This is a genomic window from Streptomyces sp. SPB162 (genome assembly GCF_029504575.1).
In the GTDB taxonomy this organism is placed as follows: domain Bacteria; phylum Actinomycetota; class Actinomycetes; order Streptomycetales; family Streptomycetaceae; genus Actinacidiphila.
Map to the genome: position 1 here is coordinate 5282045 of NZ_JAQFII010000001.1, position 57671 is coordinate 5339715.

Below are 57671 nucleotides of genomic sequence, written 5' to 3' on the forward strand. Positions count from 1 at the left end.
CCGGCGCCGTACTGGGGCACAGCATCGGTGAGTTCGCGGCGGCCGTGGCCGCCGGGGCGCTCGGTCTGCGGGACGCCGCCGCGCTCGTCACGGCCCGCGGCACCGCGATGGAGGCGCTGCCGGCGGGCGGCGGGATGCTCGCGGTGCGGGCGCACCCCGACGATCTGCGCGAACTCCTCGCGGACGAACCACTGGTGGGCCTGGGCGCCGCCAACGGCGCCGCCGCCTCGGTGCTCTCCGGCGACCTGACGGCGCTGGCCAGGATCCGCGAGCAGCTCGGGGCCCGCGGGGTGGGCTGCACCCCGCTGAAGGTCTCGCACGCCTTCCACTCGGTGCTGATGGACCCGGTGCTGCCCGGCTTTGCCGAGACGGCCGGCACCGTCGACGCCGCGCCGCCCCAGGTGCCGCTGGCCTCCACCCGCTACGGGCGGATGCTGCGCGACGAGCCGATGGACGGCGCGTACTGGACAGGCCAGGCGGCCGAGCCGGTGCTCTTCTCGTCCGCGCTGGGCGCGCTCAACGAGGCGCTGGCCCCCACCCATCTGATCGAGATCGGCCCGAAGCCACAACTGCTGCCGCTGGCGGGGCGGGCCGGCCTGCGCGGGGACATCGAGTTCCTGCACCCGGCGCCCGGCGCCGAGGCGTCGGGCCGGGACCTGGCGGAGCTGGTCGCCGCGCTGTTCCGGGCCGGGCTCGACCCGGAGTGGGACGCGCTCTACGCACCGCGCCGGCGCACCGCCGAACGGCTGCGGCCCTATGTGTTCTCCGACCGGCACCGCTTCTGGCACCAGCCGGCCGAACCCGGCGAGCGGCAGCCCGCCGGGCCCGCCGAGCCCGCCGGGCGGCGGAGCGCCAAGCCCGTCGTGCGCCCGGCGCAGCCCGCCCTCGCGTTGGGCCCGCCGGCCGCGCTGCCGGCCGAGTTCGCCGGGCCGGACGCTGCGCCGGCCCGGCTGGACACGCTGTCGCGGGAGCGGGAGCCGGTGCTGTCCGCCGTCATCGAGGCGGTCGCGGAGGTCGGCGACTATCCGCTGGAGCAGGTCGTGCGCTCGGCACGGTTCTACGAGGATCTGGGGTTCGACTCCGTGATGATCATGCAGCTCAAGGACCGGATCGAGGCGCGGCTGCCGGACGCCGGAGAGATCTCCGTGCAGCAACTGCTGCCCGCGCTGCGCTCCGTGGGCTCGCTGGCGGAGTTCCTGACCGAGTGCGTCAGCGTGCGTACGCCGTGACGGGGGCGACGGCGTACCTGGCTTCCGCCGGTACAGCGCTGCCCGGAGTGCCGGTGGACAACGCCACCCTGGGGAAGCTGCTCGGTGTGAGCGAGGAGTGGATCGACATCTTCGTCGGCACCAGGACCCGGCACTTCGCCTGGGACCTGGCCACCGGCGAGGTCCACCAGAGCCTCACCGACCTGTGCGCGGAAGCCGGGGACCTGGCCATCGCCGGCGCCGGTCTCGACCCCTCCGACATCGAGTTCCTCGTCCTCGCCACCGCGACCCCCGACACCCTGCTGCCGACCACGGCCGCCCGGGTCGCCGACCGGCTGGGGCTCAACTACCTGCCCGCGTACCAGCTCCAGGCCGGTTGCTCCGGCGCGGTGCAAGCCATCGACCTGGGACGTTCCCTGATCGCGGGTGGCAGCGGCGCGGGGCTGGTGATCGGCGGGGACGTCACCAACCGCCATCTCGACGTGCGTCGCGACCTGAGCCGGATGCCCACCGAGGAGCTGGTGAACTACGTGCTGTTCGGGGACGGCGCGGGCGCCGCCGTCCTCACCGCGGAGCCGGCCGGCGAACGCGTCGCGCTGCGCGGCGTGCTCAACCGCTTCGCCGGGCTCGGCCGCCCGCCCGGCCAGATCATCGACTGGTACGGGACCACCGACCGGCACAGCGAACGCCAGATGATCTCCGAGGACTACAAGGAGATCGAGGAGAGCGTCCCGGTCATGGCCGTGGAGATCCTCTGGGACCTCCTGGGCCTGCTGGACTGGAAGGTCGAGGACCTGGACTTCCTGCTGCCGCCTCAGCTGTCCACCCGGATGACGCAGCGCATCGTGGAGCACATGGCGGTGCCCGGCGCCCGCGAGATCAGCTGTGTCTCCGACACCGGCAACACCGGTAACGCCCTGCCCTTCCAGCAGATCGAACGACTGCTGCCGGAGCTGGGGTCCGGCCAGCGCGCGCTCGCCGTCGCGGTGGAGTCCAGCAAGTGGATCAAGACCGGGCTGGCCCTGGAGAAGGCCTGAGAAGGCTTGAGAAGGCCTGACCAGGTCTGAGAAGGACGGATTGCGTCACATGACAACAGGACTGGAACGGCTGCGGGAGCTCAAGGCACTCGGGCGGCTGGAGGCCGAGTACGACCGGGTCGCCCCGCTGCTCGCGGAGCTCACCGACGACCCCGGCACGTCCGGCGCCGCCGATCTGCCGCGCGCCGGCCGGCTGCTCGCCGGCCTCGACCGTGCCGCCGTCCTGGCCGCCCACCCGGAAACCCCTGTCGTCACCGTCGCCGTCACCGGTCAGTCCACCGTGGCGCAGCTCGTCGACCCGCTCACGGCGGAGCTGGCGCGGCACGGACTGCTGCTGCACCCCGTCCTCGGCGACCACGGCGCCTATCTGCACGACCTCACCTCCGAGCAGGGGCTCTTCCACGGTCTGGCGGCCGACCTCTCGCTCTGCCTGCTGGACGCCGAGACCGTCTTCTCCGAGGTGCCGCTGCCCTGGGACGTCGCCGCACTGTCCCGCGCCGCCGACGACGTACTGGAGCGGCTCACCGCACTGGCCGCCCGACACGCCGAGCGTGCCAAACCCGCCGGGACGCTGGTGCTCAACACACTGCCGCTGCTGCGCCGCCACACCCACCAGCTCGTCGATCACCGCTCGCGCGCGCAACTCGGCGCGGTGTGGCGGGAGTTCAACGCGGCGGTGCTGCGGCTGACCGAGCGCTTCCCGGGGCTGGCCGTCATCGACCTCGACCCGCTGATCGCCGAGACCGGCCCCGTCTCGGACCCGCGGCTGGCCGGTTACGCCAAGGCCCAGTACACCGCGCCGCTCCTCGCCGGCTATGCCCGCGAGGCGGCCCACCTCGCCAGGTCGCTGCGCGGGATGACGAAGAAGTGCCTGGTGCTCGACCTGGACGACACGCTCTGGGACGGCATCCTGGGCGACGCGGGAGCGGACGGGATCGCGGCGGCCGGGACGCTGCGCGGTGAGGCGTTCGGGGCGTTCCAGCGGACCGTGCGACAGCTCGGCGCGCAGGGCGTCCTCCTCGCGGTGAGCAGCAAGAACGACGCGGAGCCGGTGGCCGCCGTGCTCCGCGACCACCCCGACATGGTGCTGCGCGAGAAGGACTTCGTCCAGGTCAACGCCAACTGGCGGCCCAAGGACGGCAATGTGGCCGAGATCGCGGAGCGGCTCGGCATCGGCCTCGACTCCCTCGTCTTCGCCGACGACTCCCCGGCCGAACGCGCCCAGGTGCGGCACGGCGCCCCGCAGGTCGCCGTCGTCCCGCTCGACGACGAGCCCGCACTGCACGTGACGAGGCTGCTGGCCGACGGCTGGTTCGACACGCCCCGGCTGACGGACGAGGACCGGGCCAGGACCGGGCGGTACCGGGTGGAGCGCGAGCGCCGGGAGCTGCGCGAGGGCAGCGGCTCGCCCGCGGACTTCCTGCGCGAGCTCAAGGTGCGGGTGGAACTGAGCGCGCCGCTCGGGCACGAGTTCGCCCGGCTCGCCCAGCTCACCCAGCGCACCAACCAGTTCAACCTGACCGGCCTGCGCCCGCCCCAGGCGGACCTGGAGGCACGGGCCGCCGATCCGCGGCACCTGGTGCTGGCCGCGCGGGCCGCCGACCGGTTCGGCGACAACGGGCTCGTCGGGGCGATACTCGGCCATCGAGCGGCCGACGGGCTGCATCTGGACAACATCTGGTTGAGCTGCCGCGTTCTGGCAAGGGGCATCGAACAGGGCTGTGTCGCGGTCCTGCTGGAGCGGGCGCGGGACGCCGGGCTCGGCGCGGTGCACGCCCGCTACCGGCCGACCGCGAAGAACCACCGGGTGCGGGACTTCTACCCCTCGCTCGGCTTCGAGGAGGTGGGTGAGGACGGCGACGGTCTGGTGTTCCGCCATGACCTGCGGACGGTTCCCCCGGTGCCGGACCACCTCGCCATCGACGCGAGGCTCGAACGACTCGCCGGACTGGCCGGACTGGCCGGACTCGCCGGACTCGACGGACCGGAAGGGGGCCGCGGATGAGCGGCATCGACGACCTGGGCGGCTTCCTGCGGCTGCTGCGCAGCGAACTGGGACTCGAACTGTCCGACCGGGACGCGTACACCGACCTGGCGGACGTCGACGGCTGGGACTCGCTGCACCTGCTCCGGCTGGTGTCGCTCCTGGAGGACGAGACCGGCCGCCGGGTACCCGTCAGGGCGGTGCTGGAAGCCCGCACCTTCCAGCAGATCCACGCCCTGGTCGCCGGCGGCGCGAGAGCCACGTCGCCGTAGGACCCGCGCCACCGCGCACCGAGAACACCCCGCCGCTGTCGAACCACCTTCAGGAGGAGCAAGGATGACCGTCCCCGGGAACTCCACTCTCGGCCCACCCCTCGGCGAGCCGGTCGAGGTGGGCGCGAGGGGTGCCGCCTGGGACAGGGTTCGCGCCGACCTGACGGCCTACGGAACCGCGCTGATCTACGCCCAGCTGGCCGACTTGCAGCCGGACCTGCCCGAGGGCGACAAGCTGCGCGCGCTGCTCGGCCGGGACTGGTCGCGCTATCTCGACCTCGCGCACCCCGCCGTCCGCGGCCGCTACGCGGCCTCGCGGATCCTGCTGAAGTACGCCGCCGGCGCGGTGCTCAACGGCGACCCCGACGACCTGGAGCTGGCCTACGGGCCGACCGGGCGCCCGTACCTGCGCGGCTGCGACCAGATCGACATCAGCCTCAGCCACACCGAGGACCTGCTGCTGGTCGGCCTCACCACCCGCGGCCTGATCGGCGTGGACGCCGAACGGACCGACCGGCAGATGTACGGCAGCGGCCTGGGCCGCCACGTCTGCACCCCGTACGAGCTGGTCACCCTCGCCTCGCTGGAGCAGGAGCAGCGCAATCCCAGCCTGGTGCGGTTGTGGACGCTCAAGGAGGCGTACAGCAAGGCCATCGGGCAGGGCATGCAGTTCCGGTTCAGCGAGTTCGGGTTCGGCCCCGACGGCAAGCCGGTGCGCGTGCAGCGCCCGGACGGCACGGCCGGGACCGGCTCCGAGTGGGCGTTCCGCACCTTCCTGCTCGACACCGGTTACTGCGTGAGCGCGGCGGTGTACGACGCGGGCTTCGGCGCGGTGCTGGACACCGACATCACGACGATGCTCGACCAGGACGCCGCCGAGGCGATCACCGCCGCGCTCAATGAGGAGGAGTGACGTTTCTTCGAGGCTGTGTCCCCGCGGACGTCAGTCCTTCAGGCCGAACTGGTCCAGCATCCCGGACAGGGCGACATTGAACCCCGCCTGGAACCGGCTGGTGGCCTCGAGCTGCTCGGTGATCTCCGAGATGTGGCGGCGGCAGGTGCGGACCGACATGCCGAGCCGCCGGGCCACCATCTCGTCCTTGTACCCCTTGGCCATCAACCGGATGATCGACGCGCGCAGGTCATCGGTGCCCGAGGAGGTCGACTGGCTGTCGGGGCTGAACGGGGTGGCGCCGTCCCACAGGTGCTCGAAGACCGCGCAGAGGAACGCGACCAGCGTCGGTTCGCGGACGATCGCCGCGCCGGGGGTCTTCGAGGCGGCCTTGCGCTCCGGCAGGAAGACGGTCTCCCGATCGTAAATGATCATGCGGTCGATGAGCTCGTCCGCGGTGCGGACCTCGGCGCCCTCGGCGGAGATGTCCCGGACGTACGCCCTGGTGGCGAGGTCGCTGCGGGCGGTGTGCTGGTAGATGGTGCGGATCCGCACCCCCCGGTCCAGCGTGTTGAGCGCGCGCTGGCGGGCCGACGCGAGCGACGGTGAGGAGCGGGCGCCGCCGGGCTGCACCGTGAGCAGCTCCTTGCGGCACTGCTGCGTCAGATGGTTGATCATCGACTGGATGGTGTCCTTGTCGCTGATCACGTCGAAGGCCTCCAGCCGGTTGCGCATCCGGCGTCCCTCGAAGTACCGCGGCATCAGCGAGAGCAGCTTCGACCGCACGTCGGTGACGGCCTGCTGCAGATCCCGGATCTGGTGCTCGGCGGACCCCACCAGATCCGCGGCCGCGACGTCGGGACCCACCGGGACCAGCACATCGGGATCACCCGGCATCGGCTGCAGGAGATGCAGGAGGCGCAGGACGTGTTCGACCCGGTCGACCTCGGGTGTGGTGAGCGAGAGCCGCTCCGCGATGTCCGCCCGGTCGAACCGTCCGAACTCGACGGCGGCCCCGTAAGCGGCAGCGCTCAAGTCGTCCAACTCGGCGAACTCCGAACTGGAATTGCCGCTTCCGGCCATCCGTGGCGCTCCCCCGTGAGCTGTGAAGTTGCTGCCATGCAAGCTTAGGCCATCGGGTTGGCCTTGGAGCGGGGATTCGAACCTGGGCATTGTGTGCGGGTCGGACAGTGGCTCTAGTGAGCCTCGAGTGACGGCAGCACAGCAGTGAAGTCGGTTGGACCGATCCTTATTGGGGGAAACATGAGGGTTTCGGCGAAGTTCAAGAGTGTGACCGTGCGGGCGATGCTCGTCGCAGGTGCGGTCGCGGCGCTGGCGGTCGGGTACTCCCCGGCACAGGCGCAGACCATGGAACGTCAGGCGGGGGATGCCATCGGCGCTCCCGTGGTTTACCACACGGGGCACGTACACCTTGATGACGACGAGTGGGACTGACCATCCCGGGGGACTGACCATCCCCTGTCGTTCGGCCTGACTTACGCGGCGCTCCCTACCAGGACCTGGTGGGGAGCGTTCTGCTGTGCCCCCACGGTCGCGGGAACCGTCGCCGGCACGGCGATCGCACTGACCAGTACGCCGCCCCTCGCGGACCAGCGTCCGCTGAAACCCGTGGGATCCCCCTGCTCGAGCGCGGACGCCGGCAGCAGCAGCCGGGCACGGAAGGTACGGGCCGATGGGTTGACCGTGATGAGCGCGTCCTCGAAGTCCAGCTCCCGGCCGGTCAGCGGGAACCACGCCTTGTAGACGGACTCCTTCATGCTGAACAGCAGCCGGTCCCAGCACACCTCGGGCGCGGTCCGCATCAACTGCCGTACCCAGCCGCGCTCCTGGGGGAGCGCGATGGACTCCAGGATGCCCTCGGGGAGGGTGTCGTTGGGCTCGGCGTCGATCCCGATCGCCGCCATGTCGCTCGTGCGGGCCACGGCCGCGGCGCGGTAGCCGTTGCAGTGCGTCATGCTGCCGACCACGTCCGGGGCCCACTGCGGCGCACCGCGGGTGCCGGGGAGTATCGGCATCGCCGGCAGGCCGAGCCCGGCCAGGGCGCGGCGGGCGCACCAGCGCGCCGTGGTGAACTCCAGCCGCCGCTTCTCCACCGCGTTGCGGATCTGCTCCGTCTCCTCCGGGAACAGGGTCGCCTCGGGCGGGTCCATCGTCGCGTCCACTGCGACGACTTCTGGGGGAAGCAGCTGCGCGATCATGGAAGCCCCGTTTCGTCCGACGCCTCGTCGGCGTCCGCTGCGTGCTCACTCCGGTGGGTGGCGAGCGATTTCCACGCTGGCTTCCGGAGGGGTCACGGGACAACGCGGAAGGCTCCCACGGCCGTGACAGGGCAGGTCGAAGGCCCGATCCATGCCCACCAGTTGCTATCCCCAGGGGGGCCGGGAGACGGCCTGCCGGTCGGCAGGCACGGGCGCGCGGCGGCTTGTCATGCGGTTGCTACACGCCATGGCAGGGCGGCCCGTGGGGCGCTCGGGGGGCCGGGGTCAGGGGGTACCCCGCTCGGACTTAGGGGTTCTTCCCCACTCGTCGCCGTTCTACCCTCATCGGATGTCTCAAGGGAAGTTGCTGGGCATCAGTGACCTGCACGTCGCGCATCCGGAGAACCGGAAGATCCTCGAGGAGCTGCGCCCTGACGACCCGTCGGACTGGCTGATCGTGGCGGGGGACGTGGGCGAGGTGCTCGAGGACATCGAGTGGGCCCTGGAACTGCTGAGCCTGCGCTACGCGCACGTCGTCTGGGCGCCGGGCAACCACGACCTGTGGACCCCGCACGGCGACTCCTCGCAGCTGCGCGGCGAGGCCCGCTACCGGCATCTGGTCGAGGTCTGCCGTTCGTTGGGCGTGCACAGTCCGGAGGACCCGTACCCGGTCTGGAGCGGCCCCGGCGGCCCGGTCGTCGTCGCCCCGCTGTTCCTCCTGTACGACTACTCCTTCCGGACCCCCACGGCGGCCACCAAGGAGGAGTCGCTCGCGCAGGCCTACGAGGCCGGAATCGTCTGCACCGACGAGTTCCTGCTGCACCCCGATCCCCACCCGTCGCGGGACGCCTGGTGCCGGGCCCGGGTGGCGGAGACCGCACGGCGGCTGGAAGCCTGCGATCCAGAACTGCGGACCGTGCTCGTCAACCACTTCCCTCTGGTGCGGGACCCGACGAATATCCTGCGTTATCCCGAATTCGCCCAGTGGTGTGGAACGGAACTGACGGCGGACTGGCACACCCGATTCCGGGCCGCGGCCGTCGTCTACGGGCATCTGCACATCCCGCGCACCACCTGGTACGACGGCGTGCGGTTCGAAGAGGTGTCGGTCGGCTACCCCCGCGAGTGGCGCACTCCCGGCCACCCCAGGAACGTGCCGCGGCAGATCCTCCCGGAGCCCGTCGCAACCCTCTGACCTGCCGGGACCGTCATGGACCCACACGGGCACTCGGGCGCCGCTGGAGTACTTACTGCAGGGCAACTTCCGGCCACCGTGGTGTGCGGGTTACCTGCCTACACTGGATTCCTGATTAAACGGGGGATTCCTCCGTTTCAATTTCGCCAGTGCCCAGGTGCTCCCCCGGGGAAAAGCGGCCGGTTATTCCGGCCGGCGGGAGCGCGGACCGCACTGGATTACGGGGACAGTGGGGCGAAGATGGTGCTGATCGACCGTGAGGCGGAACTGGCTCTACTCGATACGGCCTTGGCCGGATGCATGGCGGGACACGCCCGGATCGTGCTGGTCGAAGGCGCGGTCGGCTGCGGGAAGAGCGAACTCGCCGACACCGTGGCCGAGTCGGCCGCGAAGGCGGGCGCCGTCGTGCTGCGCGCGATGGGATCCGCGACGGAACGGGCCCTGCCGCTGGGCGTGCTGGGGCAGCTCGTCAACAGCGCGCCGCCCGGGACCCTCCCGGAGCCGGCGCAGAACCAGGGCCCGTCCAGGATCGAGGCCATGCAGGCGTTCAGCGACGCCGTCCACGACCTCAGTACGCGGACGCCGGTGGTGATCTGCGTCGACGACCTGCACCTGGCGGACGACCTGTCCTGCCGCTACCTGCTGCAGCTGGCCCGCCGGGCCCGCACGGCCCGGATCCTGCTGGTGCTGACCGAACCGGTGCACGAGCGCAGCGACGACCCGGTGTTCGGCACCGAGCTGCTGCGCCAGCCCAACTTCACCCGCCTGCGGCTGGAGCGGCTCGGACGGTACGCCGTCGCCGAGGTCCTGGCCCAGGAGCCGGCCGGCCACCCGGACGCGGCGGGCGTCGAGCGGCTCTCCGACCACGCCGGGCACTTCTGGACGGTCAGCGGCGGCAACCCGCTGCTGCTGCGGGCCCTCGTCGAGGAGTACCGGGTCGCCCGGCGGGGTTCGCCCGCGGGTGCGATCCCGGAGCCGGAGGCGGGCGGCGCGTTCACCCAGGCCGTGCTGGCCTGCCTGTACCGCTGCGGACCGCGGACCACCCAGCTGGCCGAGGCGCTGGCCGTCCTGGGCAGGACCGGCACCGCGGAACTCGCGGCGCAGCTGCTGGGCATCACCGCCCCGGCGGCGGTCCAGGGGGTCGCCGCGCTGAACGCCGCCGGGATCCTGGAGAGCTTCCGCTTCCGGCACCCGGCGGTGCGCCGCTCGCTGCTGGACCGGATGGATCCGGCCGCCCGCACCGGACTGCACCGGCGGGCCGCCCGGCTGGCTCACCAGTACGGCATGCCCGCGGCGGCCGTCGCGGGCCAGCTGCTCGCCGCGCAGCACGCGGACGAGGACTGGGCGGTGCCGGTGCTGCGGGCGGCGGCCGAGCAGCTGCTCGCCGACGGCAAGGCCGTACCGGCCTCCGCCTGCCTGGAGCTGGCGTACCAGGGGTGCACCGACGACGAGCAGCGCGCCGAGTTCCGTACCCGGCTGGCCGCCGTGACCTGGCGGACCAACCCGGGAGCCGCGGAACGCCACCTCACCGAGCCGCTGGACGCGCTGCGGGCCGACCGGCTCGCCCCCGCCCGGATGGGCCCGCTCGCCCGGCTGCTGGCCGCCCAGGGGCGGATCGACGAAGCCGGCGACGTCCTCGCCCGGCTCGCGACCGCGACCGGCGACCCGGGCCGCCGCCAGGACCCGCAGCACGGCTCCGCGTCCGTCACCTCGCTGAACGCGGCGCTCGGCGGCAGAACCGGCGCGCAGCTGCCGGGGCACCGGGACGATCCGCTGGACGGGCTGTCCGCCTTCCCGCGCTGGTCCGGCGGGCGGACCCGCGCGGTGGGCCCGCCGTCGTCCACCGCCGCGCACTCCAGCGTCAACGCCGCCACGGTGGCCGTCGCGCAGGCCGCCCTGTGGGCGATCCCGGACGGCGCCCAGGACGGCACGGCCGCCGAGGACGCGGAGCTGTTCCTGCGGGGCACGACGCTCGCGGGGGCCACCGTGGAGCCCATCGTGCAGGCCCTTCGGGTGCTGCTGCACCTGGGCGGCGCGCAAGGTGCCGTGCACTGGAGCCAGGTCATCGGCGAGGAGGCCGCCCGCCGCGAAGCGCCGGGCTGGCAGGCGCTGTTCACCTCGTTGTGGGCCGAGGCACTGCTGCGCCAGGGCGATCTGCGGGGCGCGGAGGACCGGGCCGCGCTCGCTCTCAAGCTGGTGCCGGAGCGCGGCGGCAGTGTCTTCCTGTGCGGGGTGGCGGGGATCCTGGTCCGCGCCCGTACGGCCATGGGCCACTACGACGCGGCGGCCCGGGTGCTCAGCCAGCCGGTCCCCGAAGGGCTCGCCGGCAGCTTCCACGGGCTCGGCTACCTGCGGGCCCGCGGCCAGTACCATCTGGCGACCAGCCGCTACCACGCCGCGCTCGGCGACTTCCTGGACATCGGCCGGCGCACCAAGCGCTGGGGCCTGGACCGGCCGCTGCTGCTGCCGTGGCGCACCGACGCCGCCGAGGCGCTGCTGCAGCTCGGCGAGGCGCACCAGGCGGAGCGCTTCGTGACCGACCAGCTCGCCACCCGCGACGCCGCCAACCCGTGGGTGGCCGGCATCTCGCTGCGGCTGCGCGCCGCGACCCGCGAACCCCGGGAGCGGCAGATCCTGCTCGCCAAGTCAGTCGATGAGCTGCGCAGGTCGGGTGACCGCTACGAACTGGCCCGGTCCATGGCCGAACTCGGCCAGGTGCTCAAGGAGCTGGGCGAGCCCACCCGCGCCAACATGGTCAACCGGCGGGCCTGGCACCTGGCCCAGGAGTGCGGGGCCGAGGCGCTGCGCGAGAAGACCCTGCCGGGGCACAGCGCCGCGGGCGGGATGCCGGAGGACCCGCCGCCGGTGGCGGCCTACGCGGACCTGGAGGCCAAGCTCAGCGACTCCGAGAAGCGGGTGGCGATGCTCGCGGTGCACGGTCACACCAACCGCGAGATCGCGATGAAGCTCTACATCACCGTCAGCACCGTCGAGCAGCACCTGACGCGGGTCTACCGCAAGCTCAGCATCAGCAGCCGGCAGGAACTGCCGGTGGACCTCCAGCTCAGCGTCACCGAGGTGGCCTGAGCGCGGCCCCGAACCAGCATCCCGTACCCATCTGAGAGGACGAGCAGTGAGCACACCGTTCGAGGATCCGGACGCCGCCTACCTGGCGCTGGTCAACGACGAGGGCCAGTACTCGGTGTGGCCCGCCGCCAACGACGTGCCCGCCGGCTGGCGGACCGTCCTGGGGGAGAGCGGCAGGCAGGCCTGCCTCGACCACATCGAGGCGCACTGGACGGACATGCGGCCGGCGAGCCTACGCGCCGCCATGGGCGGGCAGCCGGGCGAGTGACGCGCGGGCGTAGACCACCTGGTACCCCGGCAGGATGAAGAGCGACTCGCGGAACGACGTGGTGGACTCGGGCATCAACTCCGGTACCGAGTCCGGCCGGTCGTACATCAGCGCCCGTTCCAGCCGGAAGAAGTACAGGTTGTGGGCGTCCACCCGGCGCTGGTAGGACCACCAGGCGCGGCACTCCTCGGGGCTGCCGCGCTCCCGCAGGTACGCGGCGACCAGGCGTTCCTCCAGGCAGTGTGCCAACCGTTCCGAGGCGAACTGCGACCGGACGGAGCGGCCGGGGCGGGCTCGTTCGTACAGGCAGTGGCCCAGTTCGTGGGCGATGCCGGCCAGCGCGTCGATCGTGGGGGCGTCCTGGCCCAGCACGATCGCGTTGCCGCGGTCGTCGTCGACCGTCCGGAACGGCGTGCCGGCCTCTTGGAGGGACGACTCGGCCAGGATCCGCGCCACCTCCGCGCGCCGGTGCCGCAGCTCCGGCAGCCCGGCGAGGATCTCGGCCGCGGGCGCGTGGGTGGGGTGGCGCAGGATGACGCTGTCGGCCGGGATGGGCAGCGGCAGCTCGGCGAGGAACGTCAGCATCGAGCGGCGCAGCGGCAGGACGTCCGCGTACTCGGGGCGCGCCATCACCTGCCGGACCTGCCGGTGGGTGCTGTCGATCAGCCGCCGCAGCCACGGGGTCCCGCGGAGCCCGGCCAGCGCTGCCCGGCGGCCCCGCAGCACGCTCTCGATCAGCTCGCCGCGCCCCAGGACCGCCTCCTTCTGCAGCAGGCGGCGCTGGTCCCGGTACGCGGCCACGGCGGCGGCGTCGCCCGGGAAGACGGCGTCGGCGGGTACGCGTGCGTCAACCGCGGTGGTCCGGAGGTCCATTCACCAGGGGGCCGGTTCGGCCGGCCCCGGCTGGAACGGTGTCAGCAGGGCCAGGACGGCGCGGTCGACACGGCGCGGGACGGCGGCCGGGAGGTACAGCGGGCCCGCGAAGAAGACGTTGGCGAGCAGCTCGCCCAGCGAGCCGACCCGTCCCCAGCCCACGGCGGCGGCTCCGGCGACGGCCTGGCCCTGGCCCTGCTCGACCAGGCAGGCGGGGTGCTCGGCGTCGTAGGCGCGCAGCAGCAGCCGCTGGAGCAGCTCCGCCCGGTCCGCGCCGCCGACGTGGTAGACGAGGGTGTTGAACGCGGGGTTCGGCAGCTGCTGGAAGAGCAGCAGGCGGTTGGCGTCGACGACGAGGGTGCCGCGTTCCAGCGGGTCGATCCCCAGGTTGTTGACCGTGGTGGTGAAGGTGGAGACGCCCGGCTCGACGTGCAGGGCCAACTCAGCCGCGTCGGCCAGCCGCTGGAGCTGCTGGACGACCGTGACGCCGAGGCGGGGGTCGCCGGGCAGCAGGACGGCCACGTCGCCGTCGGACCGCGCCCGGTCCAGGATGCGCGCGAGCAGCCGCCCGAAGGGGTCGTGGTCGCGGGCGCCGGCGCGGTGGAGCGCGTGCAGCGATTCGGTGGGCCGGTCCGTCAGCTCGCGGACGTCGACGGCCGGGTCGACCAGGTGCAGCACCGCTTCGGCCTCCCGCAACTGGCGCAGTCCGGCGAGGGTGAGCTGCTCGATCCCCTGGACGCCGAGCCCGACGACCCTGATGCGATTCATCGCGGTTCCTTCCCGGTGGCGCGGCGGTGTGGCGGTGGTGCGCGTGCGCGGGGCGGTGCGGTCGTCAGTGCCGCACCGCCCCGGCGGTGTCACGCGTCGCCGTTGTCCGCGTCGATGTCCTCGAGGATCTGCGCGAGGTCCGCCGGGACGACGCTCTGCAGGCGAGGGGTGTTGTTGTTGCTGCTGTTGTTCGTGTTGTCGTCGTTCATGGCGACGGCGTTGTCCGCGAAGTTCGTGGTCGCGTTGTTGTTCACGTTCGCGTTCGCGTTGTTGTTGGAGTTGTTGTTGCTGTTGTTCGAGTCGTTGTTGTTCGACGAGTTGTTGGACACGAGTCCTCCTGCAGCAGTGCTGTGGGTCGGGCGTGGTGCCCGGTCTGCCCGCGTCGAGCAGCACACCCATGAACCGACATCGCGCTAAAGCCGGGTATGCGCGGGGTTTGTGCCGCGGCCCCCGGCCCGGCAGGTCGCCGCGGCGCCATGACAAGCGCATAGCAACCCCCGGCAGGACACCCCCGCGGATGGCAGGGAACGGGCTCTTCGCCGCGCCGCGCGCGGTCGGTTGCCCCGCGTGCCCCGCACCACCCTTGAGCGGCACCGATCACCCCGGAAGGCTTCGCAGCAGCCGATCAGGGAGGCTCATCATGACCACGCATTCTCTGCCGCCGACGACACTCGTCCCCGGGCAACTGCGTACCGCGCTGCTCGACCAGGTGGAGGAGCGGCTGCGCGGCCTGCTGGCCGGGGAGTTCGACCGCTGGCACGCGGTGAACCCCAGGGCGGCCGGCCTGGTCGGCTCGATCACCGAACTGGTGCGTGCGGGTGGCGACCGGGTCCGCCCCGCCGTCTGCGTCACCGGCTACCTCGCCGCGGGCGGCGACCCCACCTCGAGGGCGATCGTCGACGCCGCGGCCGCGCTGGAGCTGCTCGACACCTGCTTCCTCATCCGCAGCGACATCCGCGACAACGCCCCGCTGCGCCACGGCATCCCCACCCTGCACGTCAGCCACGCCGCCGAGCACGAGCGCAGCGGCTGGCGCGGGGAGTCGCGCCGCTTCGGCGAGGGCACCGCGGTACTCGCGGGCGACCTGGCGCTCGCCTACGCCGACCGGCTCGCGTCCGGACTGCCCGCCGCCGCGTGGCAGCTGTGGGACGAACTGCGCACCGAGCGCGTCATCGGCGCCCACACCGACGCCGCCTGCGCGACCGAGTACCTCGACGACCCGTGGCCCGGCCGCTGCATCGCCGGCTGCGAGCGGGGCTGCGGAGCGGGCTGGTACGCCCTGCACCACCCGCTGCTGCTCGGGGCCGCGCTGGCCGGCCGGCCGGACCTCACCGCCCCGTACCGGGAGTACGCCCGCCCCCTGCACGCCGCCTGGCGGCTGCGCGGGTTCCTGGAGGGCGGGCCCGGCTACGACTGGGACGCGCAGATGCTGCGCGAGGTGCTGCTGGGCACGGAGGAGCGGGACACCGCGGAGCGGATCATCTCCCAGCTCGTCGCCCGCGCCGACCGCGTCGTCGACGCCGCGCCGCTCGCCCCCGGCTGGCGCGACGAACTGGCCGCGTTCGCGATCCGCATCTCCGGCCTGTCCGACTGAAGGGTGTGGTGAAAGTAGCGCCGTTCGCCTGTGCGGCCGGGGCCTGCGGCGTCTGGCGCGGGCGACTGCAAGGCGGAGGGTCGTCCCCGTACGTGGACGTACCTGGACGCACTTGGACGATCCCGAGAAAGTGGCAGGCGTGCGTGCCGGACGTCGCGGGCCAGGCGGGACTTTCGCAACACCCTTGAGGCGCGCGGCGCGGTCTACGCGTCGGAAGCGGGGGTCGGGGCCGGGGCCGGGCGGGGAACGCCCGGCCTGATGCGGGAGAGCCAGCTGCGCAGGCCCTCCTTGCGCAGTTCGCCCCGGTCGTCCCGGGGCAGCGAACCGACCAGCTCCAGCCGGGTCGGCAGGAACGCGGCGGCGACGCCGCGCCCGGCCAGATGGTCCCGCAGTTCGACGAGGCCGGGCGGCTCCGCCTCGGTGGTGGGCACCACGACGGCGCACGGCATCTCGCCGTACTCCGGATCGACGTAGCCGACCACCGCGGCCTCACGCACCCGGGGGTGGGTCAGCAGCCGCTCCTCCAGCTCGTTCACCGGCACCAGGAAAATGCCGCCCAGCCGCTCGCCGGCCCGCCGCATCACCTGGACGCCGCCGAGACCGTCGGCCTTGGCGAGGTCCCCGGTGTCGAGCCAGCCCTCGTCGCGGTCCCAGGTGATCAGTGGGGCGGGACCGCCGCCGCGCTGCCACGTCGCCAGGCAGACGGACGGGCCGCGGACCCGGAGCTGTGACGTCTGCGCGTCGCCCACGCCCTCGGCGGGCACCACGGAGACCTCGAGGCCCGGCAGCGGGCGCCCGTCGCTCTCGGCGTTGCGCTCCGCCGGGGTGTCGCCGCGGGTCACCGTACCCATGCCCAGCTCCGGGGCACCCCAGACCGTGCGCACCGGGGCGCCCAGCGCCCCCGGCAGGTCGGCGAGCAGCTGCGCCGGGGTGCTGGTGCGCCCGCCGGAGAGCAGCAGGCGCAGGGCGCCGAGCTCGCGGGGGCGGTGCTGCTGCGCGGCGAGCACCTCGGACCAGTAGACGGGCGCCGCGTACGCCTGGTTGACGCCGGCGGCGGCCATCAGGTCCAGGCAGCTGCCCGGATCCCAGACGTCCTGGTAGACACCGGTGCCGCCGACCGCGAGCGGCCAGCAGACGCTGTACAGCAGCGAGGCCAGCGAGGTGAGCGGCAGCGCCGAGTAGAAGACCTCGCCCGGCCGCCGGCCGGGACCCGCCGGGTCCCGCTGGGTGCTGATGTTCGCGTACAGGGTGTTGGGCGTGTGCAGGACGGCGGTGTAGGCGTCGCCGAGGCTCATTACGGTGATCATCAAGCTGATGCGGTCCGACCGGTCGGAGCGCAGGGTCAACCGCCGGGCGTGCGGGCCGCGTTCGTGCGGGGTGCGCTGGAAGTACCCGGCGAAGTCGAGGGCGCCCGTCGCGGCGGCGTCGCCGATCACGACGCGGTGCCGCAGCCAGGGGAGCGCAGGGGCGAGGTCGGCGAGGGCCTGCGCGTGCGGGAACCCCTCCCAGACGTCGGGCACGACGCAGATCCGGGCCCGGCTGCCTTCCAGGATCCGTTCCAGGCCGTGCGCGCGCACGGTCGGCAGGACGGGGACGGCGAGCGCGCCCACCCGCAGGCAGGCCAGGGTGAGCGCCGCGGCCTCCCACCAGCTCGGCAGCTGGAAGGCGACGGGATCGCCCGCGCCGATGCCGAGGCCGACGAGTCCGGCCGCGAACCGGTCGACGTAAAGGGCCAGTTGCGCGTAGCTGACGGTGACCGTGCGGCGGTTCGCCGGGCGGTGGATCCGCTGGGAGACGATCGCGGGCCGGTCCGGGTCGGTGGCCGCGGTCCGGTACAGGTCGTGCAGGAACGTCTCGTCCCGCCACCAGCCCTCGGCCCTGAACCGGCCCGCCACGTCCGCGGGCGGCGTGACGGCGGCCAACAGCCCCGACAGGTGCCCGCTCGCCTGCTCCGCCGCCGCCTCCGCCTCCGCACGCCCGGTCACGGCCACCGCCCGACCGACCAGGCCACCTGCACCCGGGAGGTGCAGTTGAGACGGCGCATCACCTGGCGGACGTGGTTCACCACCGTCCATTCGGAGATGCCGAGCTGCCCGGCTATCTGCCGGTTGGTCAGGCCCTCCGAGACGAGCATCGCGACCTGCACCTGGCGCGGGGTGAGCGGCTGCGCCGCCGGGCTCTCCCGCTCGGTGTGCGGGACGGGGACGGCCGCCGCCAGCGCCTCCGCCACGGCCGCGCGGGGCGCCAACCGCAGCCCCTCGGCCCAGGCGGTGGCGAAGCCCGTCCAGTGCAGTCGCTCCCGCAACCCCGCCAGCGCCTCCTCCAGCACGCCCCAGCGTTCGTCGGGCACCCGGCCGCCGAAACTCCGGCGCAGCGCGTCGGCGGCCGCGATCAGCCGGACGGCGCGCGGCTGCTGGCCGGGCGAGGCGCGCAGCAGCAGCAGCGCGAAGGACTCGAGCGTCGCGGGGAGTTCGGTGCGCTCGCCGATCGAGTCGTACAGCCGCAGGCTCTCGCGCAGCGCCCGGCCCGCCCCGTCCAGGTCCTCGGCGTCCTCGGCGAAGGCCGCGGACTCGCGCAGCGCCGTCGCCAGCCCGCGCGGGTCGCGGATCCGCCGGTACGCGTCGAGCGCGCGGTCCAGCAGCTCCCTGCCCTTGCGGGTCTCGCCCTGCACGCGCAGCGCCCCGGCCAGCGCGGTGCCGGCCTCGGCGGCCGGCCCCGCCGCGCCCAGCGACTCCAGGGTGGCCAGCGCCGGGCCGAGCGCCGCCTGCGCTCCCGACGGATCTCCCAGCAGCAGCAGCGCCATGCCCATTCGCGCCGTCACCAGCGCGCCCTGCCGGCGGTCGCCGAGCCGCTTGCACAGCGCGAGCGCGCGGCGGTGCCGCCGCACGGCCAGGTCCGCGTCGCCGAGGGCCGCCGTGAAGGTGCCCGACAGGTCCACCAGCCGGGCCCGCACCGGCTCCGGCAGCGTTCCGCCGCCGGCAGCCGGACCGTCCTCCGCCAGCGCGTCGCACCAGTCGAGGCCCTCGCGCAGCCGCCCCTGGACGAGCCACGGCTGCCGGCACGCGGCGACCAGCGCCGCGACGGCCTCCCGCTCGCCGCGGGCCCGCAGCCGGCGCAGCGCGGCGCTGATGTTGCCGCTCTCCGCGGCCAGGACGCCCAGCCACTTCTCCTGCTCCGTGCCGGCCAGCCGCGGTTCCGTCGCCGTCACCAGCCGCTGGTACTCGCCCGCGTGCCGGTCCAGGGCCGCGTCCGTTCCGCCCGCCTGGTCCAACTCGGTGAGCAGGAACGACCGCACCGGCTCGGGGACGGCGAACCGGGGCTCGCCCAGCTCCTGGTCGACAACGGTCAGCAGGTTCCCGTCGATGAGGGTCTCCAGGACGTCCTCGGCGCCCACCCGGGCCAGCATCGCCATCCCGAACCCCCGCTCGAAGACGGACAGCTGCTCCAGGTGCGCGCGCTGCTCCGGGTCCAGCCGCCGGCAGCTCCACCGGGCGAGCGCCGTCAGCGACCGGTGCCGTTCCGGCGCGTCCACCGGCCCACCGGCCAGGATCGTGGTCCGCTGCCGCAGCCGGGCGAGCAGGACGTGCGGCGGGAACAGCCGCAGCCGCCCGGCGGCCAGTTCGACGGCGAGCGGCAGCCCCTCCAGCAGCGCGCAGATCTCCGCGACGGCCGCGACGTTCTCCGCCGTCAGCGCGAAGCCGGGATCGGCGTCCCGGGCCCGCCGGATGAACAGCGCCACCGACGCGACGTCCTGCACCTCCTGCACATCGGGCTCAGCCGCCGCGGCCGTCTCCGGCACCTGCAGCGGCGCGACCGGCAGCAGCCGCTCACCGTAGACGCGCAGCGGCTCCTGGCCGGTGGCCAGCACCACCAGCCGGGCGTTGGACGCGAGGAGTTCGCCGATCTCGGTGACGGGGGGCACGTCGGGCTGGTCGCAGCCGTCCAGCACGAGCAGGACGTGCCCGTCCGGTGCCCGGCCGGGCAGCGCGTCGCGCGCCAGGTCCACGCAGCGCACCTCGTCGAAGAAGTCCGCCGCCCCGGCGGCGGCCCTCCGCCGCCAGCCGGCTCTTCCCGACCCCGGCGGGTCCCGTCAGGGTCAGCAGCCGCACCGACGGATCCCGCAGCCGGCCGGCCAGCACGACCGTCTCCGTCTCCCGTCCGACCAGGCTCCGGCGCGGGCCGAACCGCTCGGGACCGGCCTGCGGGCGGTCCTGCCGCTGTTCACGCTCCTGCTGCGATACCGGCATCGTTCCCCCTGCCCTCATAGGACGCGGTCATGGTCGGTCTCCCGGCCAAAGCGGTGCTAAAACCTGGCGCCGGGATCCCGGTTCAGGCGGTAAGGGCCGTCAGGCGGCCGGCGGCCGGGAGGGACGTGCGGCGTGGTGCCGGGGCGCGCAGGCGCCAGATGCCCGGCCGGACCTCGAGGTCGGTGGGGTGACCGGACGCCGGGGCCGGGTCGCGCAGCGCGCGCAGGGCGCGGCGGGCGTAGGCCTCCAAGCGCCGGTCCTTGAGCGACGTGGCGAGGTCCAGGCACTGGGTGAACCGGGCGCGGGCGGCCTCCGGGCCCTCCGCCTCCCATGCGAGCAGGGCCAGCGCCCGCAGCGCGTCGTAGCGGCCGCGGGCCCGCGCCGGGGCGGCGAGGGCGGCCAGGGCCGGTTCGAGCAGCGCGGCGGCCGCGGACGTGTCGCCGTCGTCCAGATGGAGGTCGGCGAGGCCGACCAGGGCGCGGCCGAACTCATCCGCGTCGTCGCAGCGCAGGGCGGTGTCACGGGCCCGGGTGTACAGGTCGGTGGCTTCGGCGAGCCGGCGGTTCTGCCAGGCGAGGTCCCCCAGCGAACGCAGCATCCGGGCCTCGCCCGGCCGGTCGCCGCCGCGTCGGGCGGCGTCCAGCGCCAAGGTGTGGGTGGAGCGCCAGTCCGCCCAGGAGGCGTGCGCCTCCAGATAGCCGGTCATGGCGTCGACGAGGCGCAGCGCGGCGGACCACAACCCGGCGGCGTGTGCCGCGCCGACGGCGTGCACCAGGGCTGGCTGCTCCCGCGCGAACCACTCCTGCGGGTGGTCGGTGACCGGACCGGGGACCCCCACCGGTCCGGTCACCGGGCGCGGGGTGAGCGCCGCGTCGGCGCGTTCTGCGGCCCGGGTGTACGCGTCGCACATCCGCTCGGTGGCGGCGCGAGCCGACTCCGGGGTCTCCTCGGCGGCGAGGAGTTCGGTGGCGAGGATCCGCAGCAGCGGGTGGAAGTGGTAGCGGCCCTGGCGCGGGCCGTCGTGCACGGATGCCTCCAGCAGCCGCCCGTCGACCAGGTGCTCCACGACGCGGCCGGCCTCGCCCTCCTCCAGCCCGAGGACGGCGGCGGCCGCCCACAGCCCGAACGGGCCGGCGGGCAGCAGCCCCAGCAGGCGGAACGCGCGCTGGGCGGCGGGGGAGGAGTCCAGGTACGCGACCATCAGGGTGCCGCGGACGTCCAGATCGCCGAGTCGGAGCTCGGTGAGCCGGGAGCGTTCGTCGCGCAGCCGGGCGGCGAGCGAACCGGCGGTCCAGTGCGGCCGGGTGCGCAGCTGGGCGGCCGCGATGTGCACGGCGAGCGGCAGATGGCCGCAGAGCTCCACGATCTCGGCCGCCGCCGCGGGCTCCGCGGCCGCGGAGCCGGGCCCCGCCAGCGCGTCGAAGAGCAGCAGCGACTCGGCGGGGTCGAGGGCGTCCAGCACCACCGGGCGGACGCCGCCGAGCCCGGCGGGCAGCCGGCGCCCGGTGATGAGCGCGGTGGAGCCCGCGGTGGCGGGCAGCAGCGGGCGCAGCTGCGCCTCGGAGGTGGCGTTGTCCAGGACCAGCAGGATCCGCCGGTCGGTGAGCAGGTCGCGCAGCGCGTCCTGGAGGTCCTGCGCCTCGGCGGGCAGGACCACCTGCGTGCCCGCCCGGCGCAGCAGGCGGGTCAGCGCGTCCGCCGCTCCGAGCGGCCGTCCGGGGTCGGGTTCCAGGTCGAGGAAGATCCGACCGTCGGGGAAGGCGTCGGCGCTGTGGTGCGCGGCCTCGACGGCCAGCGCGGTCTTGCCGACGCCCGGCTTGCCGGTGATGGCGACGCTGGTCCCGGCCGGCGCGTCCCGCAGCAGTCGGCCGACCTCGGCGAGCACCGTGTCCCGGCCGGTGAACGAGCCGTCCGCGGCGGGCAGCGAGGTGACGGCGTGGAACTCCGTCCCGAACGCCCGCTCGGGAGCGGCGTGCGCCGGGGCTTCCGCGACCGCGGACCCGGACCCGGACCCGGACCCGGACCCGGCGCCGCCGCCGTTGCCGCCCGCGCTCAGCAGCGCCGCGTCCCCGGCCAGGATGCGCCGGTGCAGCCGCTGCAGCCGGGGGCCGGGCTCGATGGCGAGTTCGTCGACGAGGGTGCGGCGCACCCGTCCGAAGGTGCGCAGCGCCTCCGCCTGCCGGCCGGTCCGGTACAGCGCCACCATCAGATGGGCGTGGAACTCCTCGCGCAGCGGGTGTTCCGAGGCCAGGGACTGCAGTTCGGCGACGAGCCCGCGGTGCCGGCCGAGCTGGAGGTCCGCGCGGACGCGCTGGTCGAGCGCCGTCATCCGCGCTTCGGTCAGCCGCACCGCCGCGCCGCCCAGCAGCGGGCCGTGCGGGGTGTCGGAGAGCAGCGGCCCGCGCCACATCGCGATGGCCCGCTGCTGCAGCTCCGCCGCGGACACGTAGTCCTCCGCCTCCAGGGCCTTGCGCCCGCGGGCGTGCAGCTCCTCGAACGTGGTCATGTCGAGCCGGCCGGGTTCCAGCCGCAGCAGGTAGCCGGGCGGACGGGTCAGCAGGGTGTCACGGCCGTGCTCCGGGTCGGCGGAGTGCAGCAGCTTGCGTAGTTGGGAGACGTAGACCTGGAGGGTGGTGGTCGCGGTGCGCGGCGGGTTGTCCTGCCACAGCTCGTCGATCAGGCTCTCGACCGACACCACCTCGTTCGCCCGCACCAGCAGAGCGGCCAGCACGACGCGCAGTTTGGCGGCGCGCGGCGTGTAGGAGACGGCGGGTGTGGCGGCGCCGTCGGGGCCGGCCTGCGACCCGTCGCTCCCACCGATCTCCATCGGGCCCAGAATCCAGAATCTCATCGCGTTACCCCCGTCCCGCTCTGCGTGCTCGCGTGCATGGTCCTGCGTCGTACGTACTCGGCACCTTCGGTGGCGCCGGGTCAGAAGTCCTGCACCACGGTGGTCCTGGCCTCCGCCACGGCGCGCCGCCGCTGCGTGACCGTCAGCGTGACCGGCACGGCCGGCCGGCCGTACTCGTCCCGGCCGAGCGCCCCGGGCACCGCCGTGCACCGCAGCGGCAGTCCCGGCTCCGCGTAGCTGCGGAAGTGCACCTCGGACGAGGCCGGCGTGCTGCGTGCGGGGGCGAGCCCGAAGGCGCGGCCGGCCGCGAGCAGCGAGGTCTGGCGCACCGACTCCAGCAGGTGCGTTCCCGACAGGTGGCCGCCCTCCGGAGCGAAGACCGGGTTCGGGTTGTCGGTCAGCACCCACGTCGTCAGCCGGCCGCGCGAGGACTCGGACGGCTCGCTGACCACGACGTTCGAGACCGAGGAGCGCCCGACCTCGGCCGGGTCCACCGGCCGGAGCGCCCCGTTCGGGGCGTCGTCGAGCTCCGGCGCGGCGCGCAGCGCCTGGCGGTTGTGGGCCAGGTGGTTGCGGTGCAGCTGCGGCATGAGGAAGACCAGCCCCGCGGTGCCGGTGCAGCACGGCATGTCGTTGATCCGCACCTCGATGTGGAAGTCGAGGCCGCGCGGCACTCCGTTCATCGCGTTCGCGGGCTTCGCCCTGATGTTCGTCGTCATCCGCGCCGCGCCCGACTCCGTCGAGTCGGCGAAGTCCGTGCGCCAGGCGCGCAGTTCGGTGAGGTTGAGGTGGAAGCCGTAGAAGAGACCCGGCCGGTCCTGCGGCACCCCGAAGTAGCGGTGCCCGACGAACTCGCCGATCTCCCGGATCGTCTCCGTGACGATCTGCGCGTCGTGGAAGTGGCCGGGACCGTCGTTGAACAGCGGATGCGCCCGCGGCAGCTCCCCGGCCAGGACGAAGTGCTCCTCGCCGACGCTCGGGGCGTCCAGCAGGTAGTGGTCCCACGACGGCGGGCAGTGGATCAGGTGGCGGGTGCCGTTGCCGAGTGCCAGTTCAGCGGTGGCGGCGCTTTCTACTGTCATGGCGTCTCCTTGGTCCGGCGTCTTCCCCGCGGATGCGGCGTCGTCGGGAGTCTCCTCGTCCAAGGTTCCGGAGCCAGGGGGGTCCGGGCCAGCCGGGAGCGGTGGCAGCAAGCTGCACGGCCGGAACTCCGCCCCCGTCGGGCCTCCGGTGAGGCTTTAGCGAAGCCCATGAGGTCAGGGGCACGCTCGTACCGCTGCCCCCGCTCCCTTACTCCCCCGCAGGGGAGCCCTGGGCGCCCGCGAGCCCCGCCCCCGGGTCTTCCCCCGGACCCCTGGGCGGGGCCTTCGCCAGGACCCCGCCGCCCGCTACAGGTGGCGGCCGCCCGCTACAGGTGGCGACCGCCGCGCCCCACCAGATGGGCGACCTGGGTACGGGAGACGACCCCCAGCTTCTTGAAGATCCGGCTCAGATACGTCTCCACGGTCTTGGGGCTGAGCTGCATCCGGCCCGCGATCTGCTGGTTGGTGAAGCCCGCGCTGACCAGCACGGCGACCTGGACCTCCCGGCGGCTGAGCGACGCCAGTTCGACGGCGCCCGGCCCGTCCGGAAGGCCGGCCGTCAGGGGTTCCCCATCCATCGCGTCCGCCATCGCGGACTGCGGCACCGCGGCGGTGGGCGCCGCCGCCCGCACCGCGCGCCCCTGGGCGCCGTACCGCCAGCCCGCGTCGGTGGCGCGCAGGACGAGGCCCGCGACGGCCGGGTGCCGGAAGCGGAAACGGCGCAGGTGGCCGTCGGGGCGGATGAGGCCCTCGCTCTGCAGGTCGTCGACTGCACCGAGCACCCGTTCCAGCGGCAGTTCCGCCACCTCGGCGACGGGGCCGGGAGTGAACGGGTCGCCGAGCACGGCGGCGGCGCAGGCGGTCCGCCAGGCCTCCGGGGACAGCGCGCGGAAGTCCACGGACGCGGCGTCGGGGTTGACCGGCAGCCGGCCCGCGTCGCGCAGGGCGTGCAGCAGTCCGGGCACCCCGGCCGCGTCGCGCAGCAGCAGCTGGCGCCGGATCGGGTCGAGGCCGGCCGGTAGCAGCGCGGCGGCATCCCGCTCGGCGAGCGGGACGATGTCGAGGTGCCGCCACGACGGGACGGCGCCGTGGGCCCGCAGGGAGCGCAGCGACGAGAGGTGGCGGGCGGTGGGGGAGTCGCGGAAGGCGAGCGCGATGAGCACGGGCGCCTCGGGCGGATGCCGGACCAGGTGGTCCAGGAGCTGCAGCGACAGCGGATCGGCGCGGTGCACGTCGTCGAGGACGAGCAGCAGCCCGTCCGTGCCCGCCGCCCGCCCGATCAGCGCGCGCATCGCGCGGAGCAGCCAGTACGCGTCCGGGTCGGCCGGAGCGGGCGCGGGCGGCTCCCGGCGCCCCGCGGCCAGTGCGGGGAAGACCCCGGCGAGCCGGTCCGCCTCCCGGGGGCCCAGCCGCGCTGCCAGGCCGGGGCCGATGCGCGCCAGCCGGTCGTCGAGCGCGTCGACGAACACCTCGAAGGGCACGGACCCGCCGAGCCGTCCGGCCCGTCCGGCGGCCACCGTCCAGCCGTCCTCGCGCGCCACCGCGATCAGCTCCGCCAGCAGCCGCGACTTGCCGACCCACGGCTCACCGGCCAGCGAGACGATCCGCGCCGACGTCCGGGCGAGCCGCAACGACTCCTCCAGCACCAGCAGTTCGTTCCGGCGGCCAACCGGCGCGGAACCGGTGGTCTGCGACAGGACGGTCTCCACAGGCGGCACGTCGTCCTCGCTGTCCTCGGCGGGCCCCGGGGTCACGGCTCTCGGCTCCCGGCCCTCGCAGCGTGCCCGCACCCGGGCGCGCGGCCAAGAGCGTTCCCCTGTCCGGAAGCTGCACGACAGGAAGTGGCACGTGGGGGAAATCCCTGACTTACGCCGAGGCGGCGTGTTGGTCAGGCTCGGGGACAAGTGGGCCCGGCGGCACCCCGCCACGTCCCACCCCCAATGTCGGAGGAGCACGTCATGACGGCCGTCGAACCCGAACAAGCTGTCCTGCCGCCGCGGCCCCGCCCGCAGGCCGCGCCCGCCGTACCGGGCGCGCGCCTGCGCTTCGGCTACGCCTCGGGATCGCTGGTCACGGGCACCTTCAACACCCTGCCCGGCCTCCTGCTGCTGCCCTACCTGACCGACACCCTCGGCATCGGAGCCGCCCTGGCCGGCACGGGGTGGTACTGCTCCCCAAGGTGTGGGACGCCGTACTCAACCCGCTGGTCGGCCGGGCGAGCGACCGCACCCGCACGCGCTGGGGCGCGCGCCGGCCCTACGTGCTGCTCGGCGGTCTCGCCGCGGCCCTGACGTTCGCGCTGATGTTCTCCGGAGTGGCCGCCGGTACGGCGGGCGCCTGGTTCACCGGCGCCGGATTCCTGCTCTCCGCGACGGCCTTCGCCTTCTTCCAGGTGCCGTACGCGGCCATGCCCGCCGAGATCACCACCCGGCGCCAGGACCAACTGCGCCTGGTCGGCGGCCGGGTGGCCGTCATCGGGGTCGCCGCCCTGATCGCGGGCGCCGCGGGCCCCGCCATCGCGGACGCCGGCGGCGGGGGCATCCCCGGACACCGCTGGGTCGGCCTGTTCGGCGCGCTCGTCATCGCCGCCGGCGCGGTCGGCGCCTTCCTCGGCACCGCGGGAACCCGCGGCGACCGGGTCCTGGAGAGCGAGCCGAGCCTGCGCCGCCAGTTCGCCGTGGCCCGCGCCAACGCCCCGTTCATGGCCCTGCTGCGCTGCGGCGTCGTCCAGTCGCTCGCCACCGGCTTCATGCTCGTCGGGGCGCCGTACTTCACCGACCACGTGCTGCACGACTCCGACGCCACCGGGCTGGTCGTCGCCGCCTTCGTCCTGCCGAACCTGCTCACCGTCAACCTCTGGTCGCGGCTCGCCGCCCGGATCGGCAACCGCCGGGGATACACCACCGCCTGCGGGCTCTTCATCGCCGGCTGCGTCCTGCTGCTCGCCTCGCCGGACCTGCCGCTCGCCGTGGTCGCCGTCGCCATCGCCCTTGCCGGCACCGGGCACGCCGGCCAGCTGCTCTTCCTGTACGCGATGCTCACCGACCGCACCACCCACGACACCGAACGCACCGGCCGCCGCCAGGCCGGTGTCTTCTCCGGCGTCTTCACCACCGGCGAAATGCTCGGCCTCGCCCTGGCGCCCTTCCTCTACGGGCTGGTCCTGCAGGTCTTCGGTTACGCGTCCTCCACCGGCGACTCCGTCCCGCAGAGCTCCACGGCGGAGTCGGGCGTGCTGCTCGGCTTCACCCTGCTGCCCGTTCTCGCGACCGCCGCCGCCCTGACGCTGCTGCGCGGCTACGACCGGCTGGTCGCGGCCGGCTGACCCGTCACGTCCGCCCGTTCAGCGCAGTCGCGGTGGTTCCGCGCTGCCGGGCGGCACCCCGGCGGGCAGCCGGTGGACCGGCCCGTCGGGCGAGCGGAGCTCGACGGCCCCCGCGGTGTCGTCGGTGACCGTGCCGACGATCGCGGCCTGGCGGCCGTACGGGTGGGAGCGCAGCGCGCCGAGGACCGCGTCGGCCGCCGCCGGCGGCGCGAACAGGCACAGGGAGCCGGCGTTCGCGGCGTGCAGCGGCGACAGGCCGAGGAGTTCGAAAGCGGGCCGGGCCTCGTACTGGACCGGCAGCGCGGCCTCCTCGATCCGGAGCGTCAGGCCGCGGGCCGCCGCGCAGGCGCGCAGCGTCGCGGCGAGGCCGCCCGTGGTGATCGGGGCGGCGGCCCGGACCGCGTCCGGCGGCAGCCCGTTCAGCAGGGAGGTCAGCGGGGCACAGTCGCTGGGCACATGGTGCTCGAAGCCGAGTCCGGCGCGCAGCGACAGCAGATGGACGGCGTGGTTGCCGAGCGGCGCGGTCACCAGGACGCGGTCGCCCGGCCGGACACCGCTCAGCGCCAGGGGCGGGCGGCGGTGGACCCCGATGCCGGTCGTGGTGACGAACAGCTGGTCGGCGTCGCCCGCCCGCACCACACGGGTGTCGACGGCGGCGATGGCGATCCCGGCCTCGTGGGCGGTGTCGCGGATGGACTCCGTCATCCGCCGCAGGAGTTGCAGCGGCGTCCCGGCCTCGACGATCAGCCCGAGCGAGAGGGCGTACGGGTCGGCTCCGGTCGCGATGAGCACGTTGACGGTGCCGGCGACCGCGAGCCGGCCGAGGTCGCCGTTGCCGAAGAACGGCGGGTCGACGACGTAGCAGCCGGTGCGGACGGCGAGCGGCTCGCCGCACGGCGGCGGAGTTCCGCCGGGCGCGAGGCCCGGTCCGAGGACGTCCAGGACCAGGTCCGTCAGCCGCCGCGGGCCGGTTCCCGAGTCGTCGGCGAGCGCGACCTGTCCGACGGGCCAGGAATTCACATCCATTATCAAGGAAGGCTCCCCCGTGAACCGGCCGGAAAGGCCATTTCGAGCCCGGACGGGCACGGTCGCACCCTGTTCCCTCCGGACGTGTTCACGGTAGTCGGGGGAAGTTCTGACAGCAGGTCGACAGGGGGTGATAGGGGGTGGGAAAGGGGGTCTGGACCACAATTCCCCATACCTAGAATCGGAGTCCGTATTAGCGGGGATTTCCGCCGAGGACAGGATGGACGGGAATGGCTGACGTCAGGACCCGGGTGGCAGAGGCGTTCGACCGCGCGGACCGGCTCGACCCGGTGCTCGGCACGTACCTCGGCCGGTTCACCGAAGAGGCCGCCGGCGCGGCGGAGCGACTGGACACGGCCGTCGCGGACGGCGCCGGGACCGGCCCGCTGCACGGCCTGACGCTGGGAGTGAAGGACGTCTTCGCGACCCGCGAGGCACCCGCGAGCTGCCAGAGCCGGGTGCACGACGTGGAGTGGTGGGCCGGTCGCGACGCCGTACCGGTCGCCCGGCTGCGGGCGGCCGGCGCGGTACCGCTCGGTCGCACGACCATGGCCGAGCACGCACTGGGCCGGCCCGACCCGGCCCTGGACTTCCCGGTGCCGCGCAACCCGTGGGACATCAACCGCTGGACCGGCGGCTCCAGTTGCGGCAGCGCCAACGGGCTGCCCGCCGAGCTGTTCGACGTCGGCCTCGGCACCGACAGCAACGGCAGCATCCGCATCCCGGCTGCGCTGTGCGGCGTCACCGGCTTCAAGCCCACCCACGGCCTGGTCCCCGACGGCGGCTGCCGTCCGCTGAGCCGCTCGCTGGACGTCGTCGGCCCGCTGGCCCGCAACGTCAGGGACTGCGCGAGCACCCTCGCGGTCCTGGCCGGAGGGCCGGACGCCACCGTGTGGCGCACCGACCTGCGCGGCGCCCGCATCGGCGTGCCCGCCAAGGCGCTGGAGGAGTCGGCGCAGCTGTCCGACGACTGCGCGGCGGCCTTCGCCGGCGCTCTGGAGGAACTGCGGGAAGCCGGCGCCGAGATCGTCACCGTGGAACTCCCCGAGGTGTACCCGCTGTTCGCGGCGCAGTTCATCACCCTCCTCGCGGAGGCGTTCGAGCTGCACGGCGCCGGACTGCGCACCCGCTGGGCGGAGTACGGACGGCCGTTCCGCCGGACCGCCGTCCTCGGCGGCCTGGTCGGCGCCCCGACCTACCTGCACGCCCAGCGGGTCCGCGCCTCGGCCGCCGCGAGCCTGCGCGAGCGCTTCGAGGGTCTCGACGCGATGGCCACCCCGACCTGGCCGACCACCGCGCCCCGGTACGACGACCCCGCCGCGCTGGGCACGGTCTCGTGGCTGCCCGGCCTGTGGAGCGCCGTCGGCTTCCCCGCCGTCGCCGTCCCGATGGGCTTCGGCGGCGACGGTATGCCCCTGTCGCTGCAGCTCGCGGGGTTGCCGTGGAGCGACTTCGACCTCGCGGCGCTGGCCGACGTCTACCAGTCGGCCACCCACTGGCACCTGCGCCGACCCGACCTCGCCGCCGGATCACTGCCCGCCGCCGTACCGGTGGCGGAACCGCAGTCGTCCCCGGGTGACCCCGAGCAGCAGCGCCGGCTCGCCGCCGCGCTGCGCGACACCGGCGTGGACGTCGACGATGCCGAGGTCGCGGAGTTCACCGGGATGTGGGGGCTCACCTCGATGCTGTTCGGCTTCCTTCCCGAACTCCCGGTGGACCAGGGCCCGCTGCTGCCCACCCCGCCCCCTTTGTGAGGAGACACCATGACCAGCACCACCGATACCACTGATAACCCGTACATACGGCGCTACCACACCGCCCTCGCGGGCACCCCGCGCCTGGTCTGCTTCCCGCACGCCGGCGGATCGGCGAGCTTCTACTTCCCGGTGTCGCAGGCACTCGCCCCGGACATCGACGTACTGGTCGTGCAGTACCCGGGGCGGCAGGACCGGCGCAAGGAACCGCTCATCGACACCATCGGGGAACTCGCCGACCGGGTCTTCGAGGACCTGCGGAAGTTCGCCGACGAGCCGCTGACGTTCTTCGGGCACAGCATGGGCGCCACGGTGGCCTTCGAGGTCGCCCGCCGCATGGCGGACGCCGGCCTGCCCGCGCCCACCCGGCTGATCGCCTCCGCCCGCCGCGCCCCGTCCCGCACCCGCGTCGACCGGGTGCACCTGAAGGACGACGAAGGCCTGATCAAGGAGTTGCGGAAGCTCAGCGGCACCGATTCGCGGGTGCTGGGCAACGAGGAGATCATGCGGCTCGCCATCCCCTCGATCCGCAACGACTACAAGGCCGTCGAGACCTACAGCGCGGACGCCGGAGTGCGCGTCGACTGCCCCGTCACCGTCTTCGTCGGCGACGACGACCCCACCACCACGCTCGCCGAGGCGGCGGCCTGGAGCAACCACACCACCGGCACGTGCGAGGTCCAGGTCTTCCCCGGCGGCGGCCACTTCTACCTCGCCGACCGGCCGAAGGAGGTCCTCGACGCCATCACCCGGCGTATGGGCGTTCCGGTCGCGGGCTGAGACTCCCTCCGACCTGCTGAGGACGGTTAGGGGTGCGGCGGGCGGCCATAGGGGGTCCGCCCGTCAGCACCCTTCGTCTAGCGTCGTGCCAACGGAAGAATTCCTGGAATCGGCTGGATAGGGAATCACGTGAGTCTCCTTTCATGGAAATCGCTGGCAAAGGGCGACCGGGACGAATTGATTCTGTCGGTCGATTTCAGCACCAGCGGGCGCACCCAGGCGGGTTTCGCCGACTTCGCGCCCCGGCTGGACCCGCCCGCCGCCGCGTTCTGGACGACGCTCCCGCCGACGGCGGACGACGCCGTCGCCCTCGACGGCTACGTCGACTGGTGGCTCACCGACGTACGGGAGAGCGGCCGGCGCGTCACCGCCGTCCTCGGCTACTGCGCGGGAGCGGTCTTCGCCGCCGCGCTGGCCGAACGGATCGGCGAGTGGCAGGACACCCCGGCCCTGGTGCTGTTCGACCCCGAACTGCCCAACACCGTCGGGCTGTACAAGGACTTCCACGCCGCGGGCGACTCACTGGCCTCGCTGCTCACGCCCGCGGAGCTGACGGAGTTCCACGAGGCGGGACGGCGGATCGAACGGCGCTACGCCGATGACCTCGCGGCCGTCGGCCCCGAACTCGCCCTGATCTTTACCCACGCGGTGGGCACCGCCGCGGAGCGCCTCGAACTCGACGACGACATCCGCGACGACCTCGCCGGGGTCTTCAACTCGCTGGTCGGCTACCTGGCAGCGGCCTCGTCCATCGACCCGCTGCCGCAGTGGGCCCGCGGCACCGCGATCACCTCGGGCCCGCCATCGTACCCCGTCGGCCGGGAGATCCGCTTCGACGTCGACCACGACGACCTGCTGCGCATCAACGGCGTCGCCCGCGCCCTGTCGGAGCTGCTCTCCGGCGACCGCACCGAATCAACGACCGCAGGCAGGTGACCCATGGCTGACCACGGGGGAATCGACGCCGGTCCCAGCGGGACCGGCACGGACAACAGCACGGACAACAGCACGGACAACAGCACGGACAACAGCACGGACACCAGCGCGGACACCAGCGCGGACACCAGCGCGGACACCAGCGCGGACACCAGCGCGGGCGGCGGGCTGCTTCCCGCCCTGATCGAGGAGCAGGTACGGCGTACGCCGCAGGCCGTCGCCGTCTCCGGCGGCGGAACGGAGCTCACCTACGCCGAACTGAACGCCCGCGCCAACCGCCTCGCGCACCACCTCATAGCCGGCGGCGCCGGTCCCGAACAGCTCGTCGCCGTCGGGATGCGCCGCTCGCTCGACCTGGTGGTCGCGTTCCTCGCCGTGCTCAAGGCCGGGGCCGCGTATCTGCCGCTGGACCTGGACAACCCCGCCGAGCGGCTCACGTTCATGATGGCCGACGCCCGGCCCGCGCTGCTGGTGACCACTGCCGCCGAAGCCGGCTCCGCCACCGGCGACCAGCCGGTGATCGCGCTCGACGACCCGGAGACCGCCGCCCGCATCGCGGGCGCGCCGGCCACCGACCCCGGCGACGCCGACCGGATCACGCCGCTGCGCCCGGACAACCCGGCGTACGTCATCTACACCTCGGGATCGACCGGTCGCCCCAAGGGCGTGGTCGTCACCCACCGCCCGCTGGTCGCGTACCTCGACTACGCCCGTGCCACCTACCCGAGCGCGGCGGGCCGGGCGCTGCTGCACTCCTCGGTGGCCTTCGACATGACGGTCACGACCCTGTACGCGCCGCTGATCTCCGGTGGCCGCGTCCAGGTCGGCCCGCTGGAGGAGGTGCGCGAACGGCCCACGTTCCTGAAGGTCACCCCGTCGCACATGGCGCTGCTCGCGACGCTGCCGCCCGAGTCCGCGCCCACCGGCGAACTCGTGGTCGGCGGTGAGCTGCTGCTCTCGGAGACCGTCGAGACGTTCCGCAAGGACAACCCGGGCGTGACCGTCGTCAACGAGTACGGTCCGACCGAGGCCACCGTCGGCTGCTGCGTGCACGTCCTGGCGCCCGCCGACCGACTGCCGCCCGGCGCGGTCTCCATCGGCCGCCCCACCCACACCAGCGAGCTCCACGTACTGGACGGCTCGCTGCGGCCCGTCCCGGCGGGGGAGACCGGCGAGCTCTACATCGCGGGCGGCCAGCTGGCCCGCGGCTACCTCAACCGGCCGGGACTGACCGCGGAGCGCTTCGTCGCCGACCCGTTCGGCGCCCCGGGGACACGGATGTACCGCACCGGCGACCGGGTGCGGCGCTCCGCCGACGGCACCCTGGACTTCCTCGGCCGCTTCGACGGCCAGGTCAAGATCCGCGGTTACCGCGTCGAACTGGGCGAGATCGAGTCGGCGCTGCTGCGCCGGCTGGAGGTAGGCCAGGCCGCCGTGACGGTCCATCAGGAGCCCGGCGGTGACGCACATCTGATCGCCTACGTCGTGCCGTCGTCCATGGGCGGAATCGACGTCGGCCGGCTGTCCGCGTACGCCGCCGAGATGCTGCCCGAGTACATGGTCCCCAGCGTGATCCTCACGTTGGACTCCCTCCCGCTGAACGCCAACGGCAAGTTGGAGGCCGGCTCCCTGCCAGTGCCCCGTTTCGCCTCCCTCACCGCTTTCCGCGCGCCGTGGACCGAGGTCCAGACGCTGCTGTGCGAGCTGTTCGCCCAGTACTCCGGCGCGGCCAGGGTCGGCGTCGACGACGACTTCTTCGCACTCGGCGGCACCAGCCTCGGAGCCGCCCAGGTGGCCAACAAGGCCCGCAGGGCCGGGGTCCGCTTCAGCCTCCAGGACGTGGTCGACCACCGGACCGCGCTGCGGCTGGCCGCGGCCGTCTCCGACGACTCCGACGTCCCCGTCCCCTCGCTCTCCACCACGTAGGACGCACGGCTCCCGTAGGTCCCTCCTGCCCTTCGGCTTCAACCAGTAGAGGATGAACACGATGTCGCTCTTGCAACTCGCGGGCATGGGGTGGATCTCCCGCTCGCTCAGCGTCGCCGCCCGACTCGGTATCGCCGACCACCTCGCGGACGGCCCCAAGTCCCCCGCGGAGCTCGCGCAGCTCACCGACTCCGACCCGGACGGGGTGCTGTACCTGCTGCGGGTGCTCGGCATCGTCGGCGTCTTCAAGGAGAACGAGGACGGCAGGTTCGAGCACACCGACACGTCACAGGCGCTCCGCGACGACCACCCGGAGTCGATGCGCTACTGGTGCGTACTCGGTGGCGAGATGTACTACGACGTCTGGCGCGACCTGCTGACGACCGTCAAGACCGGCAAGCCGGCCTCCCAGTCCGAGTACGGCGGCTCCATCTACGCCTACATGGACCAGGACACCGACGCCGGCGAGATCTACGACAAGGCCATGGCGGACATCACCCGCCCGGCCGCCGCCGAACTCGCCCGTGACTTCGACTTCTCCTGGATCCGCAAGGTCGTCGACATCGGCGGCGGCACCGGCCACCTGCTCAAGGGCATCCTGGGCGCGCACCCCGACGTCGAAGGCGTCGTCGCCGACCGAGCCGACGTCGCCGAGCGCGGCACCAAGGAACTCGCCGCCACCGGCAACGAGGACCTCATCCGGCGGCTGACGTTCGTCGAGTCGGACTTCTTCGCGGAGGTCCCGGCGGGAGGCGACGCGTACTTCCTCAAGAACGTGCTCCACAACTGGAGCCCGGACAGCAGCGTCAAGATCCTCGAGACCGTGCGCAAAGCCATGGTCCGCACCGTCGAGGACTCCGAGGGCCTCGCCGCCGAGCCGGTGCTCTTCGTGATCGAGCCGCTGCTCGGACATGACAACGCGTCCGCCATCCGCTCGCTCTTCCAGATGGTCGTCTGCGAGGAGGGCACCCGTATCCGCTCCGAGCCGGACATGCGCAAGCAGGCGGAAGGCGCCGGCTTCGAGATCCGCTCCATCAAGCACCTGTCCACGGAGCACAGCGTGGTCGAAATGATCCTGGCCCGGGACTGACGGTACCGACGGGACGGAAAGGAAACATTCACATGTGGGACGCCCAGTTCGAAGAAATCGTCAGGCCTCATCTCTCGTTCCTGCCGGAGGACGCTGAATTCACCCCCGAGCTCGACCTCAGGGAATTCGGCCTCGACTCCCTCGGCATCGTCGATCTGCTGATCGCGCTGGAGAACGCGTACGACGTCAAGTTCACCGACGACGCGCTCGCCATGGAGACGTTCGAGACGCCGGGGTCCCTGTGGGGCACCCTGTCGGGTCTCCTGGTCCCGGTCGGCTGACCAGCGGCACGAAGAGCGTCCGAGTTCACGTCGCGGGCACGGCATCCTGGCGGGATGCCGTGCCCGGCGGTGTGTCCGGGCGCGTATCCGGGGCCCCTTCCGTCCACCCCTGCCCACCCCTGACCGCCGGCGCCGGATAGGGGTGGGCAGGGGTGGTTGGTCCCGAAGGGCCGAAATAGCGTGGCCGGAACGAATGGCTGTTCCAGTTCTTCCTCATGAGGTGGCCCACGTGTCGAAAGAGTCGAATGAAGAAAAGCTCCTCGACTACCTCAAGCGGGCTACGGCCGAGCTGAAGGAGACTCGCCGGCGCCTCCGTGCGGAGGAGGACAGGCAGCGCGAACCCATTGCCATCATCGGAATGTCCTGCCGTTTCCCCGGCGGTGTGCGCAATCCCGAGGAACTGTGGGACCTGCTCGCCGCAGGCGGTGACGCGATATCGGACTTCCCGGCGGACCGCGGCTGGGACATCGAGGGCGTCTACGACCCCGACCCGGACACCGAGGCGTCCGGCAAGACGTACTCCCGCGAAGGCGGCTTCGTCCACGACGCGACCGGGTTCGACGCCGAGTTCTTCGGTATCAGCCCCCGCGAGGCCCTGGCGACCGACCCCCAGCAGCGGCTGCTCCTCGAAGCTTCCTGGGAGAGCATCGAGCGTGCGGGCATCGACCCCGCGACCCTGCGCGGCAGCGCGACCGGTGTCTTCGCGGGGATCATGTACCACGAGTACGGCACCGACCGCACGGTCGTCCCCGAAGGCGTCGAGGGCTTCCTCGGCACCGGCACGGCGGGCAGCGTCCTGTCCGGCCGCGTCTCGTACACCCTGGGCCTCGAAGGCCCGGCCGTCACCGTGGACACCGCCTGCTCCTCCTCCCTCGTCACTGTGCACCTCGCCGCCTCCGCGCTGCGCCAGGGCGAATGCTCGCTGGCCCTCGCGGGCGGTGTGACGGTCATGGCGACCCCCGACACCTTCGTCGACTTCAGCCAGCAGCGCGGCCTCGCCGCCGACGGCCGCTGCAAGCCGTTCGCGGACGCCGCCGATGGCACGGGGCTGGGGCGAGGGCGTCGGGGTCCTGGTCCTGGAGCGGCTGTCCGACGCGCGCCGCAACGGCCACCGCGTGCTGGCGGTCATCAAGGGCAGCGCGGTCAACCAGGACGGCGCGAGCAGCCAGTTGACGGCCCCCAACGGACCCTCGCAGCAGCGCGTCATCCGGCAGGCCCTGGCCGGCGCCCGGCTTTCGGCCGAGGACATCGACGCCGTCGAGGCCCACGGCACGGGCACCCGGCTGGGCGACCCGATCGAGGCGCAGGCACTGCTGGCGACCTACGGGCAGGAGCGGGCGGACGGCCGTCCGCTGTGGCTGGGCTCGGTGAAGTCGAACCTCGGGCACACGCAGGCCGCCGCCGGTGTCGCGGGCATCATCAAGATGGTGCTCGCGCTCGGGCACGAGGAACTGCCCCGCACCCTGCACGTGGACGCGCCGAGCTCGCACGTGGACTGGACGGCCGGCTCCGTCGAGCTGCTGACCGAGGCCCGGCCGTGGCCGGCGCGGGGGAGCGGACCCGCCGTGCGGGCGTCTCGTCCTTCGGCATCAGCGGCACGAACGCGCATGTGATCGTGGAGGAGGCCCCGGCGGAGGCGCCGACGGAAGACGTCGCGGTCGCCGAGCTGCCGGTGGTGCCGTGGGTGCTGTCCGGCAAGTCGCCCGAGGCGCTTCAGGCACAGGCGGCACGCCTGCGGGAGTTCGTGCTGGCGGATGCGGGATCGGACGCGGGATCGGAAACGGCGGCGATCGGTTCGGCGCTGGCGACGCGGCGCGCGGTGTTCGCGCACCGCGGTGCCGTCGTGGCCGCGGACCGTGACGGCCTGCTGGCCGGACTGGCGGTACTCGCCGCGGGCGACAGCACGCCGGGCGTGGTGCGGGGTATCGCAGGACCCGGCCGGACGGCGTTCCTGTTCACCGGGCAGGGGAGTCAGCGGGCGGGGATGGGGCGTGGGCTGTACGCCGCGTTCCCGGTGTTCGCGCAGGCGCTGGACGCGGTGGCGGCCGCGTTCGACGGGAAACTGGAACTGCCGCTCAAGGACGTGCTGTTCGCGGATGATTCCGAGCGCCTGAACGAGACGGGTTTCACCCAGCCGGCGCTGTTCGCGCTGGAGGTCGCCCTGTTCCGGCTGCTGGAGTCCTTCGGGGTCCGACCGCAGGTGCTGGCGGGTCACTCCATCGGTGAGCTGGCGGCCGCGCAGGTGGCGGGCATCTGGTCGCTGGAGGATGCGGCCCTGCTGGTGGCGGCCCGTGGCCGGCTGATGCAGGGGCTTCCCTCCGGCGGTGCGATGGCGGCGGTCCAGGCCACGGAGGCGGAGGTTTCGCCGCAGCTGACGGAGCGGGTGGGGATCGCGGCGGTCAACGGGCCGACGTCGATCGTCGTCTCCGGGGACGACGAGGCGGTGGCGGACGTCATCGCGCACTTCGACGCTCTCGGGCGGAAGACCAAGCGCCTCACCGTCAGCCACGCCTTCCACTCCCCGCACATGGAACCGATGCTCGCGGAGTTCGCCGAGGTAGCGGCCGGTCTCACGTACGCGGCGCCCTCGATCCCCATCGTGTCGACCCTGACGGGCAAGGCGGCGACCGCCGACGAGCTGACCGACCCCGCCTACTGGGTCCGCCACGTCCGCGAGGCCGTCCGCTTCGCCGACGCGGTCACCACCCTCCAGCACCAGGGCGTCAGCACGCTGCTGGAACTCGGCCCGGACGCGGTACTCACCGCCATGGCCGCCGACTCCACCACCGACACCACCACCCTCGTCCCGGCCCTGCGCCGCGGCCACGACGAAGCGCAGGTCTTCGTCACCTCCCTCGCGACCCTCCACACCCGAGGCGTCCCCGTCGCCTGGCCGACCTTCTTCGGCACCGGTCACGCCCCCGTCGACCTCCCCACGTACGCCTTCCAGTCGAGCCGCTACTGGCTGGACACCCCGACGGCGTCGGCCGCGGGCGACATGGCGGCCGTGGGACTCGTGGACGCGGGGCACCCGCTGCTCGGCGCGGCCGTCGTCCTGCCGGACTCGGACGGGCTGCTGTTCACGGGCCGGCTGTCGCTCGGCTCGCACCCGTGGCTGGCGGATCACGTCGTCGCGGGCACGGTCGTCGTGCCGGGTGCGGCGCTCGTCGAGATCGCCGTGCGGGCGGGCGACGAGACCGGCTGCGGTGTGCTGGAAGAACTCACGCTGCACGCACCTCTGGTGGTGCCGGGCAGCAGGACCGTTCAGCTCCGGGTCCGGATCGGCGAGGCCGGTCGGGACGGACGGCGGACGGTGGTGGTGTTCTCGCGCGTCGAGGACGCCTCCGAGGCCACCTGGACGCGGCACGCCGACGGCCTGCTCGCGCCCGAGGACACCGACGCGCCCGCCGGGTTCGACCTGGCGCAGTGGCCGCCGGCCGGAGCCGAGACCGTACCGGTCGACGGGCTGTACGCGGCGATGGCCGCGAGCGGCCTGGAGTACGGGACGGTGTTCCAGGGGCTGCGGGCCGCCTGGCGGCACGGCGAGGAGGTCTTCGCCGAGGTCGCGCTGCCGGACGGTGTCCAGGCGGCCGGCTTCGGCATCCACCCCGCGCTGCTGGACGCCGCCCTGCACGGGATCGCGCTCGCACAGCCGGCCGGCGGGGCGGCCGAGCTGCCGTTCGCCTGGTCCGACGTGGCCCTGCACGCGGCCGGCGCGACCGCGCTGCGGGTGCGCGTCACCCCCGCAGCCTCCGGCTACACCCTGCGACTGGCCGACCCCCAGGGCGCCCCCGTCGCCACGGTGGGTTCCCTGGTCCTGCGACCCGTCGCGACCGGTGAGCTGCGGAGCGCCCACGACCGTGAGCTGTACGAGGTCCGGTGGAGCGCGCTGCCGCAGCAGACGGCGGACGGGACCGAGGCCGCGGAGCTCCTCGACGTTCCGGCGGGGCTCGACCCCACGGAGGCGGTCACCGGCGTCCTGGCGCGGCTGCAGGAGTGGCTGGCCGAGGAGGAGACGTCCGATGGCCGCCTCGTCGTCCGCACCCGGGGCGCGGTCGCCGCGCTGCCCGGCGAGGACATCACCGACTTGGGCCAGGCGGCAGTACACGGCCTCATCAGGGCCGCACAGACGGAGCACCCGGGCCGTATCGTCCTTCTCGACGCGGACGAGGGAGTGGATTCGTCTGTCGCTGCGGCCGTCGCTTCCGGCGAGCCGGAACTGGCCCTTCGCGACGACCAGTTGCTCATACCCCGCCTGTCACGTACCGCTCCCGCCACCGGCGGAGTGACGTGGCGCCCCGAAGGTACCGTCCTGATCACCGGCGGCACCGGCGGCCTGGGCGCGCTCACCGCGCGCCACCTGGTCGCCGAACACGGCGTCCGCAACCTGGTGCTGACCAGTCGCCGCGGCCTCCAGGCCCCTGGCGCCACCGCGTTGGTCGCCGAGCTGGAGGCGGCCGGCGCTTCGGTGAGCGTCGCCGCGTGCGACGTCTCCGACCGTGCCGCGCTGGCGCAGCTGCTGGCGGAGGAGACGATCACCGGGATCGTGCACGCGGCGGGTGTGGTCGACGACGGCATGATCACCTCGCTCACCGCCGACCGGGTGGCCGCGGTGCTGGCCCCCAAGGCCGACGCGGCCCGTCACCTCCACGAGCTGACGGCCGACGCGGACCTCGACGCGTTCGTCCTCTTCTCGTCCGCCGCCGGCACCTTCGACGGTTCGGGACAGGGCGGATACGCCGCCGCCAACGCCTACCTCGACGCGCTGGCGGTCCACCGCCGGTCGCGGGGACTGGCCGGGGTCTCGCTCGCCTGGGGCCTGTGGGACCCGTCCATCGGCGGCATGGGCGCCGAACTGACCACGGCCGACGTCGAGCGGATGGAACGCTCCGGCGTCCTCGCCATCGGCCGCCGGCAGGGCCTGGCCCTGCTCGACGCCGCCCTCGCCGGCCATCACGCGCACCTGCTCCCCGTCGCCTTCGGCAGGAGCGCGCTGGAGCAGCGGGCCCGGCTCAACACCCTCCCCGCCGTCCTGCGCGGCCTCACGCGTCCGTCCCCCACCGCCCGCAAGGCGGCGGGCTCCGCCGCGGCGGACGCCACCGGGCTGGCGGAGCGCCTCGGCGCGCTGACCGGAGCGGAACGGGCGCGGCTGCTCCTCGACCTCGTCCGGCGCCACGTGGCTTCCGTGCTCGGCTACGACGGCGTGCAGAAGGTCGCCGGTGACAAGCCGTTCAAGGAGTTCGGCTTCGACTCGCTCACCGCGGTCGAGTTCCGCAACCGCCTCGGCGCCGAAGCCGAGGTCCGGCTGCCCGCAACCCTCGTCTTCGACTACCCGACGCCGACCGCCGTGGCCGAGTTCCTGCTGGTGGAGCTGCTCGGCGAGGAGGCCGCGACAGCGGCCGACGCGACGGCCCCGGTGGTCACGGGCGCCGGTTCGGTGCTCGACGAGCCGATCGCGATCGTGGGCATGGCCTGCCGGTTCCCGGGCGGGGTCACGTCGCCCGAGGAGCTGTGGGCGCTGCTGGCGGCGGGCGGCGACGGGGTGTCGTCGTTCCCGCTGGACCGCGGCTGGGACGTCGAGGGGATCTACGACCCCGACCCGGACGCGGTGGGCAAGACGTACTCCCGCCACGGCGGCTTCCTGGACCGGGCCGCGGACTTCGACCCCGGCTTCTTCGGGATCAGCCCCCGCGAAGCCCTCGCGATGGACCCGCAGCACCGGCTGCTGCTGGAGACCTCGTGGGAGGCGTTCGAGCGCGCGGGCATCGACCCGGCGTTGGTCCGGGGCTCGGCGACCGGCGTCTTCGCCGGGGTGATGTACCACGACTACACGTCGGTGCTGGAGCAGTCCGCACACCGCAACACCGAAGGCTTCATGGGCGTCGGCGGCAGCATCGCCTCCGGCCGCGTCTCGTACACCCTGGGCCTCGAAGGCCCGGCCGTCACCGTGGACACCGCCTGCTCCTCGTCCCTCGTCGCCGTCCACCTCGCAGGCCAGGCGCTGCGCTCGGGCGAGTGCTCGCTCGCGCTCGCCGGCGGCGTCACCGTCATGGCGACCCCCGACACCTTCATCGACTTCAGCCGCCAGCGCGGGCTCGCCCCCGACGGCTACTGCAAGCCGTTCGCGGAGGCGGCGGACGGCACCGGCTGGGGTGAGGGCGTCGGCATGCTGCTCCTGGAGCGGCTGTCCGACGCGCAGCGCAACGGCCACCGGGTGCTGGCGGTCGTCCGCAGCAGTGCGATCAACCAGGACGGGGCCAGCAACGGCCTCACCGCCCCCAACGGCCCGTCGCAGCAGCGCGTGATCCGGCAGGCCCTGGCGGCCGGTTCGCTCACGACGAGTGACGTCGACGCGGTGGAGGCGCACGGCACGGGCACCCGCCTGGGTGACCCGATCGAGGCGCAGGCGCTGCTGGCGACATACGGGCAGGAGCGGGCGGAGGGCCGTCCGCTGTGGCTCGGTTCGGTGAAGTCGAACCTGGGGCACACGCAGGCCGCGGCTGGTGTCGCGGGCATCATCAAGATGGTGCTGGCGATGCGGCACGAGGAGCTGCCGCGCACGCTCGGTGTGGACGCGCCCAGCTCGCACGTGGACTGGTCGGCGGGTTCGGTGGAGCTGCTGACGCAGGCGCAGCCGTGGCCGGTGCGGGAGCGTCCGCGTCGGGCGGGGGTGTCGTCGTTCGGGATCAGTGGGACGAACGCGCACGTCATCGTGGAAGAAGCGCCGGCGGATGCTCGGGCGGAAGTCGTTGAGGTTGCCGACCTGCCGGTGGTGCCGTGGGTGCTGTCCGGCAAGACCCCGGACGCCGTCCGGGCGCAAGCCGCCCGGCTCCGCGACTTCGTGCTGGCCGACCCGGAACTGGACCCGGCGGCCGTCGGATCCGCACTGACGACGAACCGCGCGGTGTTCGCCCACCGGGGCGGCGTCGTCGCCGCCGACCGCGACGGGCTGCTGTCCGCGCTGTCGGCCCTGGCCGAAGGCCGGAACGCACCAGGTGTGCTGCGCGGCCTCGCCGGGCCGGGCCGGACGGCGTTCCTGTTCACCGGGCAGGGGAGCCAGCGGGCGGGGATGGGGCGTGAGCTGTATGCCACGTTCCCGGTGTTCGAGCAGGCGCTGGACGCGGTGGCGGTGGCGCTGGATGCGCACCTGGAAGTGCCGCTGCTGGACGTGCTGTTCGCGAAGGACGGCGAGCGGTTGAACGAGACGCGCTTCACGCAGCCCGCGCTGTTCGCGTTGGAAGTGGCGTTGTTCCGGTTGCTGGAGTCCTTCGGCGTCCGGCCGCAGGTGCTCGCCGGCCACTCCATCGGGGAACTGGCCGCGGCGCACGTGGCGGGCGTCTGGTCGTTGGAGGATGCGGCGCTGCTGGTGGCGGCCCGCGGGCGGCTGATGCAGCAGCTGCCCTCCGGCGGTGCCATGGCGGCGATCCAGGCCACCGAAGCCGAGGTCCTGCCACAACTCACGCAGCAGGTCGGAATCGCCGCCGTCAACGGACCGACGTCCATCGTCGTCTCCGGAGATGCCGGCGCGGTCGCGGACGTCATCGCGCACTTCGACACCCTCGGACGGAAGACCAAGCGCCTGACCGTCAGCCACGCCTTCCACTCCCCACACATGGAGCCGATGCTCGAAGAGTTCGGCGAGGTAGCGGCCGGCCTCACCTACAACCCGCCCACCATCCCGATCGTCTCCACCCTCACCGGCCAGACCGCCACCGCCGAAGAACTCACCGACCCCGCCTACTGGGTCCGCCACGTCCGCGAAGCCGTCCGCTTCGCCGACGCCATCACCACCCTCCAAGACCAAGGCATCAACACCCTGCTGGAACTCGGCCCGGACGCGGTCCTCACCGCCATGGCCGCCGACTCCACCACCGACACCACCACCCTCATCCCCACCCTCCGCCGCGACCACAACGAACCCCAACTCCTCACCGAAGCCCTGGTCCGGCTGCACACCCGAGGCACCCCCGTCAACTGGCCCGCCCTCTTCGGCACCACCCACACCCCCGTCGACCTCCCCACCTACGCCTTCCAGCACCAGCACTACTGGCTCGCCGACACCGCCGCGCCCAGTGGGAACGCTTCGGGCTTCGGTCAGAGCGACACCACGCACCCGCTGCTCAGCGCGGCGATCGCCCTGCCCGACGCGGAAGGCATGTTGTTCACCGGGCGGCTCGCGCTGCACACCCACCCGTGGCTCGCGGACCACGCCGTCAACGGCACCGTCATCGTCCCCGGCGCCGCGCTCGCCGACCTCGCCATCCACACCGGCGACCACACCGACACCAGCACGCTGGAGGAGCTGACGCTCTACGCGCCGCTCGTCGTCCTTCCCGCATCGGCGACCCAACTCCGGGTCAGGACGGCTGCGGACGATGGTTCCGGCCGTCGGCGAGTGAGCGTGTTCTCACGCGTCGAAGGGTCTCCCGAGGAAGCGTGGGTGCGGCACGCCGAGGGCGTGCTCTCCTCGGCGGCTGCGGATGCCGGCTTCGACTTGATCCAGTGGCCGCCGGCCGGGGCCGATGCCGTCCCGGTCGACAGCCTCTACGACGACCTGGCCCTGCTGGGCCTGGAGTACGGACCGGTCTTCCAAGGGGTGCAGGCCGCCTGGAAGCGCGGGGACGAGGTCTTCGCCGAGGTCTCGCTGCCCGAGGACGCCGACGCCGGCGGGTTCGGGATCCACCCGGCCCTGCTCGACGCGGCTCTGCACGGCATCGGGCTGGGAACGTTCTTCGCTGACGACGGGCGCGCCCAACTGCCCTTCTCATGGCTCGACGTAGCCCTCTTCGCCACCGGCGCCACCGCTCTCCGCATACGCCTCGCCCCGGCGGACGGGCACGGCGGTGTGACGCTGCAACTGGCGGACGCCGCCGGTTCCCCGGTCGCGTCGGTCGGCTCGCTGACGCTGCGGCCACTCGCCGAGCAGCTGCCGGTCGCCCAGCACGGCGACGCGCTGTTCGGGGTGGACTGGGTACCGGTCACGGACCCGGCCGGTGCCGGAGTGTCCACCGAGGTGGTTCCCGCGGCGCAGCTGCTGCTCGCCCCGTCCGGGCTCGGAACGGCCGAGACGCTCTCCACCGTCCTGGCCGCGCTGCAGCGGTGGCTCGCTGACGATTCCTCCGCCGGTTCCGACGGCCGGCTGGTCGTCGTCACCCGGGGCGCGGTCGCCGCGCTGCCCGGGGAGGACGTCACCAACCTCGCGCAGGCCGCCGTGCACGGGCTCGTCAGGGCCGCGCAGGCGGAGAACCCGGACCGGATCGTCCTCATCGACATCGACATCGACATCGACAGCGACAGCGACACCGGCACCGGTCAGATACCTGCGGCCATCCTCGTCTCCGACGAGCCGGAACTCGCACTGCGTGCCGGAGCCTTCCTCGCACCGCGCCTGACCCGCGCGACGCCGCCCGCCGAGGCGACCCCCTGGCGCACGAACGGCACCGTGCTGATCACCGGCGGCACGAGCGGCCTGGGCGCGCTCACCGCCCGCCACCTGGTCACCGAACACGGCGTCCGCGACCTCCTGCTCACCAGCAGGCGCGGCCACAACGCCCCCGGAGCCGCCGAACTCACCGCGGAACTCACCGCGGCGGGCGCCACCGTCACCATCGCCGCCTGCGACGTCTCCAACCGGGACGCCCTCGCGGCACTCCTGAACGACGTGCCACTCAGCGCCGTGATCCACGCGGCCGGCATCGTGGACGACGGTGTCCTCGCCTCGCTCACGCCCGAGCGGCTGGCCGCCGTACTCGCGCCGAAGGCCGAGGCAGCGCACCACCTGCATGAGCTGACGGCCGGGACGGACCTGGACGCGTTCGTCCTGTTCTCGTCGGCGGCCGGGGTGCTGGGGGGTGCTGGGCAGGGCGCGTACGCCGCGGCCAACACCTACCTCGACGCGCTGGCCACCCACCGTCGGGCCGTCGGTCTTCCGGCGGTTTCCCTCGCTTGGGGACTGTGGGCGCCGGAGGCCGGCGGGATGGGCGCCGAGCTCTCCGGGGCCGAGGTGGAACGGATGGCCCGCGGGGGAGTCCTGGCCCTCGGCGAGGAGCAGGGCCTGGCTCTGCTGGATGCCTCGCTGATCGCCGACCGGGCGGTGCTGGTCCCGGCCGGCCTCGACGTGTCGGCGCTGGTGCGCTCAGCGGGCGGCGAGGTGCCGGGTCTCTTCCGCGGCCTGGTGCGTGGCAAGGTCCGGCGCACCGCCGCCGCGGGGGACTCCGGCGGCGCCGGGACGTCAGGTCTGGCCCAACGGCTGGCGGCACTGCCGTCCGACGAGCGCCTCCCGGTGGTCGTCGAGCTGGTCCGAAGTCAGGTCGTCGCGGTCCTCGGCCTCACCGCGGCGCAGGAGGTGGAGCTGGGCAAGCCGTTCAAGGAGTTCGGTTTCGACTCGCTCACCGCGGTGGAGTTCCGCAACCAGCTGAGCACGGCGGCCGGAGTACGGCTCCCCGCGACCCTCGTCTTCGACTATCCGACGCCGCAGGAACTGGCGGACTTCCTCCTCGAAGAAGCGGCCCCCGGCACGAACGCCGATCCGGGGACCGCCGCGTACGAGGAGAGCGTCCGGGCCTCGCTGCTCGCCATCCCACTGGCCCGGCTCCGGGAGACCGGACTGCTGGACACACTGCTGCAACTCGCGGGCCTCCAAACGGAGGACGACGGCCCGACGGCCGAGGACGCGAGCGAATCGATCGACGAAATGGATGCCGAGAGCCTCATCTCGAAGGCGCTCGAAGGGTCCGACTTCTGATGACGCGAATGGGTGAGGTTCAGGTGTCTGCAACGTCTGCATCGAACGAGAGAATCGTTGAGGCTCTGCGCGCGTCGCTGAAGGAGACGGAGCGGCTGCGCGAGCAGAACCGCCAGCTCTCCGGCGCGGGCCACGAGCCGATCGCGATCGTGGGGATGGCCTGCCGGTTCCCGGGCGGGGTCACGTCGCCCGAGGAGCTGTGGGCGCTGCTGGCGGCGGGCGGCGACGGGGTGTCGTCGTTCCCGCTGGACCGCGGCTGGGACGTCGAGGGGATCTATGACCCCGACCCGGACGCGGTGGGTAAGACGTACTCCCGCCACGGCGGCTTTCTGGACCGGGCCGCGGACTTCGACCCCGGCTTCTTCGGGATCAGCCCCCGCGAAGCGGTTGCCATGGACCCGCAGCACCGGCTGCTGCTGGAAACCTCGTGGGAGGCGTTCGAGCGCGCGGGCATCGACCCCGCCACGGTGCGGGGCAGTGCCACCGGCGTCTTCGCGGGGGTGATGTACGGCGACTACAGCGATGTGCTCGAACACGCCGCCGATGACGTCGAAGGCTTCCTGGGCGTCGGCGGCAGCCTCGCCTCCGGCCGCGTCTCGTACGCCTTCGGCCTGGAGGGCCCGGCCGTCACCGTCGACACGGCCTGCTCGTCTTCCCTGGTCACAGTGCACCTGGCAGCGCAGGCCCTGCGCTCGGGAGAGTGCTCGCTCGCGCTCGCCGGCGGTGTCACCGTCATGGCGACCCCCGACACCTTCGTCGACTTCAGCCGCCAGCGCGGCCTCGCCCCCGACGGCCGCTGCAAGCCCTTCGCCGAGGCCGCGGACGGCACCGGCTGGGGCGAAGGCGTCGGCATGCTGCTGCTGGAGAAGCTCAGCGACGCCAAGCGCAACGGCCACCGGGTGCTGGCCGTGGTCCGGGGCAGCGCCATCAACCAGGACGGCGCGAGCAACGGCCTCACCGCGCCCAACGGCCCGTCCCAGCAGCGCGTCATCCGGCAGGCACTCGCCGGTGCCCGGCTCTCGGCCGACCAGGTCGACGCGGTGGAGGCGCACGGCACGGGCACCAAGCTCGGCGACCCGATCGAGGCCCAGGCGCTGCTGGCGACATACGGACAGGACCGCCCGGCGGGCCGTCCGTTGTGGCTCGGTTCGGTGAAGTCCAACCTGGGGCACACGCAGGCCGCGGCTGGTGTCGCGGGCATCATCAAGATGGTGCTGGCGATGCGGCACGAGGAGCTGCCGCGCACGCTCGGTGTGGACGCGCCCAGCTCGCACGTTGACTGGACCGTTGGAGACGTCCGACTGCTGACCGCAGCCCAGCCGTGGCCGGCCGGTGAGCGCACCCGCCGCGCGGGCATCTCCTCGTTCGGTATCAGTGGGACGAACGCGCACGTCATCGTGGAGGAAGCGCCTGCCGAAGCCACGACGGAGGTCGTTGCGGCCGGCGCGCTTCCGGTGGTGCCGTGGGCGCTGTCCGGCAAGACACCGGAGGCGCTGACAGCACAGGCTGCCCGCTTGCGGGACCACCTGCTCGCCGCCGCTGGACGCGATCTCGACCCGGCCGCCGTCGGGTACTCCCTGGCCACGACGCGTGCCGTGTTCTCCCACCGGGCAGGCGTCGTGGCCACCGGCCGCGACGGCCTGATCGCCGGCCTGACGGCGCTGGCCGAGGGCGGTAACGCCCCCGGACTCGTCCAGGGTGCGGCGCACGCGGGCCGGACGGCGTTCCTGTTCACCGGGCAGGGGAGCCAGCGGGCGGGGATGGGGCGTGAGTTGTATGCCGCCTACCCCGCCTTCGCCTCGGCGCTGGACGACGTGGTGGCCGCGTTCGGCAACCGGCTGGAAGTGCCGCTGCTGGACGTGCTGTTCGCGAAGGACGGCGAGCGGTTGAACGAGACGGGCTTCACGCAGCCCGCGCTGTTCGCGTTGGAAGTGGCGTTGTTCCGGTTGCTGGAGTCCTTCGGCGTCCGGCCGCAGGTGCTCGCCGGCCACTCCATCGGGGAACTGGCCGCGGCGCACGTGGCGGGCGTCTGGTCCTTGGAGGACGCGGCGCTCCTCGTCGCGGCACGCGGACGGCTGATGCAGCAGCTGCCCTCCGGCGGTGCCATGGCGGCGATCCAGGCCACCGAAGCCGAGGTCCTGCCACAACTCACGCAGCAGGTCGGAATCGCCGCCGTCAACGGACCGACGTCCATCGTCGTCTCCGGAGATGCCGGCGCGGTCGCGGACGTCATCGCGCACTTCGACACCCTCGGACGGAAGACCAAGCGCCTGACCGTCAGCCACGCCTTCCACTCCCCACACATGGAGCCGATGCTCGAAGAGTTCGGCGAGGTAGCGGCCGGCCTCACCTACAACCCGCCCACCATCCCGATCGTCTCCACCCTCACCGGCCAGACCGCCACCGCCGAAGAACTCACCGACCCCGCCTACTGGGTCCGCCACGTCCGCGAAGCCGTCCGCTTCGCCGACGCCATCACCACCCTCCAAGACCAAGGCATCAACACCCTGCTGGAACTCGGCCCGGACGCGGTCCTCACCGCCATGGCCGCCGACTCCACCACCGACACCACCACCCTCATCCCCACCCTCCGCCGCGACCACAACGAACCCCAACTCCTCACCGAAGCCCTCACCCGCATCCACACCACCGGCGGCACCGTCAACTGGCCCGCCCTCTTCGGCACCGCCCACACCCCCGTCGACCTCCCCACCTACGCCTTCCAGCACCAGCACTACTGGCCGCGCACGGTGGCATCGACCGGCGACGCGGCCGGCCTGGGGCTGCGCTCCGGCGGTCACCCGTTCCTCAGCGGGGCGATCACGCTCCCGGACACCGACAGCGTGCTGTTCACCGGGCGGCTCTCCCTCTCCACCCACCCCTGGCTGGCGAATCACGCCGTCTCCGGCACGGTCATCGTCCCCGGCGCCGCGCTCGTCGAGATCGCCGTACGGGCGGGTGACGAGGTCGGGTGCGGCACCGTCGAGGAGCTGACGCTCCAGGCGCCGCTGGTGCTGGGCGAGCAGGGTGCCGTTCAGCTGCGTGTGCAGGCGGGCGAGGCCGACGCGGGCGGGCTGCGGCCCGTCACCGTCTTCTCGCGACCCGAGGACGCCCCCGACGAAGCTCCCTGGACCTGCCACGCCGACGGTCTCCTCACGGCATCGGTCCTGGCCCCCGAACCGGAGTTCGACCTCTCGCAGTGGCCGCCGGCCGGCGCGAGCACGATCGACACCGGTCACCTCTATGACGAGCTGGCCTCGTCGGGCCTGGAGTACGGGCCGCTCTTCCAGGGCCTGCGGGCCGCCTGGCGGCACGGGGACGATGTTTTCGCCGAGGTCTCGCTCCCCGAGGACGCCCCGGACTCCGACTCGTTCGGACTCCACCCCGCGCTGCTGGACGCGGCGCTCCACGCGATCAGCCTCGGTGACTTCGTCGAGGACGGCAGTGTCCCGCAGCTTCCCTTCGCCTGGTCGGACGTTGCCCTGTACGCGGCCGGTGCGACGACCCTGCGGATCAAGGTGTCGCCCGCGGCCTCCGGCGGCGGCGTGGCGCTCCAGCTGGCCGACGCTGCAGGCTCCCCGGTCGCGTCGGTGGGTTCGCTGGTGCTGCGCGCCCTCGCGGTGGACCAGCTGACGGCGAACGCGGGCGGCTCCGGCCACCACGAGTCGCTGTTCCGGCTCGACTGGACGCCGCTGCGGACGACCACCGATGCCCCCACCACCGGCAGGTGGACCCTGCTCGGCGACGACACCTTTGGTCTGGCCGACGCGCTCACCCAGGCGGGGGAGACCCTGGCGGAGGCCGAAGCCGATCTCACCCTCGCCCAGTTCACCACCCACCAGTCCCCGTCCATCAGCGAGACCGTGCACAGCGCCCTGGCCCTGCTCCAGCAGTGGCTGGACGCCGATCAGCTGCCCGGTGCCCGGCTGGTGCTCGTCACCAGCGGCGCCCTGGCGGCCGCTCCCGGCGACGCCGTCGCCGATCCCGGTGCGGCGGCCGTGTGGGGTCTGGCGCGTTCCGCGCAGTCCGAGTACCCGGACCGGATCGTCCTCGTGGACGTCGACGGCACCCCGGCTTCGGCCGCGGCCCTGGCCCCCGCCGTGGCCGCCGCGATCGCCGCCGACGAGCCGCAGCTGGCGCTGCGCTCCGGCCAGGCGCACACCGCGCGCCTCCTTCGCCCCTCTCCCGCCGACAGCTTGACGACCCCTGCCGCCGCCGTCGACACGGCCCCCTGGCGGCTGGACTTCACCGCCGGCGGGACCCTCGACAGCATCTACGTCTCCGACTTCCCCGAGGCGGCCGAGCCCCTCGCCGAGGGTCAGATCCGGGTCGCGATCCGCGCGGCGGGGGTGAACTTCCGCGACGTGATGAACGTGCTCGGCATGTACCCGGGCGACGCGGGCCGGCTCGGTCTCGAGGCGGCCGGTGTGGTCGTGGAGACGGGCCCCGGCGTCACCGGGTTCGCTCCCGGCGACCGGGTGATGGGGCTGTTCTCCGGTGCGTTCGGGCCGCTCGCGGTCGTCGACCACCGGCTCGTTTCGCCCATGCCGATCGGCTGGACGTTCGCCGAGGCGGCCGCCGCCCCCGTGGTCTACCTGACGGCGTACTACGCGCTCAACGACCTGGCCGGGCTGAAGTCCGGCGAGAAGATCCTCATCCACGCCGCCGCCGGCGGTGTCGGCATCGCCGCCGTCCAGCTCGCCACCCAGCTGGGCGCCGAGGTGTACGGCACGGCCAGTACCGGCAAGTGGGGGACGTTGCGCGGCCTCGGGCTGACCGACGACCGGATCGCCTCCTCCCGCACGCTGGACTTCGAGCAGAGCTTCCTGGACGCGACTGGCGGGCGCGGCATGGACGTCGTCCTGGACTCCCTCGCCCGGGAGTTCGTGGACGCGTCGCTGCGGCTGCTGCCGCGCGGCGGACGGTTCGTCGAGATGGGTAAGACGGACATCCGGGACGCGGCAACCGTGGCCGTCGACCACCCGGGCGTCGCGTACCAGGCGTTCGACGTCATGGACGCGGGCCCCGAGCGGATCCAGGAGATGTACGCCGCCCTCCTGGACCTCTTCAACAGCGGTTCGGCCCGTCCCCTGCCCGTCACCGCGTGGGATGTACGGCAGGCCCCCGAGGCGTTCCGCCACATGGGGCAGGCCCGCCACACCGGCAAGCTCGTCCTGACGGTGCCCGCGCCGCTCGCCCCCGAGGGCACGGTGCTGATCACCGGCGCCACCGGCGCCCTCGGCGGACTGCTCGCCCGCCACCTGGTCACCGAGTACGGCGTACGCCACCTGCTGCTCACCAGCCGGCGCGGCATCGAGGCGCCGGGGGCGGCCGAACTGGCGGCCGAACTGACGGAAGCCGGCGCCACCGTCACCGTTGCCGCCTGCGACGCCTCCGATCGTGCGGCCCTCGCCGCCACGCTCGCCGCGATACCGGCGGCGCACCCCCTGACGGCCGTGCTGCACGCGGCCGGTGTGCTCGACGACGGCATCCTCGCCTCGCTCACCCCCGAGCGCGTCGACCGGGTCTTCGGACCGAAGGCCGACGCGGCGCACCACCTCCACGAGCTGACCCGCGGCCTGGACCTGGCCGCGTTCGTGCTGTTCTCCTCGGCGGCCGGCACGTTCGGCAACCCCGGGCAGGGCAACTACGCGGCCGCCAACGCCTACCTGGACGCACTCGCCGCGCACCGCCGCGGCGCGGGCCTGCCCGCGCTGTCGCTGGGCTGGGGCGCCTGGGCGTCCGAGGGCGGCGGCATGGCCGACGTCCTGGAGACGGCCGACCGCGAGCGGCTGGCGCGCTCCGGCGCGGCGGCGCTCAGCAGCGCCGAGGGACTGGCCCTGTACGACACGGCCGTCGGCCTCGCCGCGCACGCCCTCGTCCCCCTGCACCTGGAACTGCCGGCGACCGCCGCGCCCGACGAGGTGCCACCGCTGCTGCGGGCGCTGGTGCGGGCCCCGGCCCGCCGGGCGGCCCGTGCCGCCACCTCTGGGGCCGCGCTGGAGCTGGGTCCGCGGCTGGCCGCGATGACCCTCGCCGAGCAGGACGAGTTCCTGCTCGACCTGGTCCGGAGCAACGCCGCCGCCGTTCTGGGCCATTCGGGCGCCGAGGCCATCGACCCCTCCCGGGCGTTCAAGGACCTTGGGTTCGACTCGCTGACCGGTGTGGAGTTCCGCAACCGGCTCGGTTCCGCGGCTGCCCGCCACGCTCGTCTTCGACTACCCGGCGCCCGACGTGCTCGCCGCGTTCCTGCGGACCGAGCTCGTCGGCGATCTCGCCGCCAACAGCACGGGGCCGGTGGCGGCCACGTCGATCTCCGGTGACGAACCCATCGCCATCGTCGGCATGGGCTGCCGGTTCCCCGGCGGGGTGCGCTCCCCCGAGGACCTGTGGCAGCTGCTCGCCACCCGCACCGACGCGATGGCCGGGCTGCCCGACGACCGCGGCTGGGACGTCGAGTCGCTGTACGACCCGACGGGCGAGCGGCCCGGCACGACATACACCGACCAGGGCGCCTTCTTGTACGACGCCACCGACTTCGACGCCCCCTTCTTCGGCATCAGCCCGCGCGAGGCCCTCGCGATGGACCCACAGCAGCGGCTGCTGCTGGAGACCTCGTGGGAGGCGCTGGAGCGGGCCGGGATCGACCCGGCCACGCTGCGCGGCACGTCGACCGGTGTCTTCGCCGGGGTGATCTACCACGACTACGGCACCCGGCTCGGCGAGCTGCCCGAAGGCGTCGACGGCTTCCTCGGGACGGGGACGTCCGCCGGGGTGCTGTCCGGGCGCGTCTCGTACGTGCTGGGGCTGGAGGGGCCGGCGATCACCGTCGACACGGCCTGCTCCTCGTCCCTGGTCGCCCTGCACCTGGCGATCCAGGCCCTGCAGCGCGGCGAGTGCACGCTGGCGCTGGCCGGTGGCGTCACCGTCATGGCCACCCCCGACACGTTCGTCGACTTCAGCCGCCAGCGGGGACTCGCCGCCGACGGCCGCTGCAAGGCGTTCGCGTCCACGGCGGACGGCACCGGCTGGGCCGAGGGCGTCGGCATGATCCTGGTCGAGCGGCTCTCGGACGCCCAGCGCAACGGACACGACATCCTCGCCGTGGTTCGCGCCAGCGCCCTGAACCAGGACGGCGCCAGCAACGGGCTCACCGCCCCCAACGGCCCCTCCCAGCAGCGCGTCATCCGCCAGGCGCTCGCCTCCGCGGGACTGGCCGCCGCCGACATCGACGCGGTCGAGGCGCACGGCACCGGCACCCGGCTCGGCGACCCGATCGAGGCGCAGGCGCTCATCGCGACCTACGGCCAGGACCGTCCCGCCGACCAGCCGCTGTGGCTCGGTTCCGTCAAGTCCAACCTCGGTCACACGCAGGCCGCGGCGGGCATCGCGGGCGTCATCAAGATGGTCACGGCGCTCGGCCACGAGGAGCTGCCCGCGACGCTGCACGTCGGCGAGCCCAGCCCGCACATCGACTGGTCCGCGGGGAACGTGGAGCTGCTCACCGAGGCGCGGCCGTGGCCGCGCGGCGGTTCCGGCGCCCGCCGGGCGGGCGTTTCCGCCTTCGGCTTCAGCGGGACCAACGCGCACGTCATCCTGGAGGAGGCGCCGGCTGTCGAGCCGGTGGCAGTAGAGGAGGCTGACACCCCCGCGCCCTTCACCGCCACCGACACCGCGCCCGTCCCGTGGCTGCTCACCGGCCGCAGCGAGATCGCGCTGCGCGCCCAGGCCCGCAAGCTGCACGCGCACCTGGCGGGCGGGCCCGAGCTCGGCGCCACAGCCCTCGGCAGCATCGGGCACGCGCTGGCCACCACCCGCACACCGTTCGAGCACCGCGCGGTGCTCGTGGGGGCGGACGGTCCCGCGCTGATCCAGACGCTGAAGGACATCGCGGACGGCGTTCCCGCCGCGGGCGTCGAGGAGGGCCTCGCGGCCGCTCCCGGTAAGACGGTCTTCGTCTTCCCGGGCCAGGGCTCGCAGTGGATCGGCATGGCCACCGAACTCCTGGACACCTCGCCGGTGTTCCGGGCGCGCCTGGAGGCCTGCGCGGCAGCGGCGGACGAGTTCACCGACTGGTCGCTGCTGGACGTGCTGCGCGGCGTGGAGGGCGCGGCGTCCCTGGAGCGCGTCGACGTGATCCAGCCCGCCCTCTGGGCGGTCATGGTGTCGCTCGCCGCCCTCTGGGAGTCGCTCGGCATCCGGCCGTCCGCCGTCGTCGGGCACTCGCAGGGCGAGATCGCCGCCGCGTGCGTCGCGGGGGCGCTCAGCCTCCGGGACGCCGCCCGCGTCGTCACCCTGCGCAGCCTCGCGCTCGTCGGACTCGCCGGCACCGGCGGCATGGTCTCCCTGCCGCTGCCCGCCTCCGAGGTCGAGGAGCTGCTGACCGTATGGCCCGGCCAGATCTCGGTGGCAGCGAACAACGGGCCGTCGTCCACGGTCGTCTCCGGCGACCCCGGCGCGCTCGACGAGCTGCTCGCCACCTGCGAGCGGCGCACCATCCGGGCGCGGCGCATCGACGTGGACTACGCCTCGCACTCCTCCCACGTGGAGTCGCTGCGCGAGGAGCTTCAGGACGTACTCGCCCCCGTCCGGCCGCAGGTGGGACGTATCCCGCTGTACTCCACGCTGGAGGACCGGCTGATCGACGGCAGCGAGATGGATGCCACGTACTGGCACCGCAACCTCCGCCACACCGTCACGTTCGAGCCGGCCGTGCGGGCGCTCGCCCTCACCGGGCACACCGTGTTCGTCGAGTGCAGCCCGCACCCGGTGCTCACCGTCGGCGTCCAGGACACGGTGGCCGCCGCCGGAGCCGATGACGTCGTCGTCACCGGCACGCTGCGCCGCGACGACGGCGGCGCCTCTCGCGTCCTGACCTCCCTCGGGCGGCTGGTCGCGCACGGCGCGCGCCCCGACTGGGCGGCGGTCTTCGCGGGCCGCACGCTGGAGCGCACCGAGCTGCCGACGTACGCCTTCCAAGGCGAGCGGTACTGGCTGGAGGCCGTCTCCGGGTCGGTGGACCCGGCCGGGCTCGGCCAGACGCCCGCCGGGCACCCGCTGCTCGGCGCGGCCGTGGCGCTGCCCGACCGCGACGGCTACCTGTTGACCGGCCGACTCTCCCTCAAGTCCCAGCCGTGGCTGGGCGACCACGCGGTCGGCGGCGTCGTCTTCGTCCCCGGCACCGCGCTGCTCGAACTGGCCGTACGGGCCGGTGACGAGGCCGACTGCGGCACGCTGGCGGAACTGACGCTGGAGGCGCCGCTCGTCCTGCCGGAGCGCGGTGAGACGCAGCTGCGCGTCCTGGTCGACGAGGCCGCCGCCGACGGGCACCGCCCGGTGGCCGTCTTCTCGCGGCTCGAAGAGAGCGGCGAGGACACCCCGTGGACGCGGCACGCGAGCGGTCTGCTGACGTCCGACACCCCCACCCCGGGCCCCGACCTCACCCAGTGGCCGCCGGCCGGCGCCGAGGCGCTGACGACCGAGAGCCTGTACGCGGACCTGGGAGCCGTCGGCCTGGACTACGGGCCGGTCTTCCGGGGTCTGCGGGCGGCCTGGCGGCGGGACGGCGAGCTCTTCGCCGAGGTCGCGCTGCCTACCGAGGCGGTCTCCGCCGCCGCCGACTACGCCGTGCACCCGGCGCTGCTGGACGCCGCCCTGCACGCCATCGCACTCGGTGGGTTCTTGGACAGCGAGGAGGGGGAGGGGCCCTGGCTGCCCTTCGCCTGGTCCGGGGTCGCGCTGCACAGCGTCGGCGCCTCCGCCCTGCGGGTCCGGATCGCCGCGGCACCCGGCACCGGCGCCGTCACCCTGGACGTCGCCGACGCCACCGGGGCGCCGGTCGCCGCCGTCGACTCCCTGCTGCTGCGCCGCCTCCCCCTGGAGGCGCTCGCGCAGCTCGGCTCGGCCGGCTCCGACCCGTTCCGCGACTCGCTGTTCCGCGTCGAGTGGAGCGCCGTGACGGCCCCCGGCGAGCAGCCGCAACCGGTCACGAACTGGGCGGTGTTCGGCGATGACCCGCTCTTCCCCGGCCTGCCGGAGATCTTCAGCACCGACGAGTTGGACGGTTCCATCGGCACCGTCCTGACGCCCGTGCACTGGCAGAGCGGCACCGAGGACACCGTCATGCAGGCGCTGGGCGACCTCCAGGTGTGGCTCGCCGACCCGCGCACCGACGGCACCACGCTCGTCGTCGTCACCCGTGGCGCGGTCGCCGCCGAGCCCGGCGAGGACATCGCCGACCTCGCGCAGTCGGCCGTCCACGGCCTGGTCCGCTCCGCGCAGTCCGAGAGCCCGGGCAGGATCGTCCTCGCGGACATCGGCACCGGCATTCCCTCCCGGACGCTGCTCGCTGCGGCTCTGGCCACCGGCGAGCCGGAGTTCGCGCTGCGCGACGGGAAGATCCTCGCCCCCCGGCTGGTCCGGGCCGAGGCGCGGGCCGACGCCCTGGCGCCGTGGCAGTCCGACGGCACCGTCCTGATCACCGGCGGCACCGGCGGTCTGGGCGCGCTCGTCGCCCGGCACCTGGTCGGCGAGCACGGCGTACGGCATCTGCTGCTCACCAGCAGGCGGGGACCGGACGCTCCGGGGGCGGCCGAGCTCGTGGCCGAACTCTCCGAGTCCGGAGCCACCGTCACCGTCGCCGCCTGCGACGTCGCCGACCGCGACGCGGTCGCCGCCCTCCTCGCGGCCGTTCCGCAGGAGCGCCCGCTGCGCGGTGTGGTCCACGCGGCAGGGGTGCTCGACGACGCGACGCTCGGCAAGCTCACCCCCGAGAAGCTGTTCGCGGTCCTCGCGCCCAAGGCCGAGGCGGCCCGCCACCTGCACGAGCTGACGGTCGAGGCCGGGACGGAACTGGACGCGTTCGTCCTGTTCTCCTCCTCCGCCGGGGTCTTCGGCAACGCCGGGCAGGCCAACTACGCGGCCGCCAACGCCTACCTCGACGCCCTGGCCGCCCACCGCAGGGCAGCCGCGCTGCCCGGCGTGTCCCTCGCCTGGGGCCTGTGGGCCGAGCCGAGCGGCATGACCGGGCACCTGGAGAGCACGGACCTGGCGCGGCTGGCCCGTTCCGGCATCCGCCCGCTCAGCCCCGAGCAGGGCCTGGCCCTGTTCGACGCCGGAGTCGGCGGGACGGAGCCCGCTCTCGTCCCGATCGGCCTCAGCACGGCGGGGCTGCGCTCGCAGGCGGGCGACGGACCCGTGGCGCCGCTGATGCGCTCGCTGGTCCGCGGCCCGTCCCGGCGCACCGCGCAGGGCGCGTCGGCCGCCGAGGACGGCGCCCAGGGCGACGCGCTGCGCAAGCGGCTCACCGCACTGCCCACCGACGAGTGGGAGACCGTGCTGCTCGACCTGGTGCAGTCCTACGCGGCGGCGGTGCTCGGCTTCGCCGGCACCTCGGCGGTCGGCGCCACCCGCTCCTTCAAGGAGCTGGGCTTCGACTCGCTGACCGCCGTGGAGTTCCGCAACCGGCTCGGCGCCGCCACCGGTGTCCGGCTGCCCGCCACCGCCGTCTTCGACCACCCGACCCCGCTGGCGCTGGCCCGGCTGCTCTATGGCGAGTTCGCCCCCGAGCAGACCGACCCGGCCGACGCCGTACTCGCCGAACTCGACCGCCTCGACGGCTACCTGCCGGAGGTGTCCCTCGACGACAGCGTCCACGCCGCCGTCACCGCCCGCCTGGAGGAGCTGCTCTCCCGGTTCAAGAACCTGCGCGCCGGGGCGGGCGGCGACACCGGCGAGAACGTCAATGAACGACTGCAGGACGCCACGACCGACGAGGTCCTGGCCTTCATCACGGACGAACTCGGCATCGCCTGACGGCCGTGTTGCAACTCTGAGGAGAACTGATGGCGGACGAGAAGCAGCTGGTCGACACGCTCAAGCGGGTCGCCGCTGACCTGCACGACGCCCGCCGGCGGCTGCGGGACGCGGAGGACAAGGAGCGCGAGCCGATCGCGATCATCGGCATGGCCTGCCGCTTCCCGGGCGGCGTCACCTCGCCCGAGCAGCTGTGGGATCTGCTCGCGGACGGTGCGGACGGCCTGACGCCGTTCCCCACCGACCGCGGCTGGAACCTCACCCAGTTCCAGGACAGCGAACGGGAGAAGGGCGGCGCCGCGGGTGACGGCGCCCCCGAGGGCGGCTTCCTCGCCGACGCCGCCGAGTTCGACGCCGAGTTCTTCGGGATCAGCCCCCGCGAGGCCCTCGCGATGGACCCGCAGCAGCGCGTGCTGCT

At 73.6% G+C, this 57671-nt stretch carries 34 protein-coding genes and 1 pseudogene (2 of these 35 running past the window's edge); 24 read left to right on the plus strand and 11 right to left on the minus strand.

Going from position 1 to position 57671, the window contains the following annotated elements; all coding sequences use genetic code 11:
- The 5 genes from M2266_RS24210 to M2266_RS24230 form a co-directional block, all read left to right on the plus strand.
- Positions 1–1229, plus strand: the final stretch of a protein-coding gene (locus M2266_RS24210; protein ID WP_277440078.1) for a beta-ketoacyl synthase N-terminal-like domain-containing protein. The gene continues 1813 nt to the left of window position 1, outside the view; only the last 1229 of its 3042 coding nucleotides appear in the window; its start codon lies off the left edge, out of view; the stop codon is at positions 1227–1229.
- On the plus strand, positions 1205–2245 hold the full coding sequence (locus tag M2266_RS24215; RefSeq protein WP_277440079.1) for a 3-oxoacyl-ACP synthase III family protein: 1041 nt from the start codon (positions 1205–1207) through the stop codon (positions 2243–2245). The genes M2266_RS24210 and M2266_RS24215 overlap by 25 nt, the downstream gene beginning before the upstream one ends.
- A gap of 49 nt (positions 2246–2294) precedes the next feature.
- Positions 2295–4250: an HAD-IIIC family phosphatase gene (locus tag M2266_RS24220; protein ID WP_277440080.1), complete on the plus strand. Its 1956-nt coding sequence runs from the start codon at positions 2295–2297 to the stop codon at positions 4248–4250.
- Positions 4247–4501, plus strand: a complete 255-nt coding sequence (locus M2266_RS24225) for a phosphopantetheine-binding protein (RefSeq protein ID WP_277440081.1) — start codon at positions 4247–4249, stop codon at positions 4499–4501. The genes M2266_RS24220 and M2266_RS24225 overlap by 4 nt, the downstream gene beginning before the upstream one ends.
- Positions 4502–4565: 64 nt before the next feature.
- Positions 4566–5414, plus strand: a complete 849-nt coding sequence (locus tag M2266_RS24230) for a 4'-phosphopantetheinyl transferase superfamily protein (RefSeq protein ID WP_277440082.1) — start codon at positions 4566–4568, stop codon at positions 5412–5414.
- A 30-nt stretch (positions 5415–5444) separates the two neighbouring features.
- Here the strand turns inward: M2266_RS24230 and M2266_RS24235 are convergent, their stop codons facing one another.
- Positions 5445–6476: a LuxR C-terminal-related transcriptional regulator gene (locus M2266_RS24235; RefSeq protein WP_277440083.1), complete on the minus strand. Its 1032-nt coding sequence runs from the start codon at positions 6474–6476 to the stop codon at positions 5445–5447.
- 222 nt (positions 6477–6698) lie between these two features.
- Between M2266_RS24235 and M2266_RS24240 the strand changes: the two genes are divergently transcribed.
- The gene (locus M2266_RS24240; RefSeq protein WP_277440084.1) at positions 6699–6848 is read left to right on the plus strand and encodes a hypothetical protein; all 150 of its coding nucleotides are present in this window, start codon (positions 6699–6701) and stop codon (positions 6846–6848) included.
- A 41-nt stretch (positions 6849–6889) separates the two neighbouring features.
- Here the strand turns inward: M2266_RS24240 and M2266_RS24245 are convergent, their stop codons facing one another.
- Complete coding sequence (locus M2266_RS24245) at positions 6890–7612, minus strand: 4'-phosphopantetheinyl transferase superfamily protein (RefSeq protein WP_277440085.1); 723 nt, start codon at positions 7610–7612, stop codon at positions 6890–6892.
- A gap of 349 nt (positions 7613–7961) precedes the next feature.
- Between M2266_RS24245 and M2266_RS24250 the strand changes: the two genes are divergently transcribed.
- From M2266_RS24250 to M2266_RS24260, 3 genes are all read left to right on the plus strand, one after another.
- Positions 7962–8807, plus strand: coding sequence for a metallophosphoesterase (locus M2266_RS24250; RefSeq protein WP_277440086.1), 846 nt, complete (start codon positions 7962–7964; stop codon positions 8805–8807).
- Between the two features lie 240 nt (positions 8808–9047).
- On the plus strand, positions 9048–11894 hold the full coding sequence (locus M2266_RS24255) for a LuxR family transcriptional regulator (protein ID WP_277440087.1): 2847 nt from the start codon (positions 9048–9050) through the stop codon (positions 11892–11894).
- Positions 11895–11940: 46 nt separating this feature from the next.
- A complete protein-coding gene (locus M2266_RS24260; RefSeq protein WP_277440088.1) occupies positions 11941–12162 on the plus strand; it encodes an MbtH family protein in 222 nt (73 codons plus the stop codon).
- On the opposite strand, the gene M2266_RS24265 is transcribed toward M2266_RS24260, so the two are convergent.
- The 3 genes from M2266_RS24265 to M2266_RS24275 form a co-directional block, all read right to left on the minus strand.
- Positions 12127–13035, minus strand: coding sequence for a hypothetical protein (locus M2266_RS24265; RefSeq protein WP_277440089.1), 909 nt, complete (start codon positions 13033–13035; stop codon positions 12127–12129). The two genes, M2266_RS24260 and M2266_RS24265, sit on opposite strands and share 36 nt — an antisense overlap.
- On the minus strand, positions 13036–13803 hold the full coding sequence (locus tag M2266_RS24270) for an SAM-dependent methyltransferase (protein WP_277440090.1): 768 nt from the start codon (positions 13801–13803) through the stop codon (positions 13036–13038).
- An 89-nt stretch (positions 13804–13892) separates the two neighbouring features.
- Positions 13893–14132, minus strand: a complete 240-nt coding sequence (locus tag M2266_RS24275; protein WP_277440091.1) for a hypothetical protein — start codon at positions 14130–14132, stop codon at positions 13893–13895.
- A gap of 311 nt (positions 14133–14443) precedes the next feature.
- On the opposite strand from M2266_RS24275, the gene M2266_RS24280 reads away from it, so the two are divergent.
- Entirely contained in the window at positions 14444–15397 is a 954-nt protein-coding gene (locus tag M2266_RS24280; RefSeq protein WP_277440092.1) for a polyprenyl synthetase family protein, read from the plus strand.
- Positions 15398–15600: 203 nt separating this feature from the next.
- On the opposite strand, the gene M2266_RS24285 is transcribed toward M2266_RS24280, so the two are convergent.
- The 5 genes from M2266_RS24285 to M2266_RS24305 form a co-directional block, all read right to left on the minus strand.
- Complete coding sequence (locus M2266_RS24285; RefSeq protein ID WP_277440093.1) at positions 15601–17382, minus strand: AMP-binding protein; 1782 nt, start codon at positions 17380–17382, stop codon at positions 15601–15603.
- On the minus strand, positions 17379–19403 hold the full coding sequence (locus tag M2266_RS24290; protein WP_277440094.1) for a LuxR C-terminal-related transcriptional regulator: 2025 nt from the start codon (positions 19401–19403) through the stop codon (positions 17379–17381). Before M2266_RS24290 ends, M2266_RS24285 begins: the two co-directional genes overlap by 4 nt.
- 323 nt (positions 19404–19726) lie before the next feature.
- Positions 19727–22495 carry an AfsR/SARP family transcriptional regulator gene (locus M2266_RS24295; protein WP_277440095.1) on the minus strand — a complete coding sequence of 923 codons (2769 nt, stop codon included), beginning with the start codon at positions 22493–22495 and terminating at the stop codon, positions 19727–19729.
- 80 nt (positions 22496–22575) lie between these two features.
- Entirely contained in the window at positions 22576–23577 is a 1002-nt protein-coding gene (locus M2266_RS24300) for an AfsA-related hotdog domain-containing protein (protein ID WP_277440096.1), read from the minus strand.
- Between the two features lie 326 nt (positions 23578–23903).
- Positions 23904–25331, minus strand: coding sequence for a LuxR family transcriptional regulator (locus M2266_RS24305; protein ID WP_277440097.1), 1428 nt, complete (start codon positions 25329–25331; stop codon positions 23904–23906).
- Between the two features lie 204 nt (positions 25332–25535).
- Here M2266_RS24305 and M2266_RS24310 point away from each other — a divergent pair, with 204 nt between their 5' ends.
- Both M2266_RS24310 and M2266_RS24315 read left to right on the plus strand, forming a co-directional pair.
- On the plus strand, positions 25536–25868 hold the full coding sequence (locus tag M2266_RS24310) for a hypothetical protein (protein ID WP_277440098.1): 333 nt from the start codon (positions 25536–25538) through the stop codon (positions 25866–25868).
- Positions 25757–26902 (plus strand): MFS transporter, encoded by a 1146-nt coding sequence (locus M2266_RS24315; RefSeq protein ID WP_277440099.1) that lies wholly within the window; start codon positions 25757–25759, stop codon positions 26900–26902. The genes M2266_RS24310 and M2266_RS24315 overlap by 112 nt, the downstream gene beginning before the upstream one ends.
- Positions 26903–26920: 18 nt before the next feature.
- On the opposite strand, the gene hypE is transcribed toward M2266_RS24315, so the two are convergent.
- A complete protein-coding gene (gene hypE / locus M2266_RS24320; protein ID WP_277440100.1) occupies positions 26921–27922 on the minus strand; it encodes a hydrogenase expression/formation protein HypE in 1002 nt (333 codons plus the stop codon).
- Positions 27923–28158: 236 nt separating this feature from the next.
- On the opposite strand from hypE, the gene M2266_RS24325 reads away from it, so the two are divergent.
- The 12 genes and pseudogenes from M2266_RS24325 to M2266_RS24370 form a co-directional block, all read left to right on the plus strand.
- Positions 28159–29682, plus strand: coding sequence for an amidase (locus M2266_RS24325; RefSeq protein ID WP_277440101.1), 1524 nt, complete (start codon positions 28159–28161; stop codon positions 29680–29682).
- Between the two features lie 9 nt (positions 29683–29691).
- A complete protein-coding gene (locus tag M2266_RS24330) occupies positions 29692–30462 on the plus strand; it encodes an alpha/beta fold hydrolase (protein WP_277440102.1) in 771 nt (256 codons plus the stop codon).
- 129 nt (positions 30463–30591) lie between these two features.
- Complete coding sequence (locus M2266_RS24335; protein WP_277440103.1) at positions 30592–31398, plus strand: hypothetical protein; 807 nt, start codon at positions 30592–30594, stop codon at positions 31396–31398.
- A gap of 3 nt (positions 31399–31401) precedes the next feature.
- On the plus strand, positions 31402–33324 hold the full coding sequence (locus tag M2266_RS24340; RefSeq protein WP_277440104.1) for a non-ribosomal peptide synthetase: 1923 nt from the start codon (positions 31402–31404) through the stop codon (positions 33322–33324).
- Positions 33325–33385: 61 nt separating this feature from the next.
- Complete coding sequence (locus tag M2266_RS24345; RefSeq protein WP_277440105.1) at positions 33386–34414, plus strand: methyltransferase; 1029 nt, start codon at positions 33386–33388, stop codon at positions 34412–34414.
- Positions 34415–34446: 32 nt separating this feature from the next.
- Entirely contained in the window at positions 34447–34695 is a 249-nt protein-coding gene (locus M2266_RS24350; protein ID WP_277440106.1) for a phosphopantetheine-binding protein, read from the plus strand.
- A 193-nt stretch (positions 34696–34888) separates the two neighbouring features.
- Positions 34889–35695, plus strand: a pseudogene (locus M2266_RS32445) (beta-ketoacyl synthase N-terminal-like domain-containing protein); the annotation flags it as partial.
- Positions 35696–35732: 37 nt separating this feature from the next.
- Positions 35733–36308 (plus strand): polyketide synthase, encoded by a 576-nt coding sequence (locus M2266_RS32450; protein WP_346780957.1) that lies wholly within the window; start codon positions 35733–35735, stop codon positions 36306–36308.
- On the plus strand, positions 36233–45439 hold the full coding sequence (locus M2266_RS24355) for a type I polyketide synthase (RefSeq protein WP_346780958.1): 9207 nt from the start codon (positions 36233–36235) through the stop codon (positions 45437–45439). Before M2266_RS32450 ends, M2266_RS24355 begins: the two co-directional genes overlap by 76 nt.
- 23 nt (positions 45440–45462) lie before the next feature.
- The gene (locus M2266_RS24360; protein ID WP_277440107.1) at positions 45463–51762 is read left to right on the plus strand and encodes a type I polyketide synthase; all 6300 of its coding nucleotides are present in this window, start codon (positions 45463–45465) and stop codon (positions 51760–51762) included.
- Entirely contained in the window at positions 51674–57253 is a 5580-nt protein-coding gene (locus M2266_RS24365) for a type I polyketide synthase (RefSeq protein WP_277441333.1), read from the plus strand. The genes M2266_RS24360 and M2266_RS24365 overlap by 89 nt, the downstream gene beginning before the upstream one ends.
- A 29-nt stretch (positions 57254–57282) precedes the next feature.
- Positions 57283–57671, plus strand: the beginning of a protein-coding gene (locus M2266_RS24370; RefSeq protein ID WP_277440108.1) for a type I polyketide synthase. It continues 5014 nt past the right edge of the window; only the first 389 of its 5403 coding nucleotides appear in the window; it begins with the start codon at positions 57283–57285; its stop codon lies off the right edge, out of view.

Excerpts from the sequence above, each read along its gene's own strand:
- M2266_RS24220 (WP_277440080.1), top strand. The coding sequence starts at position 2,295 with ATGACAACAGGACTGGAACGGCTGCGGGAGCTCAAGGCACTCGGGCGG.
- M2266_RS24225 (WP_277440081.1), top strand. The coding sequence starts at position 4,247 with ATGAGCGGCATCGACGACCTGGGCGGCTTCCTGCGGCTGCTGCGCAGC.
- M2266_RS24230 (WP_277440082.1), top strand. The coding sequence starts at position 4,566 with ATGACCGTCCCCGGGAACTCCACTCTCGGCCCACCCCTCGGCGAGCCG.
- M2266_RS24235 (WP_277440083.1), bottom strand. The coding sequence starts at position 6,476 with ATGGCCGGAAGCGGCAATTCCAGTTCGGAGTTCGCCGAGTTGGACGAC.
- M2266_RS24240 (WP_277440084.1), top strand. The coding sequence starts at position 6,699 with ATGCTCGTCGCAGGTGCGGTCGCGGCGCTGGCGGTCGGGTACTCCCCG.
- M2266_RS24245 (WP_277440085.1), bottom strand. The coding sequence starts at position 7,612 with ATGATCGCGCAGCTGCTTCCCCCAGAAGTCGTCGCAGTGGACGCGACG.
- M2266_RS24250 (WP_277440086.1), top strand. The coding sequence starts at position 7,962 with ATGTCTCAAGGGAAGTTGCTGGGCATCAGTGACCTGCACGTCGCGCAT.
- M2266_RS24255 (WP_277440087.1), top strand. The coding sequence starts at position 9,048 with ATGGTGCTGATCGACCGTGAGGCGGAACTGGCTCTACTCGATACGGCC.
- M2266_RS24265 (WP_277440089.1), bottom strand. The coding sequence starts at position 13,035 with ATGGACCTCCGGACCACCGCGGTTGACGCACGCGTACCCGCCGACGCC.
- M2266_RS24270 (WP_277440090.1), bottom strand. The coding sequence starts at position 13,803 with ATGAATCGCATCAGGGTCGTCGGGCTCGGCGTCCAGGGGATCGAGCAG.
- M2266_RS24280 (WP_277440092.1), top strand. The coding sequence starts at position 14,444 with ATGACCACGCATTCTCTGCCGCCGACGACACTCGTCCCCGGGCAACTG.
- M2266_RS24295 (WP_277440095.1), bottom strand. The coding sequence starts at position 22,495 with ATGAGATTCTGGATTCTGGGCCCGATGGAGATCGGTGGGAGCGACGGG.
- M2266_RS24300 (WP_277440096.1), bottom strand. The coding sequence starts at position 23,577 with ATGACAGTAGAAAGCGCCGCCACCGCTGAACTGGCACTCGGCAACGGC.
- M2266_RS24310 (WP_277440098.1), top strand. The coding sequence starts at position 25,536 with ATGACGGCCGTCGAACCCGAACAAGCTGTCCTGCCGCCGCGGCCCCGC.
- M2266_RS24325 (WP_277440101.1), top strand. The coding sequence starts at position 28,159 with ATGGCTGACGTCAGGACCCGGGTGGCAGAGGCGTTCGACCGCGCGGAC.
- M2266_RS24330 (WP_277440102.1), top strand. The coding sequence starts at position 29,692 with ATGACCAGCACCACCGATACCACTGATAACCCGTACATACGGCGCTAC.
- M2266_RS24340 (WP_277440104.1), top strand. The coding sequence starts at position 31,402 with ATGGCTGACCACGGGGGAATCGACGCCGGTCCCAGCGGGACCGGCACG.
- M2266_RS24345 (WP_277440105.1), top strand. The coding sequence starts at position 33,386 with ATGTCGCTCTTGCAACTCGCGGGCATGGGGTGGATCTCCCGCTCGCTC.
- M2266_RS24350 (WP_277440106.1), top strand. The coding sequence starts at position 34,447 with ATGTGGGACGCCCAGTTCGAAGAAATCGTCAGGCCTCATCTCTCGTTC.
- M2266_RS32450 (WP_346780957.1), top strand. The coding sequence starts at position 35,733 with ATGGCACGGGGCTGGGGCGAGGGCGTCGGGGTCCTGGTCCTGGAGCGG.